The sequence below is a fragment of the Stenotrophomonas sp. GD04145 genome, from assembly GCF_029835135.1.
GTDB lineage: Bacteria > Pseudomonadota > Gammaproteobacteria > Xanthomonadales > Xanthomonadaceae > Stenotrophomonas > Stenotrophomonas maltophilia_P.
The window spans coordinates 1-56,298 of record NZ_JAODZG010000019.1 but is presented as its reverse complement, the minus strand read 5'-3'; the positions used below and the strand labels follow the sequence as shown (position 1 = coordinate 56,298).

At 67.2% G+C, this 56,298-nt stretch carries 48 protein-coding genes and 7 tRNA genes (1 of these 55 only partly in view); 28 read left to right on the top strand and 27 right to left on the bottom strand.

Annotation, left to right across the window (positions count from 1 at the left end; genetic code table 11):
- Both N7367_RS11525 and N7367_RS11520 read left to right on the top strand, forming a co-directional pair.
- Positions 1-379, top strand: partial view of an EcsC family protein gene (locus N7367_RS11525; protein ID WP_053517871.1) — the end only. 494 nt of this gene lie to the left of the window's left edge; only the last 379 of its 873 coding nucleotides appear in the window; its start codon lies off the left edge, out of view; the stop codon is at positions 377-379.
- 170 nt (positions 380-549) lie between these two features.
- A complete protein-coding gene (locus tag N7367_RS11520; protein ID WP_279942426.1) occupies positions 550-1,665 on the top strand; it encodes an alkene reductase in 1,116 nt (371 codons plus the stop codon).
- A 105-nt stretch (positions 1,666-1,770) separates the two neighbouring features.
- On the opposite strand, the gene N7367_RS11515 is transcribed toward N7367_RS11520, so the two are convergent.
- On the bottom strand, positions 1,771-2,664 hold the full coding sequence (locus N7367_RS11515) for a mechanosensitive ion channel domain-containing protein (protein WP_065175325.1): 894 nt from the start codon (positions 2,662-2,664) through the stop codon (positions 1,771-1,773).
- 156 nt (positions 2,665-2,820) lie between these two features.
- Positions 2,821-5,199, bottom strand: coding sequence for a phosphoenolpyruvate synthase (gene ppsA / locus N7367_RS11510; RefSeq protein ID WP_279942425.1), 2,379 nt, complete (start codon positions 5,197-5,199; stop codon positions 2,821-2,823).
- A gap of 145 nt (positions 5,200-5,344) precedes the next feature.
- On the opposite strand from ppsA, the gene N7367_RS11505 reads away from it, so the two are divergent.
- From N7367_RS11505 to N7367_RS11485, 5 genes are all read left to right on the top strand, one after another.
- A complete protein-coding gene (locus N7367_RS11505; RefSeq protein ID WP_053517875.1) occupies positions 5,345-6,166 on the top strand; it encodes a pyruvate, water dikinase regulatory protein in 822 nt (273 codons plus the stop codon).
- A gap of 177 nt (positions 6,167-6,343) precedes the next feature.
- Positions 6,344-6,856 (top strand): DUF1249 domain-containing protein, encoded by a 513-nt coding sequence (locus tag N7367_RS11500; protein WP_053517876.1) that lies wholly within the window; start codon positions 6,344-6,346, stop codon positions 6,854-6,856.
- Positions 6,857-6,896: 40 nt separating this feature from the next.
- On the top strand, positions 6,897-7,385 hold the full coding sequence (locus N7367_RS11495) for an 8-oxo-dGTP diphosphatase (protein ID WP_053517878.1): 489 nt from the start codon (positions 6,897-6,899) through the stop codon (positions 7,383-7,385).
- 93 nt (positions 7,386-7,478) lie between these two features.
- A complete protein-coding gene (locus N7367_RS11490; protein WP_279942424.1) occupies positions 7,479-8,111 on the top strand; it encodes a DUF2239 family protein in 633 nt (210 codons plus the stop codon).
- 120 nt (positions 8,112-8,231) lie between these two features.
- The gene (locus N7367_RS11485; RefSeq protein WP_279942423.1) at positions 8,232-9,593 is read left to right on the top strand and encodes an MATE family efflux transporter; all 1,362 of its coding nucleotides are present in this window, start codon (positions 8,232-8,234) and stop codon (positions 9,591-9,593) included.
- Positions 9,594-9,691: 98 nt separating this feature from the next.
- Here N7367_RS11485 and N7367_RS11480 read toward each other — a convergent pair whose 3' ends face one another.
- On the bottom strand, positions 9,692-10,342 hold the full coding sequence (locus N7367_RS11480) for a class I SAM-dependent methyltransferase (protein WP_279942422.1): 651 nt from the start codon (positions 10,340-10,342) through the stop codon (positions 9,692-9,694).
- 343 nt (positions 10,343-10,685) lie between these two features.
- On the opposite strand from N7367_RS11480, the gene N7367_RS11475 reads away from it, so the two are divergent.
- From N7367_RS11475 to N7367_RS11430, 10 genes are all read left to right on the top strand, one after another.
- Entirely contained in the window at positions 10,686-11,300 is a 615-nt protein-coding gene (locus N7367_RS11475; protein ID WP_053517884.1) for a CDP-alcohol phosphatidyltransferase family protein, read from the top strand.
- Between the two features lie 22 nt (positions 11,301-11,322).
- Positions 11,323-12,399: a class III poly(R)-hydroxyalkanoic acid synthase subunit PhaE gene (gene phaE, locus N7367_RS11470; protein WP_279942421.1), complete on the top strand. Its 1,077-nt coding sequence runs from the start codon at positions 11,323-11,325 to the stop codon at positions 12,397-12,399.
- Between the two features lie 3 nt (positions 12,400-12,402).
- Positions 12,403-13,476, top strand: a complete 1,074-nt coding sequence (phaC, locus tag N7367_RS11465; protein WP_279942420.1) for a class III poly(R)-hydroxyalkanoic acid synthase subunit PhaC — start codon at positions 12,403-12,405, stop codon at positions 13,474-13,476.
- A gap of 32 nt (positions 13,477-13,508) precedes the next feature.
- On the top strand, positions 13,509-13,880 hold the full coding sequence (locus tag N7367_RS11460; RefSeq protein WP_053517888.1) for a YfeK family protein: 372 nt from the start codon (positions 13,509-13,511) through the stop codon (positions 13,878-13,880).
- A 64-nt stretch (positions 13,881-13,944) separates the two neighbouring features.
- Complete coding sequence (locus tag N7367_RS11455) at positions 13,945-14,148, top strand: PspC domain-containing protein (RefSeq protein WP_053517889.1); 204 nt, start codon at positions 13,945-13,947, stop codon at positions 14,146-14,148.
- Positions 14,149-14,159: 11 nt separating this feature from the next.
- On the top strand, positions 14,160-14,597 hold the full coding sequence (locus N7367_RS11450) for a hypothetical protein (RefSeq protein ID WP_053517890.1): 438 nt from the start codon (positions 14,160-14,162) through the stop codon (positions 14,595-14,597).
- Positions 14,598-15,326: 729 nt separating this feature from the next.
- Positions 15,327-15,542: a hypothetical protein gene (locus N7367_RS11445; protein WP_005410085.1), complete on the top strand. Its 216-nt coding sequence runs from the start codon at positions 15,327-15,329 to the stop codon at positions 15,540-15,542.
- A 205-nt stretch (positions 15,543-15,747) separates the two neighbouring features.
- A complete protein-coding gene (locus tag N7367_RS11440) occupies positions 15,748-18,135 on the top strand; it encodes a Tex family protein (RefSeq protein WP_279942419.1) in 2,388 nt (795 codons plus the stop codon).
- A 208-nt stretch (positions 18,136-18,343) separates the two neighbouring features.
- Positions 18,344-20,539 carry a PAS domain S-box protein gene (locus tag N7367_RS11435; RefSeq protein ID WP_279942418.1) on the top strand — a complete coding sequence of 732 codons (2,196 nt, stop codon included), beginning with the start codon at positions 18,344-18,346 and terminating at the stop codon, positions 20,537-20,539.
- A 63-nt stretch (positions 20,540-20,602) separates the two neighbouring features.
- Complete coding sequence (locus N7367_RS11430) at positions 20,603-20,842, top strand: hypothetical protein (protein ID WP_279942417.1); 240 nt, start codon at positions 20,603-20,605, stop codon at positions 20,840-20,842.
- Positions 20,843-20,851: 9 nt separating this feature from the next.
- Here the strand turns inward: N7367_RS11430 and N7367_RS11425 are convergent, their stop codons facing one another.
- Entirely contained in the window at positions 20,852-21,940 is a 1,089-nt protein-coding gene (locus N7367_RS11425) for a DUF5694 domain-containing protein (protein ID WP_279942416.1), read from the bottom strand.
- Positions 21,941-22,367: 427 nt separating this feature from the next.
- Here N7367_RS11425 and N7367_RS11420 point away from each other — a divergent pair, with 427 nt between their 5' ends.
- Positions 22,368-24,203, top strand: a complete 1,836-nt coding sequence (locus N7367_RS11420; protein ID WP_279942415.1) for a methyl-accepting chemotaxis protein — start codon at positions 22,368-22,370, stop codon at positions 24,201-24,203.
- Here the strand turns inward: N7367_RS11420 and N7367_RS11415 are convergent.
- Together N7367_RS11415 and N7367_RS11410 are read right to left on the bottom strand one after the other, a co-directional pair.
- Positions 24,200-25,636, bottom strand: coding sequence for a GGDEF domain-containing protein (locus N7367_RS11415; RefSeq protein WP_197601000.1), 1,437 nt, complete (start codon positions 25,634-25,636; stop codon positions 24,200-24,202). The genes N7367_RS11420 and N7367_RS11415 overlap by 4 nt on opposite strands.
- Positions 25,637-25,841: 205 nt before the next feature.
- Positions 25,842-25,927, bottom strand: a tRNA-Leu gene (locus N7367_RS11410).
- A gap of 140 nt (positions 25,928-26,067) precedes the next feature.
- On the opposite strand from N7367_RS11410, the gene N7367_RS11405 reads away from it, so the two are divergent.
- Entirely contained in the window at positions 26,068-26,448 is a 381-nt protein-coding gene (locus tag N7367_RS11405; RefSeq protein ID WP_053520434.1) for a response regulator, read from the top strand.
- 40 nt (positions 26,449-26,488) lie between these two features.
- Here N7367_RS11405 and N7367_RS11400 read toward each other — a convergent pair whose 3' ends face one another.
- On the bottom strand, positions 26,489-27,445 hold the full coding sequence (locus N7367_RS11400; RefSeq protein ID WP_279942414.1) for an SOS response-associated peptidase family protein: 957 nt from the start codon (positions 27,443-27,445) through the stop codon (positions 26,489-26,491).
- Positions 27,446-27,522: 77 nt separating this feature from the next.
- Between N7367_RS11400 and N7367_RS11395 the strand changes: the two genes are divergently transcribed.
- Entirely contained in the window at positions 27,523-27,939 is a 417-nt protein-coding gene (locus tag N7367_RS11395; protein ID WP_065182734.1) for a GNAT family N-acetyltransferase, read from the top strand.
- A 38-nt stretch (positions 27,940-27,977) separates the two neighbouring features.
- On the opposite strand, the gene N7367_RS11390 is transcribed toward N7367_RS11395, so the two are convergent.
- From N7367_RS11390 to N7367_RS11360, 7 genes are all read right to left on the bottom strand, one after another.
- Positions 27,978-28,053 (bottom strand) — tRNA-Glu (locus N7367_RS11390).
- Positions 28,054-28,101: 48 nt separating this feature from the next.
- Positions 28,102-28,177: transfer RNA gene (locus tag N7367_RS11385), tRNA-Ala, on the bottom strand.
- Positions 28,178-28,219: 42 nt separating this feature from the next.
- A tRNA-Glu gene (locus N7367_RS11380) sits at positions 28,220-28,295 on the bottom strand.
- 49 nt (positions 28,296-28,344) lie between these two features.
- Positions 28,345-28,420, bottom strand: a tRNA-Ala gene (locus N7367_RS11375).
- Between the two features lie 180 nt (positions 28,421-28,600).
- Positions 28,601-28,676: transfer RNA gene (locus tag N7367_RS11370), tRNA-Glu, on the bottom strand.
- Between the two features lie 54 nt (positions 28,677-28,730).
- Positions 28,731-28,806 (bottom strand) — tRNA-Ala (locus tag N7367_RS11365).
- 110 nt (positions 28,807-28,916) lie between these two features.
- Positions 28,917-29,315: a heavy metal-responsive transcriptional regulator gene (locus tag N7367_RS11360; RefSeq protein ID WP_279942413.1), complete on the bottom strand. Its 399-nt coding sequence runs from the start codon at positions 29,313-29,315 to the stop codon at positions 28,917-28,919.
- Positions 29,316-29,496: 181 nt separating this feature from the next.
- On the opposite strand from N7367_RS11360, the gene N7367_RS11355 reads away from it, so the two are divergent.
- The 6 genes from N7367_RS11355 (at position 29,497) to N7367_RS11330 (ending at position 37,959) form a co-directional block, all read left to right on the top strand.
- Entirely contained in the window at positions 29,497-30,570 is a 1,074-nt protein-coding gene (locus N7367_RS11355) for a helix-turn-helix domain-containing protein (RefSeq protein WP_065182735.1), read from the top strand.
- Between the two features lie 83 nt (positions 30,571-30,653).
- A complete protein-coding gene (locus tag N7367_RS11350) occupies positions 30,654-31,457 on the top strand; it encodes a TlpA disulfide reductase family protein (protein ID WP_128990824.1) in 804 nt (267 codons plus the stop codon).
- A gap of 30 nt (positions 31,458-31,487) precedes the next feature.
- Positions 31,488-32,330, top strand: a complete 843-nt coding sequence (dsbG, locus tag N7367_RS11345; RefSeq protein WP_279942412.1) for a thiol:disulfide interchange protein DsbG — start codon at positions 31,488-31,490, stop codon at positions 32,328-32,330.
- A 459-nt stretch (positions 32,331-32,789) separates the two neighbouring features.
- Positions 32,790-34,220, top strand: a complete 1,431-nt coding sequence (locus tag N7367_RS11340) for a DcaP family trimeric outer membrane transporter (protein ID WP_279942411.1) — start codon at positions 32,790-32,792, stop codon at positions 34,218-34,220.
- 77 nt (positions 34,221-34,297) lie between these two features.
- The gene (adiC, locus tag N7367_RS11335) at positions 34,298-35,650 is read left to right on the top strand and encodes an arginine/agmatine antiporter (protein WP_053517667.1); all 1,353 of its coding nucleotides are present in this window, start codon (positions 34,298-34,300) and stop codon (positions 35,648-35,650) included.
- A gap of 20 nt (positions 35,651-35,670) precedes the next feature.
- Positions 35,671-37,959, top strand: coding sequence for an Orn/Lys/Arg decarboxylase N-terminal domain-containing protein (locus N7367_RS11330; protein ID WP_065175308.1), 2,289 nt, complete (start codon positions 35,671-35,673; stop codon positions 37,957-37,959).
- Between the two features lie 132 nt (positions 37,960-38,091).
- Here the strand turns inward: N7367_RS11330 and N7367_RS11325 are convergent, their stop codons facing one another.
- From N7367_RS11325 to N7367_RS11290, 8 genes are all read right to left on the bottom strand, one after another.
- Complete coding sequence (locus N7367_RS11325; protein WP_065182738.1) at positions 38,092-38,805, bottom strand: energy transducer TonB; 714 nt, start codon at positions 38,803-38,805, stop codon at positions 38,092-38,094.
- Positions 38,798-39,574 (bottom strand): ChaN family lipoprotein, encoded by a 777-nt coding sequence (locus N7367_RS11320; RefSeq protein WP_279942410.1) that lies wholly within the window; start codon positions 39,572-39,574, stop codon positions 38,798-38,800. Before N7367_RS11320 ends, N7367_RS11325 begins: the two co-directional genes overlap by 8 nt.
- A gap of 10 nt (positions 39,575-39,584) precedes the next feature.
- Positions 39,585-42,056 (bottom strand): TonB-dependent receptor, encoded by a 2,472-nt coding sequence (locus tag N7367_RS11315; protein ID WP_279942409.1) that lies wholly within the window; start codon positions 42,054-42,056, stop codon positions 39,585-39,587.
- Between the two features lie 64 nt (positions 42,057-42,120).
- Positions 42,121-43,047 (bottom strand): FecR domain-containing protein, encoded by a 927-nt coding sequence (locus N7367_RS11310; RefSeq protein WP_279942408.1) that lies wholly within the window; start codon positions 43,045-43,047, stop codon positions 42,121-42,123.
- Entirely contained in the window at positions 43,044-43,553 is a 510-nt protein-coding gene (locus tag N7367_RS11305; protein ID WP_053517659.1) for an RNA polymerase sigma factor, read from the bottom strand. The genes N7367_RS11310 and N7367_RS11305 overlap by 4 nt, the downstream gene beginning before the upstream one ends.
- Positions 43,554-43,687: 134 nt before the next feature.
- Positions 43,688-43,912, bottom strand: a complete 225-nt coding sequence (locus tag N7367_RS11300) for a hypothetical protein (RefSeq protein ID WP_262100786.1) — start codon at positions 43,910-43,912, stop codon at positions 43,688-43,690.
- Entirely contained in the window at positions 43,909-44,610 is a 702-nt protein-coding gene (locus N7367_RS11295) for a glutamine amidotransferase (RefSeq protein ID WP_279942407.1), read from the bottom strand. Before N7367_RS11295 ends, N7367_RS11300 begins: the two co-directional genes overlap by 4 nt.
- Positions 44,607-45,380 carry a YggS family pyridoxal phosphate-dependent enzyme gene (locus N7367_RS11290; RefSeq protein ID WP_279942406.1) on the bottom strand — a complete coding sequence of 258 codons (774 nt, stop codon included), beginning with the start codon at positions 45,378-45,380 and terminating at the stop codon, positions 44,607-44,609. Before N7367_RS11290 ends, N7367_RS11295 begins: the two co-directional genes overlap by 4 nt.
- A gap of 76 nt (positions 45,381-45,456) precedes the next feature.
- On the opposite strand from N7367_RS11290, the gene ptsJ reads away from it, so the two are divergent.
- Positions 45,457-46,740, top strand: coding sequence for a transcriptional regulator PtsJ (gene ptsJ, locus N7367_RS11285; RefSeq protein ID WP_279942405.1), 1,284 nt, complete (start codon positions 45,457-45,459; stop codon positions 46,738-46,740).
- Positions 46,741-46,754: 14 nt separating this feature from the next.
- Here the strand turns inward: ptsJ and N7367_RS11280 are convergent, their stop codons facing one another.
- The 5 genes from N7367_RS11280 to N7367_RS11260 form a co-directional block, all read right to left on the bottom strand.
- Positions 46,755-47,261 carry a hypothetical protein gene (locus N7367_RS11280; protein ID WP_180876978.1) on the bottom strand — a complete coding sequence of 169 codons (507 nt, stop codon included), beginning with the start codon at positions 47,259-47,261 and terminating at the stop codon, positions 46,755-46,757.
- A gap of 81 nt (positions 47,262-47,342) precedes the next feature.
- Complete coding sequence (locus tag N7367_RS11275; RefSeq protein WP_279942404.1) at positions 47,343-50,453, bottom strand: error-prone DNA polymerase; 3,111 nt, start codon at positions 50,451-50,453, stop codon at positions 47,343-47,345.
- A gap of 6 nt (positions 50,454-50,459) precedes the next feature.
- Positions 50,460-51,869, bottom strand: a complete 1,410-nt coding sequence (locus tag N7367_RS11270) for a DNA polymerase Y family protein (RefSeq protein WP_279942403.1) — start codon at positions 51,867-51,869, stop codon at positions 50,460-50,462.
- A gap of 9 nt (positions 51,870-51,878) precedes the next feature.
- On the bottom strand, positions 51,879-52,493 hold the full coding sequence (gene imuA, locus N7367_RS11265; protein ID WP_053517646.1) for a translesion DNA synthesis-associated protein ImuA: 615 nt from the start codon (positions 52,491-52,493) through the stop codon (positions 51,879-51,881).
- A gap of 210 nt (positions 52,494-52,703) precedes the next feature.
- Positions 52,704-53,138: a glyoxalase/bleomycin resistance/dioxygenase family protein gene (locus N7367_RS11260; protein ID WP_053517644.1), complete on the bottom strand. Its 435-nt coding sequence runs from the start codon at positions 53,136-53,138 to the stop codon at positions 52,704-52,706.
- A gap of 334 nt (positions 53,139-53,472) precedes the next feature.
- Between N7367_RS11260 and N7367_RS11255 the strand changes: the two genes are divergently transcribed.
- Complete coding sequence (locus N7367_RS11255; RefSeq protein WP_111185970.1) at positions 53,473-56,268, top strand: glycoside hydrolase family 3 C-terminal domain-containing protein; 2,796 nt, start codon at positions 53,473-53,475, stop codon at positions 56,266-56,268.
- The last annotated feature ends 30 nt before the right edge of the window (positions 56,269-56,298 follow it).

The window sequence follows — 56,298 nt, the reverse complement described above, 5'->3', positions numbered from 1 at the left end:
CTACTACCTGGCCCGCGGCTTCACCACCGATGTGATGCGCCACCTGTCGGCCGAGCTGGCCGGCCGCGTGGTGACCGGCCGCGACCTCACCCTGGGCGTGGCCCCGAAGGAGGCCGGCAAGCTGTTGGCCAAGCTGGTGGAGAAGGTCGCCGCGCGTTTCGGTGTGGTGGTGACCGAGAAGTTCGCCGCGCAGGCGGTCCCCATCGTGGGTGCTGCCGCCGGCGCCACGCTCAACACCATGTTCACCGACTACTACCAGGACATGGCACGCGGTCACTTCATCGTGCGCCGGCTGGAGCGCAAGTACGGTGAGGATGTAGTGCGCACCTGCTATGACCGCGTGGCGCATGGCGGCGCCCTGATCGAGCCGACGCTGTAACCGGTGTCGGGGTCAGATCCCTTTGCCGTGCAAAGGGATCTGACCCCGGGCGAGACCGCGGGCGAGCCTATCATTGCCCCGGCGGAACAACTGTTTTGCCAGTCCATGCCTGTTGCCCGGCGGGCGCCATCCCCATTCTTTGCGGCACTCCCCCGCAAGAGATGGCCGACATGCTGTTCACTCCCCACCGCCTGGGCGCACTGACCCTGCCCAACCGCATCGTGATGCCGCCGATGACCCGTTCGCGTGCGGCCCACGGCAATGTTGCCACCGCCGAAATGGCGGCGTACTACGCGCAACGTGCCGGCGCCGGCCTGATCATCAGCGAAGGCACCCAGATCAGCCCGCAGGGCCAGGGCTATGCCTGGACCCCGGGCATCCATAGTCCGCAACAGGTACAGGGGTGGCGCCAGGTCACCGATGCGGTGCACGCGGCCGGCGGGCGCATCTATGCGCAGCTGTGGCACGTGGGGCGTGTTTCGCATGTTGCCCTGCAGCCGAACGGTGAGGCGCCGGTGTCGTCGTCGGCACTGCTGGCCGAAGGCGTGAAGGTGTTCGTTGACCCGACCGGTGCCGGCCCGGAGGCCGGCGTCGGCGAGATGATCCAGCACTCGATGCCGCGCGCCCTGCGCGAGGACGAGATTCCAGGCATCGTGGAGGACTACGCGCAGGCGGCACGCAATGCATTGGCGGCGGGCTTTGACGGGGTCGAGCTGCATGGGGCCAATGGCTATCTCATCAACCAGTTCATCGATTCGCAGGCCAACCAGCGCACCGATGGCTATGGTGGCGCGCTGCAGAACCGGCTGCGCTTCCTGCGTGAGGTGACGCGGGCGGTGGTCGCGGTGGCGGGCGGCGACCGGGTGGGGGTGCGCCTGGCGCCGCTGACCACGCTGCAGGGGGCGGTGGACGATACGCCGCAGGCCACCTATCTGGCGGCCGCGCACCTGCTGGGCGGGCTGGGCGTGGGCTACCTGCACATCGCCGAAGCCGACTGGGACGACGCACCACCGATGCCGCTGGCATTCAAGCAGGCGCTGCGCATGGTCTATCCGGGCACACTGATCTACGCCGGCAAGTACACCGCCGCGCGCGCCGAGCAGGCACTGGCCGAAGGCTGGGCTGACCTGATTGGTTTCGGCCGGCCCTTCATCGCCAACCCGGACCTGCCGGAGCGGCTGCGCCAAGGTTCGGAACTGAACCTGCCGGACCGCGCGACGTTCTTCGGAGGCGGGGCGGTGGGCTTCACCGATTACCCGACGCTGGAAAAGAGCGTCGCTGCCTGATTCCGCATCCGCCGGGCATGGCCCGGCGCTACCCGTGCCGACCGGTCGAGCAGGTAACGCCGGGCCATGCCCGGCGAGCGCGCAGCGCGGGATGAGGCGCGGCGGTCAGGGCGTGTCGCGCACCAGCGCGTCGGCCTCGACCACGCCACCGTCCTTGCCGTGCAGGTACAGATGCATGTCCTGCTGCGGGTAAGGAATGTTGATACCAGCCTTGTCGTAGCCCAGCTTGATCTGCTCGAGCAGCGTCACCTTCGTGCCGAACCAGTCGGCCGACTTCACATAGCAGCGGATGCCCAGATTGATCGCGTGCGCGCCCAGCTCGTAGACCACCACGTCCGGCACCGGCGTCTGAAGTACGCGGGGGTCGGCTTTCATCAGCGCGAGGGCGGTATCGCGCGCCAGCTGGATGTCGTCGTCGTAGCCGATGCCGACCACCAGCTCGACGCGACGGGTCGGTTCGGCCGTGAGGTTGATGATCGGCGCCGCGGTGATCAGGGTGTTCGGAATGGTGGTGTGCTGGTTGTCAGCGCCGGTGATGACGGTCTGGAAAATGCGCACTTCGCGTACCGTGCCGGTCTGGCCGGCGACCGTCACCACATCGCCCACGCGGAACGGGCGCAGGGTCACCAGCATCACGCCTGAAGCGATGTTGGACAGCGAATCCTTCAGCGCCAGGCCAACGGCCAGGCCTGCAGTACCGAGCACGGCCAGCAGCGGGGTGATCTTTACGCCCAGCGTGCCGATGGCCAGCACCACCACGATCACCAGCGACGCCGCATACACCACGTTGCGCAGGAAGCTGCCCAGCATCGGGTCGGCGCCCATTCGCGCGGTCGCGCGCGGCATCGCGTTGGACAGGCGGCGTGCCACCCACAGGCCGACCAGCAGCACCACGATGGCGGCCAGTAGTGGCACGCCATAGGTCTCCAGCAGTCGCTCCCAGTTCAAGGTGTGGAACCAGGATGACGTGGCGGGCGTAGCGGGTGCGGCGGCGATCATGCGGGTGGTCCTCTGCTGCGAAAGGGGGGGGGCCAGGGCAGGGCAGGGCGTGCGAGCACGCCAGAAACAGCAAGCCCCGCAGAGGCGGGGCTTGCATGCAGCAGCAGTATGGGCAGGCGTCGATGAAAACGACGTCAGCCTGCAGCCTTCAACGCATCATGCGCTGGCCTTCAGCTTGGCCAGGCGCAGCCAGGTATCCACCACGGTGTCCGGGTTCAGCGACACCGATTCAATGCCTTCCTGCATCAGCCATTCGGCCAGGTCCGGGTGATCGGACGGGCCCTGGCCACAGATGCCGACGTACTTGCCCTTGGCCCGTGCCGACTTGATCGCCATCGACAGCAGTTTCTTGACGGCCGGGTTACGTTCGTCGAACAGGTGGGCGACGATCGACGAGTCGCGGTCCAGGCCCAGGCTGAGCTGGGTCAGGTCGTTGGAGCCGATCGAGAAGCCGTCGAAGATTTCCAGGAACTCATCGGCGAGCAGCGCGTTGGACGGCACTTCGCACATCATGATGATCTTCAGGCCGTTCTCGCCCTGCTTCAGGCCGTTCTGGGCGAGGACTTCCACCACCTTGCGGCCTTCTTCCAGGGTGCGCACGAACGGAATCATGACCCACAGGTTGTCCAGGCCCATTTCGTTGCGCACGCGCAGCACGGCCTTGCACTCCAGCGCGAAGGCGGCCGAGAAGCTCGGATCGACATAACGGCTGGCGCCGCGGAAGCCGATCATCGGGTTCTCTTCGTGCGGCTCGTAGTTGCTGCCGCCGATCAGGTTGGCGTACTCGTTGGACTTGAAGTCCGACAGGCGCACGATCACCGGGTTCGGCGCGACCGACGCGGTGAGGGTGGCGATGCCCTCGGCCAGTCGGTCCACGTAGAAGCTGACCGGGTCGCCATAGCCGGCGATCTTCTCGTCGATCTTCTTCTTCGTTGCCGCGTCCTGGCGGTCGTACTCCAGCAGCGCGTTCGGGTGGATGCCGATGTGGCTGGCGATGATCATTTCCAGGCGCGCCAGGCCGATGCCGGCGTTCGGCAGCTGGCCGAAGTCGAAGGCACGTTCCGGGTTGGCCACGTTCATCATGATCTTCAGCGGAGCCGGCGGCATGTTGCCCAGATCGGTGGTGGTGCGCTCAAAGCCGAGCTTGCCTTCGTAGATGAAGCCGGTATCGCCTTCAGCACAGCTGACGGTGACCAGCTGGCCGTCTTCGATGACCTTGGTGGCGTTGCCCGAGCCGACCACGGCCGGTACGCCCAGCTCGCGGGCGATGATCGCGGCGTGGCAGGTACGGCCACCGCGGTTGGTGACGATGGCCGAAGCGCGCTTCATCACCGGTTCCCAGTCCGGGTCGGTCATGTCGGCGATCAGCACGTCGCCCGGCTGCACGCGGTTCATGTCGTCCAGCGTCTTCACCACGCGGGCCACGCCCGAACCGATCTTGGCGCCCACGGCACGGCCTTCAGCCAGCACGTTGCCGCCCTTCTCGGTCAGCGCGAAGCGCTCGATCTGGGTGGCGTGGCTGCGCGACTTCACCGTCTCCGGGCGCGCCTGCACGATGAACAGCTTGCCGCTGACACCGTCCTTGGCCCACTCGATATCCATCGGGCGGCCGTAGTGCTTTTCGATCACCAGCGCCTGCTTGGCCAGTTCCTGCACGTCCTCGTCGCTGATCGAGAAGGTGTTGCGCAGTTCGGCCGGAGTGTCCTCGATCCTGACGCGCTCGCCGGGAACGTCCGAATACACCATGCGGATCGCCTTGCTGCCGAGCGAGCGGCGCAGGATCGCCGGCTTGCCGGCCTGCAGGGTGGGCTTGTAGACGTAGTACTCGTCCGGGTTGACCGCGCCCTGCACGACCATTTCGCCCAGGCCGAAGGACGAGGTGACGAACACCACGTCGCGGAAGCCCGATTCGGTATCCAGGGTGAAAAGCACGCCGGAGGAACCCACGCCCGAGCGCACCATCAGCTGCACGCCGGCGGACAGGAACACGTCCTCATGCTTGAAGCCGTGGTGTACGCGGTAGGCGATGGCGCGGTCGTTGTACAGCGAAGCGAACACTTCCTTGACCTTGTGCACGACATCGTCGGCACCGGTGACGTTGAGGAAGGTTTCCTGCTGGCCGGCGAACGAGGCGTCGGGCAGATCTTCGGCGGTGGCCGAAGAGCGCACCGCCACGGCCACGTCGCCGCCACCGTTCTCGGCGCTCAGCTTGGCGTACGCGGCCCGGATGTCCTGGTCCAGCTGCGGCTGCAGCGGGGCATCGATCACCCAGCTGCGGATTTCCTTGCCGGCCGCGGTCAGCGCGGTAACGTCCTCGACGTCCAGCGTGGCCAGCTTGTCGAAGATGCGCTTGGACAGATCGTTGTGCGCGATGAAGTCCTTGAAGGCTTCAGCGGTGGTGGCATAACCGCCTGGCACCGACACGCCCAGACCGGCCAGATTGCCAATCATCTCGCCCAGTGACGAATTCTTGCCGCCTACGCGGGCCAGGTCGGCCAGACGCAGTTCGTGCAACCACAGGATGTTCTCGTTCAAGCGCGATGCTCCGTTTGGCCATCGCCCGAGGCGGGCTGTAATGGCCGCGTCCGTAGGAAGAAGCCGATATGATGCCGGGCAGAGTACCGTCGGCACAAGCTTGTGCTGGCGGCCTTTTTAGGCTTCGTAGGGGGTAAAAGCGCGCATGTCGACCATCCGCCCGGTGTTCTATGTTTCCGATGGAACCGGTATCACCGCTGAAACCATTGGACATAGCCTGCTGACCCAGTTCTCCGGGTTCAGCTTCATTACCGATCGCATGTCGTTCGTCGATGACCCTGAAAAGGCCCGTGAAGCCTGTGCCCGGATCCAGGCGGCGGGGGAGCGCTACCAGGTCCGGCCGATCGTGGTGAACTCCTGCGTGGACCAGAGCCTGAGCCTGATCCTGGCCGACAGCGGGGCGCTGATGCTGGACGTATTCGCGCCGTTCATCGAGCCGCTGGAGCGGGAACTGTCCAGCCCGCGCCTGGCCCGGGTCGGCCAGGCCCACGGCATGGTCGATTTCGACACCTACCACCGCCGCATCAATGCGATGAACTTCGCCTTGACCCATGACGACGGCATCGCGGTGAACTACGACGATGCCGACGTGATCCTGGTGGCGGTGTCGCGGGCCGGCAAGACCCCGACCTGCATCTACCTGGCCCTGCACTACGGAGTGCGCGCAGCCAACTATCCGCTGACCGATGAAGACCTGGAAAGCGACCGCCTGCCGGCGCGGCTGCGCAACTACCGGCGCAAGCTGTTCGGCCTGACCATCGACCCGGACAGGCTGCAGCAGATCCGCCAGGAGCGCCGGCCGAACTCACGCTACGCCAATCTGGAAACCTGCCGGCGCGAAGTGGCGGCGGCCGAGACCATGTTCCGCATGGAGAGGATTCCGACCCTGAGCACCACGCACACCTCCATCGAGGAAATCTCCAGCAAGGTGCTGGGCACGCTGGGGCTGCAGCGCGAAATGTACTGATCCTCTCCCGGCGGCGCCGGCGATGCCGGGCCACGCTTGATGGCTGCGCTGCGTGCTCGCCGGGCATGCCCCGGCGCTACCCGTCGGCGCGTGGCTGGACAGGGACGATCGCGGCCGGTGGGTTGGCTGCGGCGTGAACCGCCCCCACGTTGAACCACCAACGTGTAGGATCGACCCATGGCCCGAGCCTTGCCCCGAACCGAACGCATTCCCCGCCTGAGCCGGCTGAGCTGGCTCATGGGCCTGTATGCGGAAAACTACCGGCACCTGGTGCGTCTGTTCGCACCGGCCGAGCTGGTTGCGGGCAGCTACATCTCTTCGGTGGGTGATGGCCTGGATGTGCGTCTGGACGTGATCGAGTGCCATCGCTACACCGTCGAACTGCGCCTGACCTACGACCTGGCCGACCCGGTGACCGGCGAGCCGGACCCGTCGGCCTATGTGCGCCTGTACCGCGACGCACGCCAGGCTGAAACCACCCATTGCTACGTCGGCCGCCGCTGGCAGGACACCATGGGGCTGTATCCGCCGCCGGCCGAACTGATCAGCCACCGCATGCGGATGAACACCTTCCTCGGCAAGTGGCTGGAATACCTGGCCGAGCGTGGCCATGGCGTGGCCACCCTGCGTCGCGATCCGGACGGCAGCGCGGCAGCCGATGGCGAGCGTCGCCTGTCGCTGGTGCGCTGATCGGCCATAATCCGGGGCTGACCTGCCGCCGGATGCCGCCATGCCGTATACCCCGATCGTCGCCACCCTGGGCTATGTGCTTTCGCCCGACGGGCGCCAGGTGCTGATGATCCATCGCAATACCCGCCCCGGCGACCACCATCTGGGCAAGTACAACGGCCTGGGGGGCAAGATCGAGCCGAGCGAGGACGTGGCAGCCGGCATGCGCCGCGAAATCGCAGAGGAAGCCGGCATCGCGTGTACCTCGATGCGTCTGCGCGGCACCATCAGCTGGCCGGGTTTCGGCAAGCACGGTGAGGACTGGTTCGGGTTCGTGTTCGTGATCGACGGCTTTGAAGGCAGCCCGCACGGCGGTAACCATGAGGGCACGTTGGAGTGGGTGGACCTGGACAAGCTCGACACGCTGCCGATGTGGGAGGGCGACCGCAATTTCCTGCCGCTGGTGTTCGATGCGGATCCGCGTCCATTCCACGGGGTGATGCCGTACAAGGACGGACGCATGCAGAGCTGGTCGTTCAGCCGGCTGTGAGCCGCGTCGAGGCAGTGCGGATTAATGCCCGGGTGATATTGACGCCATAAAATTGCCCGGGTAATATTTCCGCATCGCCCCGGTGCCCGTGCCATGTCCAATGCTCCCCTTCCGCCGTTCAGCTGCTTCGACGGTCATCGACTTGTCGCTTCCGGTACGCCGGACGTCGCCGCGCTGGCGCTCAGGCAGCTGCGTGCCGATGCGGCTGCCGGCCCGCTGCTGGTGTTCGACAACGCCACCGGCCTGACCCGGGATTTCGATACGCGTGGCAGCGTCGCGCAGCTGCTGGCGCGTATCGCCCAAGCCTTCCCGGCATCACTCCCGGACGCCGATGTGCAGACGGCGGCCACCGATGAACCGGTGGTGGCGCGCGGGCGCGGGCGACCGAAACTGGGTGTGGTCGCGCGCGAGGTCACGCTGCTCCCGCGTCATTGGACCTGGCTGGCCGGACAGCCGGGCGGCGCCTCGGTGGCGCTGCGGCGGCTGGTGGAAGCGGCCAGCCGGGCCAGTGCCGATCTGGACCGGCAGCGCCGCAACGCCGAACGCGCGTATCACTTCCTGCAGACCATCGGCGGCGATCTGCCCGGCTTCGAGGAAGCCACGCGTGCGCTGTTCGCGCACGACCGCGCGCGCCTGCAGGCTGTGCTGGAAAGCTGGCCTGTCGACGTACGCAGCCACGCTTTGCGTCTGGCCTTCGACGAACCTGCCGGCAGCACCGACGACTGACCTGCCGCCCCGCAGATGCAAGCGGCCGCGCTGACCGCGGGCCGTTACTCCTCCCACCTGCGTCTCCTGCTGGCCCCTTGGCCGGGCAGGGCAACGCAACGCTTTGCCCATGGAATGCCCATGAATCCCCTATCACTGTCCGCAGCGCCTGTGTCGCCCCCCCTGTGGCGCGCCTATCTCGGGTTGTTGCTGCCGATGCTGTTGACCAACGCTCTGCAGCTGGCCTCCGGGACGCTCGACAACATCTACCTCGGCCACCTGCTCGGTGCACATGCGGTGGCCGCAGCGGCAGCGGTGTTTCCGATGTTCTTCCTGTTGCTGGCCCTGGCAATGGGCCTGGCTACGGGCGCCACGGTGCTGATCGGGCAGGCGTGGGGGTGCGGTGATGTGGTGCGGGTGCGGCGGGTCGCCGGAACGGCGATCGCACTGATGCTGGCGGTGTCGTTGCTGGTGATGGTGGTCGGCAACCTGTTCGCACCGCAGCTGCTGCAGGCGCTCGGCACACCGGCGCCGATCCTGGGTGAGGCCATCGCCTACGCGCGCATCATGCTGAGCGGCGTGCCGGTGATCTTCCTGCTCTGGCTGGCAACGTCGGTCAGCCGCGCGGTGGGCGATGCGATGTCGCCGCTGCACGCGTTGCTGATCGCCACCTTGATCGGCCTGCTGTGTACACCCTTGCTGATCGTCGGTGCTGCAGGCCTGCCGAGGATGGGAGCAGCCAGCGCCGCATTCTCCGCGGTGCTGGCTTCCACGCTGGCGTTGGCCTGGCTGTCGTGGCGCTGGCGCCGACAGGGGCATCCGCTGGCACCCGATCGTGATCTGCTGCGTGCGGTGCGCGTGGATGCGGGCACGGCGCGATCAATGTTGCGGATCGGGGTGCCGTCGTCGCTGCAGATGCTCAGCCTGGCCGTTGCCGAAATCGTACTGCTGGGCTGGATCAACCGGCACGGTTACCTGGCGACCGCCGCCTATGGCGCGGTCAACCAGCTGATGAGCTGGGTGCAGCTGCCGGCGATGTCGCTGGGCATCACCGCCACTGTACTGGCTGCGCACGCGATGGGCGCAGGGCGCGTGGCGCGGCTGCCTGCGATCGCCCGCACCGGTGCGTGGCTGGGGGGCGGGCTGCTGGCTGCGGTGGTGGGGCTGGTGATGCTGTCGGCACCGTGGCTGGTCGGCCTGATCCTGGACGCACCGGACGTACGCGCGCTGGCGACAGAGCAGCTGCGCACGGTGGCCTGGGGCGTGCTGGCAATGGGCGGCGCCTCGGTGCTGGTGGGCGTGATGCGCGGCAGCGGCACGGTCGTGTGGCCGGCGCTGCTCGGAATGGCGGCCATCGTGCTGCTGGAACTGCCGCTGGCGGCCTGGCTGCATGCGCGGCATGGCCTGGCGGGACTGTGGTGGGCCTGGCCGCTGGGACTGGTGATGATGCTGGTGCTGCAGCTGTTCTGCTTCGCCGGTTGGCGGCGCCGGATTGCCCGCTGAGCGCCTGGGCGCCTGGCCGCTGCGCCCGCCGGGCATGGCCCGGCGCTACCGGGCCGGCATCCTTGAGGTAGCGCCGGGCCATCCCCGACGGAAAACGATCACTGCCGGTGCGCCAGCAGCAGATGGAAGTGCTTCTCGCGCTGCTGGCCATCGTTGCCTTCCGCGGTTTCACGGTGTGCCCGCCAGGCCGAAACACGGAAGCCCGAGATCCGCAGCGCGCGTTCCACCGCCTCCAGTTCGTGCAGGTGGAAGGTCGAGGCAAACGGCAGGCCGCGCATGAAGGTGGCATCGCCGAACGCCAGGCACAGGCGGCCGCCAGGGCGCAGCACCCGCGCCAGTTCGTCCAGCACCGGCGCCAGGTTCGGCCAGAAGTAGAGGGTGTTTACGCTCAGCGCCGCGTCCACGCAGGCATCGGTGACGGGCAGGGCGTGGGCGTCGCCATGGCGCAACGCCGCGCGGTCACCCAGGCCGGCCGAGGTCAGTCGCTGGTTGCCGGCCGCAACCATGGCGGTGGACAGTTCGATACCGAGGTAGCGGCTGTTGGCCGCCTGCAGCAGCAGCGGCGCGAACGCGCCATTGCCCGGGCCGATTTCCAGCACGCTCTCGCCTGCAGCGGTCGCGAGCAGGCGGATGGCGGCCTGGTTGAGCCCGCCATTGCTGCGGTTCATCGCGTCGGCCACGTCCAGGGCGTGGTCGCCATGGGGCATCCGCAGTTGAGCGGCCAGGGTGGCTGCGTCCAGCATCGGCATCGTCCGGTGAGGGGATCAGGACGTGGCGACGGCGGGTCCGCCGCTGACCATAGCGCCAGAGAGCCGGCTTGGGAAGGGCGGAAACCCCGCCAGAAGTGATGAGCAATTGTCCACCGTCGCAGTCGGTGAGAACGGGTTGTCCACAGGGGGTGTGGATTACGCGTGGGCAACTTTGTGGATAAGCCTCGACAGGCGCCACCCCCCTAGGCTGTCAAGATGGGTGGCGAAAAATTCACCGCTGGTGACGATGCGTGAGCGACCGGTGAAGGGGGAACGCGGGCCGTGCTGTCGCCAGCGGCTGCGCTCGCGGTAACCTGTGGCCCTTGATGCCCCGTGAGACTTCATGAAACGTCACTTCTCGATGCTGCGCGAGTTCCAGCTGGCGGACTGGTTCACCCTGGCCAACGCCTTCTGCGGCACCGGCGCGGTGTTCGCCGCCATGCGCTTCCTGCAGGATGGCGAGCGTGGCTACCTGCTGTTCGGCATGGCGTTGATCCCGCTGGCCTTCATCTTCGACGCGCTGGACGGCCGCATCGCGCGCTGGCGCAAATCCAGTTCGACGCTGGGCCGCGAGCTGGATTCGCTGTCCGACGTGATCTCCTTCGGCGTGGCCCCGGCCGCGCTGGCCTATGCCTGTGGCATGCAGGGCGGGTGGGACTGGCTGGTACTGAGCTACTTCGTCTGCTGTGGCGTCAGCCGTCTGGCCCGCTACAACGTGACCGCCGAGGCGCTGGCCGGCGACGAGGGCAAGGTGAAGTTTTTCGAGGGCACCCCGATCCCGACCAGCCTGGTGCTGGTGATCGTGCTGGCGATCGCGGCGGGTACCGACGCGATCGGCCCGGACATCTGGCTTGGCCAATGGCAGCTGGGTCCGTGGCAGTTGCATCCGATGGTGCTGCTGTTCGCCCTGTCCGGGTCGCTGATGATCAGCAAGACCCTGCGTATTCCCAAGCCATGACGGCATCCTGCGGAGGCCTGCGATGACCAGTTCGGCCCATGACGCCGGCAGCAGCGATTTCGAGACTCTGGCCCGGCAGTATTTCGGGGCTTGGGGCGATGCCCTGCGCCACGCCTCCGCCGCCGGTGCGCCGGGCAGCGGCGATGCGGGCAGCTGGCAGCGCCTGTTTGACGGCTGGAGCCAGATGCTGCCCGAGCAGGGGCCGGGAGCGCCGGAGGACGCGGTGCGCCGGTTCCGCGAGCAGGCGGGCAGCTGGTACGGCACGATGCAGGAGGTCGCCAGCCGCTTCGCCGGTCGCGATGCCAGCAGCGCAGAAGTGGCACAGGCCTGGCGTGAGGCAGTGCAGGGCCAGGGGGATGGCCTGCTGCAATGGATGCTGCAGGGCGCGCGCGGCAGCACCCAGGCCGGCGGTTCGTTGCCGGAGTTCGCCAACTGGCTGCAGCAATGGCAGCTGCAGGCGGGCCCGTGGCTGCAGAGCCCCGCCTTCGGTCCCGGCCGTGAACACCAGGCGCGCTGGCAGGCCCTGCTGCGCGCGCAGGAGGATTACCAGCAGCAGTCGCGCGCCTATGTCGAACAGATCCGGCAGGCGCTGGACGAGGCCTTCGACCTGTTCGAGCAGCGGCTGGCCCAGCATGAGCAGCCCGGCAGCCAGTTGACCAGCGCGCGGGCGATGTTCGACCTGTGGATCGAGGCGGCCGAAGAGGCTTACGCCAAGGTGGCCCTGTCCGAGCCGTTCCAGCAGGTCTATGCCGACCTCGGCAACGCACAGATGCGCCTGCGCGCTGGGCTGCAGCGCGAAGTGGAGCAGGTAAGCGAGCGGATCGGCCTGCCGACCCGTTCCGAAATGGATGCCGCGCACCGTCGCATTGCCGAGCTGGAGCGCAGCCTGCGTCGCCTGCAGGCGCAGGTGACGGTGCTGGCGGGTACGGCGACGGTGGATCCGGCCGCACAGCCGGCCCCGGCCAGGGTGAAGCCAGGCACTCGCAGGGCGGCCGCGAAGAAGGCGGCGCCAGCGCCGAAGGCTGCAGTCAAGAAGGCTGCTGCAAAGCGTGCGCCAGCCAGGAAGGCGACCTCCCGTACTTCCTCGCGGAAAACATGACCGATGAAGGGACCTCTGGGCTTCAATGCCGATGATCTGATGCAGGAGACCCTGGCCATGCAGCGCAAGCTGATGGAAGGGCTGAAGCTGCTGCCGCAGGTGGAAGATGTCGATTACGGGGTGACCGCCCGCGAGGAAGTCTGGCGTGATGGCAAGGTGGTGCTCTATCGCTTCGTCGGCGAACAGGCACCGATCCGGCGGACGCCGCTGCTGATCGTCTACGCACTGGTCAACCGCCCCTACATGGTTGACCTGCAGGCCGATCGCTCGCTGGTGCAGAAGCTGCTGGCACTGGGGCAGGACGTGTACGTGCTGGACTGGGGCTACCCGGATCGATCCGAACGGTTCCAGACGCTGGAGGACTACCTGCTGCGCTACATCGAGGGCGCGGTGGATGCCCTGCGCGCGCGCAGCGGCGGCCCGGTGGACCTGCTCGGCATCTGCCAGGGCGGTGTGTTCGCGCTGTGCTATGCGGCGCTGCGCCGGCAGAAGCTGGGCAAGCTGATCACCATGGTGACGCCCGTTGATTTCCACACCGCCGACAACATGCTCTCGCACTGGGCGCGGCAGGTGGATGTGGACCTGCTGGTGGACACGCTGGGCAACATCCCGGCCGACCTGATGAATGCCAGTTACCTGATGCTCAAGCCGTTCCGCCTGAACGTGCAGAAGTACGTGGGCCTGCTGGACATCCTCGATGATAAGGCCGCGCTGGAGGATTTCCTGCGCATGGAGAAATGGATCTTCGATTCGCCGGATCTGGCGGGCGAGGCATTCCGCGACTTCATCAAGCAGTTCTACCAGGACAACGCGCTGGTGAGCGGTACGGTGCGGATCGGCGAGGAAGCCGTGGATCTGTCGCAGGTGACCCTGCCCGTGCTGAACATCTATGCCGAACAAGACCATCTGGTGCCACCGGATGCGTCGCGCGCGATGCGGGGGCGCCTGGGCACGAAGGACTACACCGAGTCCAGTTTCCGCGGGGGGCATATTGGAATCTATGTGTCCGGACGGGCGCAGCGCGAAGTGCCGGCCACGATTGATGGCTGGTTGAAGGCCCGGGATGGGAAGGGCTAGTCTCAGGCGCTCTGGACGGGCTGGAGCCAAGGATGCTGTCGCACAAATCACTGCTGGTTGCAGCGCTGCTGCTGACCCCTGCATGGGCCCCTGCGGCCCCGGGCCCCGTAGCGCGCGGCGAAATCGCGCAGCTGATCTCCAGCCTGGACGGCTCCCAGTGCCGTTTCCAGCGCAACGGCCGCTGGTACGACGGCAGCAGTGCGCGCGCGCACCTGCAGCGCAAGTACGACTACCTGCTGAAGAAGGACCTGGTGGACAGCGCCGAGCAGTTCATCGAACGCGCCGCTACCCAGAGCAGCATGAGCGGCAAGGCCTACCGCATCCAGTGCCCCGGGCAACCGGAGCAGGCGTCGGCCGCATGGTTCAGCGCCCGGCTGCAGGCGCTGCGCCAACGCACGCCGTAGACAGGGGGGCGGTGTAGAGTCGAGTCCTGTTCGACTGCTTTATGCACTGCCAGGAGGATCCGCCATGAGTACCACGCCCCGCACGTTGTCGCGCTCGCTGAACGACCGGATGATCGCCGGGGTGATGGGCGGCATCGCGCATCGCTTCGGCTGGAATTCCACGCTGCTGCGGGTGGTCTTCGTACTGGTGTCGCTGGCATCGGCGGCATTCCCCGGCATCCTGGTCTATCTGATCCTGTGGCTGCTGATTCCCAACGAGGCCGATTGAACCGTCCTGCCATGGTCCGGCCGATCTGGCTGCGTGCCTTGCAGGTGCTGGGTGCAGCCTGGACCGTTCCCAATTCGCTGATCGGCCTGGTCGGAGGCCTGGCCGGGCTGCTGGGCGGTGCGACGGTGCGCTGGAGCGGCCGTGAGTGCGCGCTGGTGTTCGATCGCTGGCCGTGGGGGCCCGGCGGCGCGATCACGCTGGGCAACGTGATCCTGCATACCGGCCATGATCTGGCCATGCCGTGCCGGACCTATGCGCATCAGGCGGGGTGGGGGGCGGAGCCGCTGATCCGGCTGGATGACCATGAGCGCGCGCACGTCTACCAGTACCTGGTGCTGGGGCCGCTGTACCTGCCGGTGTACCTGCTGTGCGGCGGGGTGAGTGCGCGCAACCCGTTCGAGCGGGCGGCGGATCATTACGCCCGGTTCGGGCACGGCTGGTGGCCGTAGTCTGCAGCCAACGGCACAGCCCCTCGTGGGTAGCGATGCTTTGTCGCTAGATGCAGAACCGGCGGGCTGGTCGGTCGGGTCGGGTTCGCGGTCCTGGCCGCGGCATCCATGCCGCGGACACCCCCGCGACCCCAACCCGACCGCCCTCTGACAGAGGGCTGTGGCCTGCACCAGCCACGGAAAAGAAGAAAGAACAGCAGAAGCGGGTCGCCCGCTGCGCGTGCTCGTGTAGAGCCGAGCCTGCGCTCGGCTTCGTGGACTGACCTGAAAGCAGCCGAGCGTGGGCTCGGCTCTACGAAATGCGATCGGCTCTTCTTTTTTCTTTTCCGCAGGTGGTAGACGCAGCAGCAAACTGTCAGCGGCCGGGTGGGTGGGGCTGGCGGGGTATCCGCGCCATGGATGGCGCGGCTAAGCCCCCAGGGACGGGTTCACGGCGTCCCCGCCAGTTCCACCCACCCGGCCAGCCCGCAGTGAACCGGCTTTCCGAAAGCCACCCAACCGCCCGCGAGGGGCGGCGCCGTTGGCGGGAATTCCCTTGGAAATTCGTTAGCTGGAAGTTAAGGATGCGTAAGCATTCTGCTGCGATCCCGCCGTCATCTGCATGCAACCGATCGTCATTAGCCTGCGTGACGTTCCAGTCAGGTACGACGCGGTAAGCTCCTCTCCGATGGGCTCGCAGCATCGCTCATCGAGTGCAGTAAGCAGTAGCAATTTGGAGGAATACATCACATGGCAATCGTTCTCTATGTCGGTGGTAGCAAGGATGGCGAGAAGGGCGTGGTGCCCTATGGCTTCAGCAAATCGCGCGCCGACACCGCGCTGGGGCCGGAGTTCTACACCGAGCGGTTCATGGAACTGCAGGGTGTCGGCAAGGTCAGGCTGATGGCACTGGAAGGCATGCGTGACGAGATCGTCATGCAGCGCGCCGCCCGCCACTACCGCTGACCCTCGCAACACGCGGCAGGGCGCGCCCACCATCGCGCGCCCGCGCCGGCATCCCAGCCCCGGGCCAGTCCGAGCCCCCCTTGCCAGGATGCCGGCGTCCAGACCGGCCACGCCGCTGAACCCCGTCTGCTGTCAATGCCTTGTCCGGCTCCGTCGCGGATTGCCAGAATGGGGTCTTCCCGTAACGCGGCACAGACCTGAAGCAATGCACGACGCCAAGAACGCCCAGAGCGCGCTCGCCCAGCAGATCGCCCAGACCATCGCCGAGGAAATCGGTGCCCAGCCCAGCCAGGTGCGCGCCGCGGTCGGCCTGCTTGACGAAGGTGCCAGCGTTCCGTTCATCGCCCGCTACCGCAAGGAAGTGACCGGTGGCCTGGACGACACCCAGCTGCGCAATCTCGAAGTGCGCCTCACCTACCTGCGCGAACTGGAAGACCGCCGTGCGGCGGTGCTGGCCAGCATCGACGAGCAGGGCAAGCTCAGCGACGAACTGCGCAACGACATCCTCGCCGCCGATACCAAGAGCCGGCTGGAAGACCTGTACCTGCCGTACAAGCCCAAGCGCCGTACCCGTGCGCAGATTGCCCGCGAGGCCGGCCTGGAGCCGCTGGCCGATGGACTGCTTGCCGATCCGACGCAGGACCCTCAGGCCTTCGCGGCCAGCTTTGTCGATGCTGACAAGGGCGTGGCCGATAGCAAGGCGGCGCTGGAGGGCGCGCGGGCGATCCTGATGGAGCGCTGGGGGGAAGATGCCGCGCTGGTGGGCGAACTGCGCACCTGGCTGGGCGAACACGGCGTGATCCGCGCCCGCGTGGCCGAGGGCAAGGAGACCGAGGGCGCCAAGTACCGCGACTATTTCGAGCACGCCGAAGCCTTGGCGAAAATTCCCTCGCATCGCCTGCTGGCGCTGTTCCGCGCGCGTCGCGAGGAGATCCTGTACCTGGAGCTGGACCCGGGCAGCGATGCCGAGGCAGGCCATCAGTACGCAGAGGGGCGCGTGGCCCGCAAGGCCGGCATCGCCGACCAGGGCCGTGCCGCCGACCGCTGGCTGCTCGATGCCTGCCGCCTGACCTGGCGTGCCAAGCTGCACATGCACCTGCTGCTGGATCTGTTCAACCAGGCCCGCGAAAAGGCCGAAGCGGACGCGATCACCGTGTTCGGTGACAACCTGAAGGATCTGCTGCTGGCTGCGCCGGCGGGCCCGAAGACCGTGCTTGGGCTGGATCCAGGCATCCGCACCGGCTGCAAGATCGCAGTGGTCGATGCCACCGGCAAGCTGGTCGCCACCGAGACGATCTATCCGCACGAGCCCCGGCGCCAGTGGGAGCAGTCGCTGCAGACGATCAGGCAGCTGTGTACCCGGCACAACGTGGAACTGATCGCGATCGGCAACGGCACCGCCAGCCGCGAGACCGACAAGCTGGCCGGCGAAGCGATCAAGGCGGTCGGCAACCCGAAGCTGCAGAAGGTGGTGGTCAGTGAGGCCGGTGCTTCGGTGTACTCGGCTTCCGAGCTCGCAGCCAGGGAGTTCCCGGACCTGGACGTGTCGCTGCGCGGCGCGGTGTCGATCGCGCGCCGCCTGCAGGATCCGTTGGCCGAGCTGGTCAAGATCGAACCGAAGGCCATCGGCGTGGGCCAGTATCAGCATGACGTCGATCAGTACCGCCTGGCGCGCGCGCTGGACGCACGCGTGGAGGACTGCGTGAACGCGGTCGGGGTGTACGTGAACACCGCCTCGGCCGCGCTGTTGTCGCGTGTGTCCGGCCTGTCGGCGACGGTGGCCGAGAACATCGTGCGCCATCGCGATGACAATGGTCCGTTCAAGCGCCGCAAGGACCTGCTGAAAGTCGCCCGGCTGGGTGAGAAGACCTTCGAGCAGTGTGCCGGCTTCCTGCGCATTGCCGACGGCGACGAGCCGCTGGACGCGTCCGCCGTGCATCCGGAAGCCTATCCGGTGGTCGAGCGCATCGTCGCCAGTACCCAGCGCCCGATCAAGGCGTTGATCGGCGATGGCAGCTTCCTGCGTGGGCTGAAGGCCGAGCAGTTCACCGATGCGACCTTCGGCGTGCCGACGGTGCGCGACATCCTCAGGGAGCTGGAAAAGCCCGGCCGTGACCCGCGCCCGGAGTTCAAGGCCGCACGTTTCGCCGAGGGCGTGGAAGACATCAAGGACCTGCGCGAGGGCATGGTGCTGGAAGGCGTGGTCAGCAACGTCGCCGCGTTTGGTGCCTTTGTCGATATCGGCGTGCACCAGGACGGCCTGATCCACATTTCGGCGCTCTCCGACACCTTCGTGAAGGACCCGCGCGACGTGGTCAAGGCTGGCGATATCGTCAAGGTGAAGGTGCTTGAGGTGGATGTGCCGCGCAAGCGCATCGCGCTGACCCGGCGCCTGGACGATACCCCCGGCCAGGCCACCAGCCGCCCCGGCAGCCGTGACGAGCGTGGTCAGGGACAAGGGCCGCGGCGTGACGCAGGCGGGCCGGGCCGGAGCCCGGGCCGGGGCCAGGGCAACGGCGGTCGGCCCGCCCCATCGGCAGCCCCGGCCAACAACGCACTGGCTGAAGCCTTCGCCCGCGCCAAGCGCAGTTGAGGAGCGTGTCCCCCGTCACGGTTGAACCGGGACGGGGGACTTGTCGATTTTCCCCGTGATTGCGCACACTTGCGCATCTGGGGAGGCGTGTGGCCGACCCGCTGTCGCTGGGGAGGACCATGACGCCAGCACGCCCCGTCCGATTCCGTGACAGCTGCAGCGGATTGCTGCGGCCCGTGCACGCCTGCGCGGGACGGAGAAGGGCTTGATGGCGGGTCAGGGCAACAACAGCAACGATCTGCTCGAACGCCGTCTGCATGCGCTGGCCGAAGAGCGTCGGCGGCTTGCGATGATCATCGAAGGCACCGCTGCCGGCACCTGGGAGTGGAACGTGCAGACCGGCGAAATGCGGGTCAACGCGCGCTGGGCCGAAATCGTCGGCTACCGGCTGGAAGAGCTGGAGCCGATCTGCCAGAGGACCTTCGCGGCACTGGTGCATCCGGACGACATCGCGCTGTCGGACACCGCGCTGCAGGAGCATTTCGACGGGCGCAGCGACAACTACGCCTGCCTGGTGCGCATGCGCCACAAGAACGGCCAGTGGATCTGGGTCCATGACCGCGGTCGCGTGTTCGAATGGGACGGTCAGGGGCGGCCGCTGTGGATGGCTGGTGCCCACGCCGACGTCACCGAGCTGCAGCAGGCACGACAGGACGCGGCCGAGAGCCGCCAGCGCCTGCAGTCGGTGGTGGACGCCTCCGACGACGTCGCGGTGATCGCGACCGATACCGATGGCACCATCACCCTGTTCAACACGGGGGCGCAGCGCCTGCTGGGTTACAGCGCCGCCGAGGTGGTCGGCCTGCGGCGGCTGGATGCCTTCCATGAGCCGGATGAGCTGAAGGCCTGGCTGCAACCGCTGGCCGACCCGCAGGGTCACCTGCCGGACGTGTTCGAGGCCCTCAGTGCGCATGCCGAAGGGCAGACCTATTCGCGGCGATGGACGCTGCTGCGCAAGGATGGCCGCCAACGCCAGGTGCGGCTTTCGATCAGCCGCATGGACGGCGCCGATGGCACGCGCATCGGCTATGTCGGCATGGCCATCGATATCACCGAGATCCTGCAGGCACGTGCGGAAGCACGCATGGCGGCGGAGAAGTTCGCAGGCGCCTTCACCTCGGCTGCGCTTGGCATGGCGCTGGTTTCGCTGGAAGGCCGCTGGCTGGATGTCAATGACGCGCTGTGTCGCATCCTGGGCTATGCGCGCGAGGAGCTGCTGCAGGTCGATTTCCAGCGGCTGACCCACCCGGACGATCTGCAGGCCGACCTGGCCCTGGTGCAGGACCTGCTGGCGGGCCGGTGCAGCCATTACCACCTGGAGAAGCGCTTTCTCGATCGCAACGGCAGGGTGATCTGGACGCGGCTGTCGGTATCGCTGGTGCGCAACGAACGCGGCGAGCCGGTGCATTTCGTCTCGCAGATCCAGGACATCAGCGCACAACGCAGCAGTGAACAGCGCCTGTTTGAAAGCGAGCAGCGCAGCCGCATCACCCTCGACGCCGTCGCCGACCTGGTGCTGAGCGTCAGCCTGGAGGGCCGCATCGAATATGCCAATGCCGCTGCCGTGCGCATGCTGGCCGGCGACGGCGCACAGGCGCTGGCCGGCTACAGGGTGCAGGACGTGCTGCAACTGACCACCGAGTACGCCCCCGGCTCGATGCTGGACGTGGCCGTACTGCTGGACCCGGAAAGCAACGCGGTCGACCTGCATGCCGACCTGCTGCTGCGGCTGGGCACGGCGACGGTGCCGGTGGACCTGACCCGCGCCTGGCTGCGCGACGATGAGGGCCATGTGCGCGGTGCGGTGTGGGTGCTGCGCGACGATACCCAGCAGCGTGCACGGCAGCGCGAAGCGCGCCAGCTGGCGGAGATCGATCCGCTGACCGAACTGAGCAACCGGCGGGGGTTCGAAGTCCATCTGCAGCAGGCCATCACCCGGGTCGAGCGGACAGGCCAGGCGGCATCGCTGATGTACATCGACCTGGACCGCTTCAAGCCGGTCAACGACACCTGGGGCCACCTGGCCGGCGATGCGGTGCTGTGGGCGGTGGCCAGCGTGCTGCGCCACGGCGTGCGCGATTCGGACGTGGTGGCCCGGCTGGGCGGGGACGAGTTCGCGGTGATCCTGTCCGGCTGCACGCCGCGCCGCGCGGCGCGGATCGGCGGCGAACTGCTGCAGACCCTGGCCAGCCTCTCCATTCCCTGGGACCAGCACCGCCTGCGGGTGGGCGCCAGCATCGGTATCGCACCGCTGCTGGGCGGCATGGGGGTGGACCAGGCCGTGGCGGCGGCCGATGCGCAGTGCTACAGGGCCAAGGCAATGGGACGCAACAACGTGCAGGTGCAGGGGGAAGCCGGCGAATGGCCGGCCGAGGGCGTGGACAGCGACGCCGGTGGCGGCTGATCTCAGTCTGTGAGAGGGCGGCCGCGAATACTTCGCGCACACCCATCCCCGTTGGAGAACGACATGCCTTTCTGGACCCCGGATGCCCTGCGTGCCTTCGCGCCGGCAATGGTCGGCTGGTGGCTGGCGGTAGCCGCCTGCCTGCGTTTGGAGCAACTGCACGGCGATGCCCGGGCGCAGGCGCTGCTGCCCACACTGCAGGGCGGCGTGGTGGTGCTGCTGATACTGACCCTGGGTGCCATCGTGGCCGCCTGCGTGCTGCTGTGGCGGTCGCGGCGCGGCGATGCGCCGGCCCCCTGCTAGCCCTGGCGCTCAGTCCAGCACGCTGTTGGCATCAACCAGCCGCACGTCGTGCATCTGGTTGAGGTAGGCCTCGTAGTAGCCCTTGTGCGAGGCGCCGACGAGGGTCAGCATGCGGGTGCCCGGGTGCTGGCCCAGCACCTCGCGCATGTTGGCGACCATGCGCAGGTTGCGGGTTTCCCAGTAGCCGACATAGCGGCGGCCGAAGCCTTCTGGCGATGGTTCGACCAGGGCTGCGCCGAAATCGCTGTCGTAGACCCGGGCGACGGTGTCGGGCGCGTTGTAGTTCCGATAGAGCGCCAGCAGGCCGTCCATGCTGCCGAGTTCGGCGTACAGGGCCGTATCGGCGGCCCGTCGTGCCTGGGTGGCGGGATTGTCCCAGGCCTTCATGACGGCTTCGCCAGCCGCCTTCTCCAGTGCCGCTGGCGTGGGCGAATCAGCGGTGTGGTCATCGACTGCCCACAGGCGTTCCAGGCCCAGGCGTGCGGCAAGCTCAGCCGCGATCAGGCTGACTTCGTTGCGTCGCATGGCGCGTTTGTCGAGGAACTGCACCAGTTGCGGTGACAGGCTGTCTGCGGCGCGACGCTCCTGCGCCGGCAGGCGCAGCCACTGCACCAGCGCAGAGCCGTTCTCACCTGCGGCCAGGAACAGTGCGGCCAGCCGGCGACGCTGTGCGTGCGTCGGTGTAGCGGGCCATGCCGCCAGTACGCGATCGACTTCGGCATTGGCCGCTGGAACATCCAGACCGGTGGCGGCCTGGGCAGGTGCAGGATCGACGCAGTAACTTTCCACGCTCTCGGCATAGCGGGCGGGATTGCGGCGCATGAAATCGCATTGCAGTCCGGACAGGTTCTCCACCGCGATCGCCGTCGGCCGCCATGCCTGCAGGCGCTGCAGCAACGGCTCCAGCATTGCCGGCTGAAAGGTCGGGGGAAGGTCGGACAGGTGCGGTGAGCCCAGCACCAGCACTTCGTTGACGCGGCCGGCGGGCGGGCCCTTGAGCTGTGCGGGATTGAAACTCGGCCGATGGCCTGCATCGGCGGCCAGCGCGCCGCTGCTGCACAGGCCGAGGGCGAAAAGAGCAGCCAGGCGTGAAAACATGCGATCTCCGTGTCGATGGACGGTCCGTGATGGGCGCATCCTTGCCCGTCCACCCCCTTGCCGACAGCCCCGTTGGTCATGGCAACCTTTTCGTTGCAGGCTGCATCGCGGGCGCCGTCAGGCGCTATAGAGGGGGGAGGGGGCTGGACAGGGCCTGCTGCGGAGGGGCCTAAAGCCCGGAACGGAGGTGCCGATAACCTCATTGGATCCCGCTCCCGTCACCCGCTGCAGGACCCCAGGCTGCCCCGTCGGGCGGCCCGCGCAGTGTGTTCCGCCGCTCCCGGATACCGATCGCACCCGCCCCCAGATGTTCTTGCCCGTTGCTCGAGAGGTGCCTGCCGGCACCTGTAGTCCAAGCAATTGATGTTGCCGTCGGGCATCCCGCTTGACGGATCGCAGCCGCTTACCGGACACCGAGGATCAGACAATGCTCATTCCAGGCCTCACGGCGGGCGCGCAGGCGCCGGCCGAGCTGCACACCCGTTGGTCACCGTGGCGTTCCCTGCTGGGGGCGCTGGCGGGACAGCCTCGCCCCGGCAGGGTCGACACCGACCGCGGCCACGCCGAACTGGCCGCCCAGGTGGCCGCACTGCATCGCGTGCAGGCGGTGATCGAATTCGATCTGGATGGCACCATCCTGCAGGCCAACGACAACTTCCTGCACGCGGTGGGTTATCGTCTGGACGAAATCCAGGGCAGGCATCATTCGCTGTTCGTCGATCCCGATCAGGCGTCCAGCGCCGAGTATCGGGACTTCTGGGCCCGGCTGGGACGTGGCGAGTTCGACGCCGGACAGTACCGACGGCTGGGCAAGGGCGGGCGCGAAATCTGGATCCAGGCCTCCTACAACCCGGTGCTGGACCCGCAGGGCCGGCCCTTCAAGGTCGTCAAGTTCGCGACCGACATCACCGCGCAGAAGCTGCAGGCCGCCGACTCGGCGGGGCAGCTTGCCGCCATCGACAAGTCGCAGGCGGTGATCGAGTTCAGCCTGGACGGGCACATTCTCTCGGCGAACGCCAACTTCCTCGCCGCCACCGGCTACAGCCTGGAAGAAGTGCGCGGCCAACACCATGCGCTGTTCGTGGAGCCCGAGCTTCGCGGCAGCGCCGAGTACCGCCGGTTCTGGGAGAAGCTCGGGCGTGGCGAGTACGACGCCGGGCAATACCGGCGGCTCGGCAAGGGCGGCCGCGAGATCTGGATCCAGGCCTCCTACAACCCCATCCTGGATGGCAACGGCAGGCCGTTCAAAGTCGTCAAATACGCTACCGACATCACCGCGCAGGTGCATGAGAACCACGCCATGCAGCGTGCGGTGGCGCAGACCCGGGAGGTCGTGGCGGCGGCCAAGCAGGGCGACCTGACCCGAACCGTCGCCATTGCCGACAAGAGTGGCCCCATCGCCGAGCTGTGCGATGGCGTCAACGCGCTGGTCGAAGCCATGGCGGGCATCATCGGCCAGATCAAGTTCGCTGCCGATACCATCGCGGTCGGCGCGACCGAAATCGCGCAGGGCAACAGCGACCTGTCGCAGCGCACCGAACAGCAGGCGGCCTCGCTGGAAGAAACCGCCGTGTCCATGAAGGGCCTGGCCGATACGGTGCAGCGCACGGCGGCCAATGCGCGCCAGGCAAGCCAGCTGGCCGGCGGCGCAGCGGAGGTGGCTGCGCGTGGCGGCAGCGTGGTGCACGAGGTGGTGGCGACGATGGCCTTGATCAACGCCTCCTCGCGTCGCATCGTCGACATCATCGGGGTGATTGACGGCATCGCATTCCAGACCAACATCCTGGCGCTGAACGCTGCCGTGGAGGCGGCCCGTGCCGGCGAGCACGGCCGTGGGTTCGCGGTCGTCGCCACCGAGATCCGCGAACTTTCGCAGCGCTCGGCCAGCGCCGCCAAGGAGATCAAGCAGCTGATCGACGCATCGGTGGCCAATGTCGGTGCGGGCACGGCGCAGGTGGAAAGTGCTGGCCGCACGATGGACGAGATCGTGCTCAACGTGCGCAGGGTCAGTGACCTGGTCACCGAGATCAGCAGCGCGTCGCAGCAGCAGAGCGATGACATCCAGCAGATGAACCACGCGGTGGACCTGATCGACCAGGGAACCCAGCAGAACGCGGCGCTGGTCGAGGAAGCGTCTGCCGCGGCGCGCAGCATGGAAGAACAGTCGGCCCACCTGCTGCAGACCGTCGCCGGATTTCGTGTGCAGGGGGCGGCGGGCGGCGCTGCCCTGCAGCATGGCGTGCCGACCCTGCGCGTGGTCTAGGCGCGCAGGGCAGGGGCCGCTGTACGTTCCGGCAAAGCCTCGCCGCGGACGCAGTTGCGGCCCGCGCGCTTGGCCCGGTACAGGGCCTGGTCCGCACGTTCGACCACGCTGTCCGGTTCCTGCCGAGCATCGGCAGCCAACCATGCCACGCCGATGCTGACGGTTACGCTGGACGGGCCGGACGGCAGCGCGGCGTCTTCGACCGCCACGCGGATGCGCTCGCCCATGGCCATCGCATGGGCCACGTCGGAGGAAGGCAGCGCAGCGATGAACTCCTCGCCGCCGTAGCGGGCGAGCAGGTCGTCGCCGCGCTGCAGGCAGCCATCGATGATCGCGGCCACCGCCTGCAGGCGGCGATCGCCCTCCGGGTGCCCGTAGGTATCGTTGAGGCGCTTGAAGTGGTCGATGTCGATCATCAGCACCGCCAGGCCCAGGCCCTGGCGCCGCGCGCGCCGTTGGGCACCGGGCAGCGATTCATCGAAACTGCGGCGGTTGCCCAGCCCGGTCAGCGGATCACGCCGGGCCAGCGCTGCCAGCTCGTCGCGCTGGCGTTGGATGTCCACCTGGCTCAGCACGCTGCGCAGTGCATAGCCCAGCATGGCGCCGATGAAGCCCACCGTTGCCATCGTCTGGTTCGTGCGCGCCATCAGCAATGCGACCAGCATCAGCAGAAGCGGCAGCATCAACGGCACGCTGGCCTCGACGAAACGCCGCAGGTTGCGCGGGACAGGCGGCGCGGTCCTGCGCCGCGGACTGCCGGCGATCACCGCCAGCAGCAGGAACAGGCCGCTGATGAGCAGATCTGCCCATCCGCCGTCCGGAGTCTGCGGCCGATACCGGCTGACGTACTGCTCGATCAGGAAGTAGCCGAGCAGGAACAGGGTGAGGGTGCGGAAGAAGTCGCGGCGATCTGCGTTGTCCTCGGCCAGGTAGCGGATCAGCGCGAAGCTGAACAGCAGGCTGTTCTGCGTGGTGCTGATGGGGTTCAGGCCATGCGTCCACAGCGCGGTATCCAGCTGCGCAGTCGATTGCGCGTGCGTGTAGTACAGCAGCCAGAGCAGACCGATGATCGACAGGTCGACGCTGCGGACATGGCGGTTCCGGCTGTCGGCGCTGGCGGCCACGTAGGTCAGCGGGATGCGATAGAACACGTAGAGGATCAACGATGTCAGTGCGACCTGCGCCGGCCAGGCATCGGTGATGCCTGGAAACAGCAGTGGCAGCAGTGCGACCGGAAACAGGCTGACGGCGAAAGCGAAGGTCCTCCATTTGCAGGCGGCGTGGCTGTCACGCGCACGGCGCACGCATGCCATGGCCGCCAGCAGCGGCGCGGCGCTCGACATCAGGAACGAACCCACCGGATCTCCAGGGCCTGCCAGGCCGACGACGAATGCATGCGTGACCAGAAAAAACAGTGCTGCCGGCAACGTCATGCATTCCCCCGCCCCCAGGTACGGCCAGTCACGATAGGCAGATGCGCGTGCGCCTTGCAAGAATTCCGCAGCGTTGGCCTGCTGGCAACGTTGTCAGCTGCGGCGCGCACGGCGGCGGCGCTGGGCGGTCGCCGCGCGGGAGGGGCGACGCAGGTGACGGGCCGGAAATGCAGAAGGCCAGGTCGTGGACCTGGCCTTTGATGCATGGTGCCGGTGAAAGGACTCGAACCTTCATGGGGTTGCCCCCGGCTGATTTTGAGTCAGCTGCGTATACCATTCCGCCACACCGGCAGGCAGCGGGTGATTTTACCCGAGGTCGAGCGCACTTTCATAGAGGCTGCCCGGCGCGGGACGATTGCGGCCGAATCTGCCGGCATTGCCCCCGTGATCGCTATACTGCGCCGGCGTGATATGCACAGGAGCGGGAATCGATGGCGGCGTTGCAGGACCTGCGGGTACTGGTGGTCGAGAACGACGAGATGAGCGCGGCCCTGCTGCAGATGCAACTGGTGCAGGCCGGTGCACAGGTGGTGGGGCTGGCTGCGAGCGTCGGCGAAGCGCTGAGGCTGCTGGAAGAAACCACGCCGGACGTGGCGCTGCTGGACTATCGCCTGGCCCACCAGGAAACCAGTGAGCCGGTCGCGGCGGCGCTGGCCGCCCGCGGCGTGCCCTTCGTGCTCGCGACCGGCATGTCGGCGGAGCAGCTGCCACAGGCCATGCAGTCGGGTGTGCTGCTGGTCAAGCCCTACCTGTCCGCGGAGCTGTCGCAGGCGCTGGCCCGCGCGGTCGGGCACTCCAGCGCCCGCGCCTGATCCAGGCGCGGTGCCCGGACGATCCGGCCGCAGTGCGTGCTCAGGCGGACTCCTCGAAGACGTAACGGATCTCCTCGCGATCGTCGAGGATGCGGTATTGGCTGGCCAGATCGCCAGGTTCCGGATTGAGCCATGCATCGAGGTGCTCGGGCCGGATCGGCACGATGCCGCGATCATGGCCGGCGGCGGAGATATCGGCCGGCGGCGTATCGGTGATGGTCGCAAATGAGAGGAGGCGTCCTTCGGGGCCGTCCCACTCGGACCAGAGGCAGGCTACCAGCAGGTCGCGGGGCGGGTCGGGGCGGAACTCAAGGACCACATCTCCCGTCCTGTCATCAGGGGCCGGCGCACGTCCGCCAACCGCGTGCCGGGACACGTGCTCGTAGAAGGCCTGGATGACGACCACGCCATGACGCTGCCCGAAAGCGCCGCGCCAGTAGCCTTCCAGGCTGTCACGGCGGGCGTTGTAACTGCCCGGATAGAGCACGTCGTTGCGCGCGGGCGCATCCGGCAGACGGCACCGGTAGCGCATCGGCTTGATCACCCGTTGCCCGTTCTCGCTCACCATCACCGGCGCGTAGGTGCCGGGGAAAATGCGGTTGTCGCGGGGCAGCAGCTGCACGCGATGCAGGTCGTCGAGCCGGGTCTGCGCGCGATCGATGCGGTTGCCGGCGATGCGCAGCTCGTTGCGCGCCTTCAGTGTGGGACGGGTAGCCAGGGTCGCGCTTGCGATGTCGCGGCGTTCGCGCTGCTGGGCCAGCTCGGCTTCCAGCGTGGCCTGCTCCTGTGCATGCCACCGCTGGATCCGGGCCACGATGTCGCGGCCGAGCTCCGTGCGCGCGCCAGCGAAGCCGTCATCCATGGCCTTGGGCGTCCTGGGTTGCTTCTTGCCGGGGTCGTACGCGTACAGCGCGGCGAACTCCTCAAGCGACAGCACGGCACCGAACTCGCGCACCAGCTTGGCGTAGTCGGCCCGGATCAAAGCGGAGTAGCACATGCGATATCTGTCGGGGTGGGTCGCGGCGGCTGCGACGCGGATGCGGCAGGATAGCCTGACACTCAGGGAGATTCCGCATGAACGATCCTGCCCATTGCCATTTCCGTGAAGGCGTGCCCACGGTCGAGGCCTATTGCCAGCTCCGGGCGCTGGCCGGGCTCAGCGCCAAGACCGCCGAAGCGGCTGCACGTGCGCTGCCCAATACCCTGTTCGGTGTCTGCGCCTATCAGGGCAGTGAGCTGGTGGCGATGGGCCGGATCGTCGGCGATGGCGGCTGCCACCTGCAGGTCTGCGATATCGCCGTGCTGCCGCCGTTGCAGGGGCAGGGACTGGGCAAGGAGGTGATGCGGCGTCTGGACGAATGGATGCAGGCCAACCTTCCGCCTTCGGCCTATGTGAGCCTGCTCGCCGATGGCGAGGCACATCGGTTGTATGCGCAGTACGGATTCGCGCCGACGGCGCCAGCCTCGATCGGAATGTATCGACGCTTCTGAAAAGAAAAACCCCGGCCGAAGCCGGGGTTTTCAGAAATTGGCGTCCCCACGGGGATTCGAACCCCGGTCGCCACCGTGAAAGGGTGATGTCCTAGGCCTCTAGACGATGGGGACGCACGAAAACTTCAAGTTGTAGAACCTTCGACGGCCTGATGTCGAAAGTGGTGGAGCCAAGCGGGATCGAACCGCTGACCTCCTGCATGCCATGCAGGCGCTCTCCCAGCTGAGCTATGGCCCCATGAAACCAGGATGCCTGCCGGGAGCAGGGTCCTTTTGAAACTGGCGTCCCCACGGGGATTCGAACCCCGGTCGCCACCGTGAAAGGGTGATGTCCTAGGCCTCTAGACGATGGGGACGCACGAAAAACCTCAAGTTGTAGAACTTTCGACGGCCTAATGTCGAAAGTGGTGGAGCCAAGCGGGATCGAACCGCTGACCTCCTGCATGCCATGCAGGCGCTCTCCCAGCTGAGCTATGGCCCCGTGTTACCGAGCCGCCTATCATACCTGCGTGTTCACGTTTGTGGAAGCCTTTTGAGCTTTTTTCGTTCCGGCGCCCCGCATACGATCCGGGAGACCACCGTGACGCCACAACCTGAATGCCGGTTGGCGGTGAACAAAAAAGACCCGGTTATCGGCCGGGTCCTCGTTGTTCGTGATGAGTGGCGTCCCCACGGGGATTCGAACCCCGGTCGCCACCGTGAAAGGGTGATGTCCTAGGCCTCTAGACGATGGGGACGCAATTCTCATCAATGTTCTTTAGCGACCTTTCGACGGCCTAATGCCGAAAGATTGGTGGAGCCAAGCGGGATCGAACCGCTGACCTCCTGCATGCCATGCAGGCGCTCTCCCAGCTGAGCTATGGCCCCACGTCGCTGAGGAGCGAAATAATAGCGATGCCCCCTGGGGTTGGCAAGCATTTGTTGCACTTTTCTTCACGTCCGCGGCCGGGTGCGCCATCGTTCCGCCGGGTGCCTGGTCACTCGCCGTCTTCGGTCAGCGCCGCCAGGATCGGGCAGTGCACCAGCGCACCGTGGCCAGGGCAGGCCTCGACCAGTTGCGACAGTGCCGCATGCATGCGCTGCAGTTCGTTCATGCGCTGCTCGATGTCGCGCAGGCGCGTCCGTGCGGTGTCACGCACGCTGCCCATCTCGTGCTGGTGCTGGTCGCTCAGTGCGAGCAGTTCAGCGATCTCCTCCAGGCTGAAACCCAGCGCCTTCGCACGGCGGATGAAACGCAGGCGACGCAGGTCCTGCTCGCCGGAGATGCGGTAGCCACCGGCCGAACGTGCCGCGGTGGGCAACAGCTGCTGGCGCTCGTAGTAGCGGACCGTATCGATCGGGACGCCGGCCCGGCGCGCCAGCTGACCAATGTTCATGGCGGAATTTCTCGGGTTTCCGGCCGCCATTCTGAACCCTTGAGTCTGGTCCAGGGTCAATGCGATGTGTGAGATACGCATCCAGTGCACTTTGCAACTTTCTTCATAGCCTCGCCGATGGAGCACTTTCTACCCTGCACCTGAACCGGTCATTCGCTGGCCAGAACCGAGGAGGTGCACCGTGGAGGGAATCAGGAGCGAGGGGTTCGTTGAAGTGGGGGTGGTCGAGTACCCCGGTGGCGACCCGTCGGCAGCATCGGTACTGGCTGAAATGGCACATGTGGCCAACCGCGTGGCGCAGCAGCAGCGGCGCCCGTTCAAGCGGGTGCTGGTGACCCGCTGGATCGTGCCGGCCAGCCGCAGCGGGGTACATCGCATCGCGGGCGCGGACATGCTGGACGCGGCCATTCCCGCGGTGATCGCGGTTCCGGGCCAGGTCAGTTCGACGGCCTCTCTTCGTACCGATGAAATCCTGCTCGACTGGCTCCGTGCGCACTACGACGGCGGCAGTCTGCTGGCGGCCGCGGCGGATGGGGTGAGCGTATTGGCCCGGGCCGGCCTGCTGGCGGGCCGGACCGTGTCGGGTCCGGATCTCAGCCGCCATCCCGGACTGGTGGCGCAGGCTGTCAGCTGGGTACCCAGCGAACGCGCACTGGTGGACGATGGTGATCTGCTGACCGTCGCAGGTGTGCAGGCATGGCGCTTTCTCGGCCTGCGACTGCTGCACCGGCTGTTCGGTCAAGGCGTGGCCAGCGCGGTGGCCACGCAGCTCGCGATCACCGTTCCGGAACCGATCCAGCAGGATCTGGAGCGCTTCAGCGCCAACTTCGCCCATGGGGACCGCGACGTGCTGAAGGCCCAGCGCTGGCTGCACACCACGGCGGCGCGCGGCGCCACGCTTGCTTCGATCTGCGAAGTGGCCGGGCTGGAGCCGCGCACTCTGCAGCGCCGCTTCCTCAGAGCGACCGGGCTGCGTCCGATCGAATACTGCCAGCGACTGCGGGTGGCCAAGGCGCAGACATTGCTGCAGCAGGGGGCGGGTATCGATGAGGTGGCCTGGGGGGTCGGCTATGCCGATCAGAGTGCGTTCCGGCGTCTGTTCCTGCGCATCGTCGGCATGACGCCGGCGAACTATCGACGTCACGTCAGCAACAAGCGCCGCGAACGCCCGCTGCTGCCCTCCGTGGCAGGGAGCCTGCGCGGATTGGCGCCGGCGCCGACGCCGGGCATTCAGATGGGGCGCAGCGCGGCTTGACGATTGACGGTCGGTCGTCGCGCTTGCATCGCAGGCGCGACGCTTCGACCATGCGGTCAGTCGATCGTTGAGTGGGTGGAATGATGTCCAGCGTTGGGCCGGTGCCGATGCCGGTCGTTCTGATTCTGATCTGTGTACTGATTGCGATGACGATCGCCCGGCTCTGGCCCGGTCGCCGTGCGCAGGGACCGCAGCCTTCGGCGGCCGGCATGGTGCTGGATATGCTGCTGGTGGGGCTGCTGTGTGGCCGCATCAGCTTCGTCGCCGTCAATGCGGCGCTGTATCGCGACTCGCCATGGAGCGTTCTGCAGATCACCGATGGCGGATACCACCTGGTCGTCGTGCTGATGGCTGCGTTGGCGTGGGGATTGTGGCGGCTGCGTGGACATCCCGCGCTGCGCCGGCCGGTACTGGCAGCAGCGCTGGCAGGTACGCTGCTGTGGGGCGCAGCCACTCACGGCGTGTCCGGGTGGCAGGCGCGGCATATGCCGCTGCCCAGGCTGGAGGTGATGGACCTGCAGGGCCGTGTCATCGATCTGCAGCAGTTCCGCGGGAAACCCGTGGTCGTGAATCTATGGGCAACGTGGTGTGGTCCGTGCCGACGTGAAATGCCCGTGCTGGCAGCCGCGCAGGACGCACATGACGATGTGCGGTTCGTGTTCCTCAATCAGGGAGAAAGTCTGGACGAGGTCCAGGGTTTCATTGCCGGCGAACGCCTGCAGCTGCGCAACGTGCTGCTGGATGACGATGCTGCCGCATCTGCGGCGCTCGGGGTGCAGGCGTATCCTTCCACCCTGTTCTTCGATGCTGACGGACGCCTGCAGGAGCTGCATCTGGGTGAACTGACCATGGCAGGGCTTGAACACAAACTGCGCCGGCTGCGGTAGCCTGCGCTGGCATCCCACTATGGAGTTCCCATGTCGTTGATTTCCCTGCGCACCGTTCCTGCGGTGCTGTTGCTGCCGGCCCTGCTGGCCTTGGCCGCCTGCAGCCAGGCGCAGACGCCACCGGGCAAGGCAGGAGCTGCGCCGGCAGCCGGTGCGCCGGCCTCCGCTGCCAAGGGGGATCGCCCGGCGGTCCTGAAGGGCATCGAGAAGCATGGTTTCGAGGTCGTCGCCGAGTTCGACGCACCGGGTGGGCTGCGCGGCTTTGCCGGCGTGGTCGGTGGCCAGCAGCCTGCCGCCGCTTACGTGACCGCGGACGGCAAGCATGTGGTGGTAGGCAGTCTGTTCGATGCCGAGGGTAACGATGTCGCCGCTGATGCAGTGGAAAAGCTGGTGGCCGCGCCGATGTCGGCCAAGATGTGGAGCAAGCTGGAAGCCAGTGCGTGGGTGCGGGATGGCAAGGCCGACGCACCGCGCGTGGTCTACACGTTCAGTGATGCCAACTGCCCGTACTGCCACAAGTTCTGGGAGGCGGCACGCCCATGGGTGGATGCCGGCAAGGTGCAGCTGCGTCATGTGATGGTCGGTGTGATCCGCGAGGACAGCCCGGCCAAGGCGGCCGCGATTCTGGCCGCACGCGACCCCAGCGCGGCGCTGCTGGAGAATGAGCGCCAGTTCGACCGCGGTGGCATCAAACCGCTGCCGAACATCAGCCGCGAGATCGCGGGGAAGCTGGATGCCAACCAGGTCCTGATGATCGAGATGGGCTTCCAGGGTACGCCGGGCATCCTGTTCCAGGATGCGCAGGGCCAGGTGCAGCGTCGCTCCGGTCTTCCACAGGGTGCCGATCTGCAGACGGTGCTGGGTCCACGCTGAAAAGCGATCCTGCATGCAGGGTGTCATCGACAGGCCCGTACGGAAACGTGCGGGCCTGCTGCGTTTGCATGGCCACGACGACGTGAACGGCTGCGCAGTGCTTGTTCGCCGTCACGTCTGAATCGTGACTGAGATCAAGCATCGTGCCTTGATTCCAATCAAGGCCAAAAACGACGTGCGCACTAGCCTGTGACGCATGAAATACAGCGATATCGCTTCTGCAATGCTGCGCACGCAGGGCTCTACCCAGAACAGGCCTGCATGGCAATTCACGACACTCTCACTCTGCGCTTGCTACCCAGACCGCTCCGGTCGCTGCCTCATCGGCGGTGCGAACCTGCCGGCGGCCATCTGTCGTAAACGCAGTATCCGTATTTCCAGCAACGGCGGAGCGAAGCCAGGACGGCGCACGCGTGCGGTCCGGCATCGCGTGGCGAGTGTTCGTGCACGGGGGATGCAATGCGCATGGCAGTACTGAGTCTTGCCTGCCTGGCCGCGCTGGCCGCTGCGCCGCTGCAGGCGCAGGCGGTTGCCGACGACGACGCGCAGGCGCTGCGCCGTGAGATTGCGGCGATGCGACAGGCCCTGGAAGGCATGCAGCAACGCCTGGACCAGCTCGAGCGGCATGATGCGGGCGTCGTGCCTGCTGCTACGCCTACGCCCGTGTCCCCAGCTCCGGCGACGACGGCCGCCACATTGCAGCCCACCCGCGTGCCCGGCGTGGCGCAACCGGTGCTGCCGGCGCGCGAATCAGTGGCGGACCCGTCGACGGCCGCCTCGCGTCCAGACAACGCTGCCAGCCCCACCGACGCGGATCTGAAAGGCTTCTTCGCCATCCCCGGAACCGACACGGTCATCCGCATCGGCGGCTATGCCAAGCTCGATGCCATCGCCGACTCGCGCCGGGCGGGGGACGAGGACCAGTTCATCCCTTCATCGATGCCGGTAGGGGACAGCCATCGTGATGTTTCCAACTTCAACATCCACGCCAAGCAGACGCGGTTCAGCTTCGAGGCGCGCCGGCCGACCACGCACGGCAACCTGCGCTTCTATCTGGAGAATGATTTCTTCGGCAGCAGCGATGGATACCAGTTCCGCCTGCGCCACGCCTATGGGCAGCTTGGCAATACCTATGCCGGTTATGGCTACTCCAGCTTCATGGATGCCGACAGCCTGCCCGATACGCTGGATTTCGCGGGCCCGGGAGGTGCTGGCTACCTGCTGGTGGCCGGTATCCACCACAGCTTCGCGCTGGGCAGGGGCGGCACGCTGACGATCGCCGCCGAAGACCCGGAGACGGAACTGGCCGGGGCCAGCGAGACGCTGGCGGCGGTGAACCGGCTGCCGGATGTCACGGTAACCGCGCGCATGGAGCGCGATTGGGGCCACCTGCAGCTGGGTGCGGTGGCCCGCAGTCTGGCCTATGACGGCCAGGACCAGCGCGACCGGCGCATCGCCGGTGGCCTGCAGTTCAGCGGTTCTGCTTCCGTGGGCACGCGCGACCTGCTGCTGTTCGGTGTGCTGGGCGGCCGCGGCCTGAGCCGCTACACCGCTGATCTGACCGGCTCCGGCCTGGATGCCGTGGTGGACGCGGACGGTCGTCTGGATGCACTGGATCTGCACGGCGGCTTCGTCGGTTACACCCATTACTGGTCCGATCTGTGGCGCTCGAATCTGATTTTCGGACAGCTCACGCTGGAGCGGAACGCCGCTCTTGCCAGTGACGCGTTCCGGCAAAGCCGTTACGGCGTCTTCAACCTGATCTGGAGCCCCGCGCCCTCGTGGACGATGGGCATGGAGCTGCTTTACGGCCGCCTGCAGCAGCAGGACGGTGCACGCGGCGACACAGTAAGAGTGCAGGGCAGCCTGCAGTACAACTTCATCAAGTAGGCGCCAGCGGCAGCACGCCAGCGCAGCCAACCCCCATGCCCGGCGCAACCGGGCTGATGCCGGTACAGGAGATTGTCATGGCAGAAGCAAAGAAGATCGGTGTGGTGGGAGCCACCTTCCTCGTCGCGGGCAACATGATGGGCTCAGGCGTATTCCTGTTGCCCTCCAGCCTGGCCAAGATCGGTACCGCCTCGATCTGGGGCTGGCTGATCACCACGGCGGGTGCGCTGCTGTTGGCGTTCGTGTTCGCCAAACTGGGCAAGCTGGCCCCGAAGGCCGGCGGCCCCTATGCCTATGCGCGCGACTGGTTCGGCCCCTACATGGGCTTCCAGACCAATACCATCTACTGGTTCGCCAACTGGATCGGCAATGTCGCCATCCCGATCGCGGCGGTGGGTTACTTCAGCTACTTCTTCCCGATCCTGTCCGAGCCGCTGGTGCGCTGCATCGCGGTCCTGGTGCTGGTGTGGGCGCTGAGTTTCGCCAATGTGATCGGTCCGGCCTTCGTCAGCCGCGTGCAGACCGTCACCACCAGCTTCGCGCTGGTGCCGATCCTGGGCATCGCCATCTTCGGCTGGTTCTTCTTCGATGCCGACATCTTCAAAGGGGCCTACAACGTCTCCGGTGAATCCAACTTCGGTGCGATCTCCAGTGCAGCCGCACTGACGCTGTGGGCGTTCATCGGCGTGGAGTCAGCGTCGGTGACCGCCGGCGTGGTCGAGAACCCGGAGAAGAATGTCGCGCGCGCTACGCTGGCCGGTGTGTTCCTTGCGGCCATCGCCTACATCGCCAGTTCGTCGGTGATCATGGGCATGGTCCCCAACGGTGAACTGCAGACTTCGGACGCGCCGTTCGCCTTGGCGGCGGCCAAGGCCGTGGGGGGTTGGGGCGGTGCGCTGGTCAGCCTGTGCGCGTTCATCGGTGCGGCCGGCTCGCTCGGTGGCTGGATCCTGCTGACCGCACAGAGCGCGAAGGCCGCATCGGATGATGGCCTGTTCCCGAGCATCTTCAGCAAAACCAACAAGGATGACGTGCCGGTCAAGGGCGTGCTGATCGTGGCGGTGCTGATGACGCTGGCCGTGCTGGTCACTTCCACCTCGGAAACGGCATCCGCGCAGTTCGATGTGATCACCTCGGCCGCGGTGGTGCTGACCCTGCTGCCCTACATCTATTCCTGCGTGGCCTGCTACTTCGTGGTCGAACGCTCGCACACCCTGGTGCATACCGGCGCGTTCTGGACCTTGACCAGCCTCACCGTCGTGTACTGCCTGTGGGCGATCTATGGCTCGTCGGGAACGATCGTGCAGTACGCCTTCCTGTTCGTCCTGTTCATCACCGTGTTCTATCCCTTCTTCAGCGAGGAGCGCCGCCAGCAGCGGCAGCGTGCCCGCGAGGCGGCGGCGATTTCTGCCGGCGCGCAGCATTCCTGATTCGGACAAGGAGAAACAACGTGTATTTCAAGTCATTGGACTATCCGGTCATAGTCATCGACGGTGATTACGACTCACCACGCATCGGCGGCATCCTGATCCGCGCTCTGGTGGAAGAGCTGCGCAGCAACGACCAGCGCGTGCTGTGCGGGTTGAACCTGGATGATGCCCGCGCAGGAGCACGCACCTATGTTGCGGCGTCGGCCGTGCTGATATCGATCGATGGAAGCGAGGAAGTCGATGGCGAGTTCCAGCGCCTGACCGCGTTCCTGCGCGAGCAGAGTGCGCGCCGCGCGAACCTGCCGGTCTTCCTGTATGGCGAGCGCCGTACCATCGAGAAGGTACCGAGCAAGCTGCTCAAGTACATCCACGGCTTCATCTTCCTGTTCGAGGACACCAAGAACTTCATCTCCCGGCAGGTGATGCGGGCCGCTGAAGACTACATGCAGCACCTGCTGCCGCCGTTCTTCAAGGCACTGATCCATCATGCCGCCGAGTCGAACTACTCCTGGCATACGCCCGGCCACGCCGGTGGCGTGGCCTTCACCAAATCGCCGGTTGGCCGTGCATTCCACCAGTTCTATGGCGAGAACACGCTGCGCAGCGATCTGTCGATCTCGGTGCCGGAGCTGGGATCGCTGCTGGACCACACCGGGCCGATCAAGGACGCCGAGAACGAAGCGGCCCGCAACTTCGGCGCCGACCATACGTTCTTCGTGACCAATGGCACCTCCACGGCCAACAAGATCGTATGGCACGGCACGGTGGCGCGGGGCGATGTGGTGTTCGTCGACCGCAACTGCCACAAGTCGCTCCTGCATGCGCTGATCATGACGGGCGCGGTACCCGTGTACTTCACGCCCAGCCGCAACGCGCACGGCATCATCGGCCCGATCAGCCTGGACCAGTTCACTCCGGAATCGCTGCAGCAGCGCATCGCCGCGAACCCGCTGGCGAGCAAGGCATACACGGCGGGCTCCAAGCCGCGTATCGCAGTGGTCACCAACTCCACCTACGATGGCCTGTGCTACAACGCCGAGAAGATCGCCGACGAGATCGGCAGTGCGGTGGACTTTCTGCACTTCGATGAAGCCTGGTATGCCTACGCCGCATTCCATCCTTTCTACGAGAACCACTACGGCATGGCCAAGGGCAAGCCGCGCGAGCAGGATGCGATCATCTTCACCACGCACTCCACCCATAAGCTGCTTGCCGCGTTCTCGCAGGCCTCGATGATCCATGTGCGCAACTCGGCACAGCGCAATCTGGATGCCGAGCGTTTCAACGAATCGTTCATGATGCACACCTCCACCAGCCCGCACTACGGCGTGATCGCTGCCTGTGATGTCGCGTCGAAGATGATGGAAGGCGAGGCCGGTCGCTCGCTGGTGCAGGAGATGCACGACGAGGCGATCGCATTCCGGCGCGCCATGCTGCATGTGCGCGACGATCTCGGCCGTGATGATTGGTGGTTCAGCGTGTGGCAGCCGACCAAGGTCGAGCGCAGCCTTGACAAGGGCGACACGCCGGCGCCGATGGTGGCCAAGCGGGAGGAGTGGTACCTGCAGCCGGATGGGCACTGGCATGGTTTCGAGAATCTGGTGGACGACTATGTGCTGATCGATCCCATCAAGGTGACCCTGCTGACCCCCGGCCTGTCGATGGATGGCGGAATGGGCCGGCTGGGCATTCCAGCGGCGGTGCTGAGCAAGTTCCTGTGGGGTCGTGGCATCACTGTGGAGAAGACCAACCTCTACTCGGTGCTGTTCCTGTTCTCGATGGGGATCACCAAGGGCAAGTGGAGCACGCTGGTCACCGAGCTGATGGCGTTCAAGGAGCTGTATGACCGCAACGCCCCCCTGAGCCAGGCGCTGCCGACGCTGGCGGCGGACTATCCCGTTGCCTACGCCGGCTGGGGACTGCGCGACCTCTGCGATGCGCTGCACGCCTTCAACCAGGAGTTCGCAGTGGCCCGGGTGATGCGCGAGATGTACGTGGACCTGCCGACGCCGGTGATGACCCCGGCCGATGCCTACAACCATCTGGTGAAGGGGGAAATCGAACGGGTGGACATCGAACAGCTCAGTGGCCGCATCGCGGCGACCATGCTGGTGCCGTACCCGCCCGGCATTCCCACCATCATGCCGGGCGAGCGCTTCGGTGCCAGCGATGAGCCCATCATCGAGTCGCTGCGCATCGCACGCGAGCAGAATGCGCGCTTCCCGGGCTTCGAGTCGGACGTGCACGGACTGATCATCGAGCACGACGGCGAGACCGTTTCGTACAAGGTGGAAGTGCTGAAGGCCTGAGCCGTTCCCTGGTCCTCCGCACGCAACGCGGTGCGGAGGACTGCCAAGGAGGGGGCCCGGTGCACCGTCGCGTTGATCCGGTTGCCGCATCTGGCAGTGGTTGGCCGAGATCGAAGCGGAGGCGCGGACCGTCTAGCGCAGGTAGTACTCCACGGGTACCACCAGTTCCTGCGGCGCCTTCATTTCGTCGGGAATGCGTGGCAGCGGCTGTGCGCGGCGGAAGGTCTGCAGCGCCGCGTCATCGAGCAGGGACTGGCCGCTGGACTGCTCCAGGCGCAGCGCCAGAAGGCGTCCGTCGCGGTCGATGCTGGCGCGGACCCAGCTGGTGCCCTGCTGGCGCCGCGATCTAGCGCTGGAGGGGTAGTAGCGGTATCGCTCCAGTCGTGCCATCAGCCGCGCTTCCCACTGGTCGCTCGCAGCGCCGGCCTGGACGTCCGCGGGTGGGGCGTCTGGAGCAGGCGGCGCGGCCGAGATCGATGCCGGTGCAGGACGGGCATCGGCCGTGGGCGCAGGTGGGGCGACCCGCGTGGGTTGCCGGCCGGCGCCGGCGATCTCGCTGGCGGCCAGTTCGCCTTCACGCGCGTGGGTCGGCGCGGGTGGCGGCGGCGATTTCCGTGGCTGCGCGGCGCGCGCCTGTTGCGCCTGGCTGGGCTGTTCGGCCTGGCGTTCCTCCACAGGCTGTGGCGGTGCAGCCGGCGCAAGCAGGCGCAGGCTGATGCGCACATCCTGCTCTGGCGGCGGCAGCGTAGGCGGGGCTGCCACCCAGTGCACGAGCAGCAGCAGCGGCAGCAGGTGGATACCAACGGTGATCGCCATTGCCTGCCAGTGTTGCCTGCGTTCACTCATCTGCGATCACCCACAGCAGGTCGGCGTCGCTGGCGTCGATGGCTTCTTCTGCCGATGCCAGAGCGACCACCAGCGCAGGCGTGGATGCGGGCAGATAGCCCGGTACGCCGGTGCCGCGCAGCACATGCCAGCGGCCGGCAACCAGCAGCGCGGGTGTCTGTGCGGCCGCCAGTACCTGCGCCATACGCGAATCGCGGGCCTGCTGAACGGCCAGCATGCCTTCCAGCAGCGGTGCGGCGTCGGCGTGCTGGGCCAGCACTACGTTCGACAGGCGGTGGCGTGCGCCAGGCACGGGGAAGCGCGCCGGTGCCGACGAAGCGAGCAGCGCGTCGACCTCCGCACGCGAGAGGTTGCCACCGTGCAGGGCGATGCCTGCAGCGGCGGCATCCTGCACCAGTCCGCCATAGGCCGACCACGGCCAACGGGGGTCCCAGCCCAGCAGTTCCTGCAGGTGTTGCCCGTCGGCACGGTTGCCCTTGTCCAGCCAGCGCTGCACGCGCTGCAGGCGGGGCTGGCGTTCACTGCCGATCATCTCCAGGACCAGCGCACCCTGTGGTCGCTGCTGGTGCAGGGCCTGCAACAGCCAGCGTTCGGCGGCATGGTCGGCGGCGACGTCATGGCGTTCCCCCAGCAACAGGTGCCGGGCGGCGGCGACGCGCTGCACGAACGCCGCTTCCTGCAACGGCCGGCCGCTGGCCAGGTCGATCACCGTGCCGGGCATCGACTGGGTCTGCCCGGTCGCCAGCACGGCAAGCAGGCACAGCGGCAACCAGCGTCGGCTAGAACGCCACGTTGACGCCCATCGAGACGGTGCGGCCGCGGCCGTTGCCGCGGTCCAGGATCGGGCTGAAGATGCTGTCGATCGAGGCATTGTTGTCATAGGCTTTGTTTTGCAGGTTTTCGATGTTCAGCCATACGGTGGTGCTGGCCTGTGGCTTGAAGCTGGCGTAGAAGTCCAGCAGCACACCCGTGCCGCGGGTCTTGCGGGTCTGGAAGAAGTCGTAGCCTTCCTCAGTGGGGCCGGAGTATTCGGCGCGCACGCCGGCCTGCACGCGCTGCTGCCACCAGCGACCGCCGACGTCCAGCGTCCAGTAGCGGTCGGGAAGCGCGGTGATGTCTTCCAGGTTGACGAACTCGATGGTGGGTGCGCTGGTGTGTGATCGTGTCCAGCTCAGCGTCGCGTGATAGTGCTCGCTGGCGTAGTGGGCCTCCAGCTCGATGCCACGCATGCGCACCACGCCCGGGTCGTTCATCCAGCGGGTGGTGACGCTGAAGTCGTCCACATCCAGCGCATCGGTCCAGGCCGAAAGCTGCGGGTCGCTGTCGATCGGTACCACGACGGGCTCGATTTCCGGTGGATGCACGATCAGCAGGTACTGCGGCTTGATGTAGTCGCGAATGCGGTTGTCGAAGCGGGTTACCCGCAACTGGGCCAGGTCGCCGTCGCGCAGCAGCGAGTCGGTGCTGAGATTGGCGCCGAACTGCAGGTTGCGCGAGCGTTCGCGGCGCAGGAATGGATTGGCGCCTACGCCATCGGCATCGCTCATGCCTTCCAGCGGAATCTTCTCGAAGAACATCTCCTGCACGCGTGGCGGCCGCGACGTCCGCGAGGCCTCGGCGTACAGCTGCAGCCAGTCGGTCGCCTGCAACGAAACCGAGAGGCTGGGACTGAGTGCATGTTGGCGGCGGTGGATGTCGATGCCCCCGCCGTTGATCCGGGTGCACTGTCCCGGCACATCCGAACAGGTCGGGATGTGCCCGCGGATGCCGTAGCGATCCTGGCGCAGTCCGGTGGTCAGTGCGTAGATGCCGTACTGCAGTTCGAGCGTACTGAACACGCTGTCCAGCTGGCTGCGCCCCTGCGGGTTGGCGCCGCGCAGGGTGGGCGTATCAGCAACGAAAATGTCCGACTGGTGCTTGAGGCCGGTGTTCCAGCGTGCCTGCAGCGAGCCGATCTCGAAGCGGCTGGTGTTGTCGATGTTCCAGCTGCTCAGGCTGCTGTGGGTACGCCGGCCGATGTAGCTGGACACTTCCACCGGCGGATAGAACAGCCGCGTCTTGTTGGCGGCGAAGCTGGCGCGCAGGTCGATCCAGGGTGTGTAGGGCGTGTAGTGATAGCTGGCGCGCTGGTTGCGTGCCGAAATCTGCCACGGGTAGTTGTGATAGAAGTCGTTCTCGTAGCGCATGTGGCTCAGGTCCAGCCGGTGCAGCTCACTGGGTTGCAGGCGGGCCTTGAGCAGCCAGCTTCTGGGGTGCTGGCTGCCCGGGTCGGCGCTGTTCTTCTGCCCGTTGGCGGTCGCGTACTCGCTGCTGCGGCTGCTGCTGGCCGCCGCAAGCAGGCCGAACTGGCGGTCACCGCCTTCCTCGCTGTGGCGCCAGGCGCCGGCGAAGGTGCGGCCACTGCCATAGCCGTTGTCGCCGTGCCGGTAGCCGGCGCGCAGGCCCCAGTCGCGGCTCTCACCCAGCAGGTCATCGATATCCAGCGTGCGGAAGTTGGCGGTACCGGCCAGGGTGCCAGCGCCATCGCCGCCAGCGACGGCACCGCGCTGCACATCCACCCCGGCCAGCAGGAATGGATCGACATAGGCGAACGGGCCCCCGGAGCCGTGCCCGGCGTTGTTGCGGAAGGTCTGGGTGACACCGTCGATCATCGTGTTGACGCGGCCGGCGCCGGTCATGCCACGGATGTTGACCTGGAGGCCGGGCTGGCTGCGCGAGTGGAAGCTGTGCGTGCCGGGCATCGAGCGCAGCAGGCTGTTGCCCTCCTGGCGTTCGGCCATCGCCACGCGTTCACTGCCAACGGCTGGCGCGAAGCCATCGCGGGTGGCGGGGACGTACTGGCTGGCGCCGGTGCCGGGCGCATGGCCCTGTGCAGGAGTGCCCTGCACGCGCAACGGACCGGTGCGGCGGCTGCCATCGCTGGACTCGGCAGGCGCCGGCTCGAGGGTGGCACGCCGTGCATCGATGAAGCGGGGCCGCAGGCCGGTGCCGGCCAACAATTGTGACAGCGCCTGCCTGTCGTCGAAGTTGCCGCGCAGGGCGGGCGCCATCTGGCGCTGGGGCAGCGCGCCACCGATCACCAGATCGATGCCGGTGAGCCGGCTGTAGGCATCCAGTGCGCCGGCCAGCGGCTGTGCAGGCAGGTCGTAGTGGCGGGTTGCGGTCTGTGCCTGGGCATGGCCGGACAGGAATGGAACCGGGCTGGCGCAGGCCAGCGACAAGGCCAGGACAAGGGGGCGGTGGGACAGCATCGAGGTCTCCAGGGAGTGACGCAGAGCGTCGTCAGCCTGGGAAGACGCACGGGCAGGGACGATGTCAGGGTGCATGGCCGGTGCCGTGCGTTGATGACAGCCACAGCTGCAGTCCGGGACCGATGCGCAGCACGCGGACCTGCATTTGCCGGGCGAGCTGGTCGCGGGTGCCGGTGGCGCCGGTGGCATTGCCCAGCACGGTGACCCGCTGCTGGCGCAGGCGCGCGCCCATGATCCAGGTGTGCCCACCGTCCCAGCGGTCCAGGCCCCGGGCGACATCCTCCAATGGTGCCGATACCCAGTGCAGGCGCCGCTCGCGCCAGGCGAGCATGCCTGCCGGTGCGGCCGACGGGGGGCCGGGTGTCTGGCCATCGAAGCGCAGTTGTTCGCCCTGGCTTGCCTCTCCGCTGCCGCTGCCGCTGTCCACCCGCACCTGGTGTTCGGTGACGGTCACCACGCTGCTGCCGTTCTGCACGGCGACATCGAATGCGGTGCCCAGCGCGGTGACCCTGCCATGCGGCGTGCGCACCTGGAACGGCCGGTCGGCATCGGCGGCAACCTGGAACCAGGCCTGTCCCTTGTTGAGCTGCAGCTGCCGGCGCTGCCCATCGATGCGGACGCGCACCTCGCTGCCCGGAGACAGCACGACGCGCGAACCGTCCTGCAAGGGTGTCTCGCGGATCTCGCCGACGGTGGTGCGCAGCACCAGTTCTGGCGGCGGTGCGTCCTGGCGGAGCGACAGGCCCAGCACGCACAGCAGCAGGGCGCCGATGCCCGCCTCGCGCAGGGCGCGCCGGCGGTGACGCTGCTGCTGGCGTTGCAGGCTGGGCAGGCCGGCACCGGCCTGCCACAGCTGCTGCAGGTGCAGGTACTGTGCTGCATGGCGCGGGTCTGCCTGATACCAGTGGGCGAACGCGCGCTCGTCGCGCGTACCGTCATGGCCGTCGAGCCACCAGCGTGCGGCTTCGCGTGCGATCGTGTCCTGGCTCATGGGCCGGGCACCTGTTGCAGCGCGACCAGCGCGCGCAGCAGGTGTCCATGCACGGTCTGCCGGCTGATGCCGAGCTGGCGACCGATTTCGGCCAAGGCCATCTGTTCGACCCGGGCCAGCAGGAACACCTGCCGCGAGCGCGGCGGCAGGGCGGCGATGATCGCGTCAAGGTGACGCAGTTGTTCGAGATCGAGCAGGCGTTGTTCCGGCAGGGGCGCCGGATCGGCGAGGGTGGTCAGAGAGGCTTCGTCCAGCGGGTCTTCCCGGCGGCGCTGGCGTTGCCGGTAATGGTCGGCGATCAGGTTGTGGGCGACGCGGTACAGGTAGGCGCGGCCATTGCTGAGCAGGCCACTGGCGGCGACCTTGACGACACGCAGCCAGGTCTCCTGGACGACGTCATCGGCATCGCTGCGTTGCGGGAGTTTGCGGCGGACGTGGGCGTGCAGCGGCCGGTAATGGGCGGCGCACAGATGCGCGACATCCGTCGGTTCGACAGGCGTGGACACGGGGCGGGCTACAACTGGGAAAGGGAACAGCCCGCGGCGGCAAGGGCAGCGCCTGCACCTTACAGTAAAAGAGAATCATTTGCATCCATGGTGCCGGTGCATCGAAGGCAACCGGGCCGGCAGCGCGCTCTGCGTCAGAGGTCGCGGTACTGGATCTGTGCAGCGAGCACGCGCAGGCCTTCGGCGCTGCTGGACAGGATGCGTTCTTCGCCAATGCCCTTCTGGCGTTGCAGCTGGAATCCCGCTGCGTTGGGCAGGTGCGCGGCGATGGCCTCCAGGCGTTGCAGCGCATCGGCCCCTTGGCAGTCGAAATGACCCCAGTAGGCGCCGTGACGGTGGACCAGCAGGCGGTAGTTCATCGTGCGTTCTCCGGTAGTTCCTGCAGCCAGTGGTTGAACATCGCAGTCGCGGCTGCGGCCAGCGGGGCGCCATAGCGGCGTGCCTGCGCGCGCAGATCGTTCGGGTCGATGCCCGCCTGGGCCAGCTCGAGCGTGTGGCCGATCAGCCAGCGTTCGAACTGCCGCGCGTCCAGTTCCGGGTGGCACTGCAGGGCCAGTGCATGCTTCCCGATGGAAAAGGCCTGGTGGCGGCAGGCGGGTGTGCTGGCAAGACGGTGCGCACCGTCCGGGAGTTCGAAGGCTTCGCCATGCCAATGCAGCACAGGAATGCCCTGCAATGCCAGCAGGGGAGAACGCTGGCCCTCGTCGGTCAGCAGCAGTGGCGCGAATCCGATTTCCTTGCCTCCGCTGGGCGCCACCTCCGCCCCCAGCGCACGTGCCATCAGCTGCGCACCCAGGCAGATGCCGAGGGTCGGCCGCTGCAGGTGCAGGCGCCGTTGCAACAGCGCGATGCTGTCAGCCAGGAAGGGGTAGAGCAGGCCATCGTTGACGCTGACCGGGCCTCCCAGTACGACCAGCAGATCAGTCGCTTCGGCCGCGTCAAGCGCATCGATGCCGGCCTGCAGCACGTGCAGCTGCCAGCCCTGGGCCAACAGCAGCGGCTGCAGCGTGCCGAGGTCTTCGAAGGCGATGTGTTGCAGGACGACTGCGTGCTTCATGCGGCCCCTCCACGGGTGGGCCAGTAGGCGCTGTCCGGTGTCGCGCGTGCTCCGAAGATGGCCTGGCCGACGCGGACCACGGTGGCGCCCTCCTCGATGGCGACCTCGAAGTCGCCGGACATGCCCATCGACAGCTGCGACAGGTCGATGCCGGTCGGCGCGCTGCGCTGCAGCTGGTCGCGCAGCGTGCGCAGGCGGACGAAGCAGGCGCGTACGCGTTCCACCTCCGGAGTGAAGATGGCCAGGGTCATCAATCCGCGTACGCGCAGGCGGTCGAACATGGGCAACTGCTGCACGAAAGCGTCGACGGCGCCGGGCTCCAGGCCGTACTTGCTGGGTTCGGCGGAGGTGTTGACCTGCACGAACACGTCCAGAGTGCGGTCCTCCAGCAGCAGGCGCTGCTGCAGCGCTTCGGCCACGCGCAGGCTGTCCAGCGCCTGGAATTCACTGGCGAAGCGCGCCACATGGCGGGCCTTGTTGGTCTGCAGGTGGCCGATCACCGACCAGTGCACGCCAAGGTCGGCCATCGATTCGGCCTTGCGCTGTGCCTCCTGCACCTTGTTCTCACCCAGCTCATGGCAGCCGGCAGCCACGGCCATGCGGATGCGCGCCTCATCCACGGTCTTGCTGACCGGCAGCAGGCGCACGCTCTTCGGGTCGCGGCCCGCGCGGGCACAGGCGAGCGCGATGCGCTGGCGCACCGTGAGCAGGTTGGTGGCGATCTGTTCGACGGACCGGGCGACGGGCCAGTCGGCGGCGGCAAGGGGCATGCGTGCACCTCCAATGCAGGGTGGCCAGGGTGGGATACACTGGCACAGGACAAGATTTATTTTGGCATAGGACAAAATGAAAATCACCGGGCACAGTGCCGAATCGATCTTCGAAAGCATCCGCGAGGGCATCGGCGACGGGCGGCTGACCGCCGGCAGCGTGCTGCCGCCGGTACGCGAGCTGGCCGAGCGGCTGGGCGTCAACCGCAACACGGTGGCGGCCGCGTACAAGCGGCTGGACGCGGCGGGCCTGGCCAGTACGGGGGGGCGGCGCGGTACCACGGTGCGTGGCGTGCCGGCCCCCGTCGCGCGCGAAGGCAGTCCGCCGGGGCTGGCGCTGCACGATCTGGCAGGTGGCAATCCGGACCCACGGCTGTTGCCGAGCCTGCGCCTGGCACCGGCGCCACCTCGGCTGTATGGCGTGGGTACGGTCGACCCGCGCCTGCAGCGGTTGGCACGTGCGTCGCTGGATGCCGATTGTCCGCAGGGCTACGCCCTGGAGCTGAGCCACGGTGCCGTCGATGGCATCGAACGCCTGCTGGCTGCCTGGCTGCTGCCCGGCGACCGCATCGCTGTAGAGGATCCCTGCTTCCTTGGCAGCCTCAACGTGCTCAATGCCGCTGGCCACACGCCGCTGCCCGTGGCGGTGGACACGCATGGGATGCAGGTGGCGTCGCTGCGGCGGGCGCTGGAGGCTGGCGCACGCGCGGTATTGCTGACGCCGCGCGCACACAATCCTACCGGCGCCAGCTTGGATGCGAAACGGGCGCGGGCACTGCGCCAGCTGCTGGCCGGCTACCCGCAGGTGGCGGTGCTGATCGACGATCATTACGCATTGCTCTCGCAGCAGGCCTACCACTCGGTGCTGCCCGTCGATGGCCGGCGCTGGGCACTGCTGCGCTCGCTGTCCAAGCCGTTGGGCCCGGATCTGCGCCTGGCATGGCTGGCCTGTGATGAAGAAACCGCGATACGGCTGCGCCTGCGGCTGGCAGCGGGAACCGGCTGGGTCAGCCACCTGCTGCAGGATGCGGCGGTCTCGGTGCTGGAATCAGCCCCGCAGCGGGCGAAGATCGCATCGGCCGGCGTGCGTTACCAGCAGCGGTTGCAGTCGCTGCAGATGCTGCTGCAGGCGCGGGGCGTGCAGCAGGCCGTGCCGATGGAGGGGTTGAACCTGTGGTTGCCGCTGCCGGATGACAGCCGCCCGCAGGTACTGGCGCTGGCCGCCCGCGGCTGGCATGTGCGTGCAGGCGAAGTGTTCGCAGTTTCCGCCCCCGGCCATGGCCTGCGCATCACCTGTGCGGCGCTGGGAACACCGCAGCAGCGACAGCTGGCCGATGACCTGGCGGCCGTGCTGGGATGATGAACCCGCGTCCTTCAGGGCGCGGCACTGACGCCGGGGCGCACGTAGTAGGACTGCCCGCTGTCATCCACGAACATCAACTCCGGCTTGCCCTGCCAGGAGGTGAGCATCGCGCCGGTGTTGTTCTGGTGTTTGACCATCAGGCTGGCGCCGCGGTCGGGGTTGGCGACCACCTTGAACACTTCGGTGGTGCCGGCTGCATCGTCAAGCGTCAGCAGGGCTTCGCCACCGTGGTCGGTCGTGCCGTAGCCGCCGCGTTCGGAGCCGTCCGGACCCAGCAGAACCAGGCCGGACAGGGCGCTGGCACGTGTTCCCTGCACCTGGCCGCGACTGCGCGGGTCGGGCACCGGGGCGCCCAGGATCACCCGCGCCTGACCGGCGTCATCGTGGATGACCAGGCCCCGGGCTTCGATCACCCGCTGCGGCGATTGGCTGCGATGCAGGCTCCAGGCAGTCCAGCCGGAAACGAGCAGGGCGAGGGTGGAGACCAGCAGCGTGGTCAGCGTGAGTGCACGGGGCATCGGATCGTCCTTCCTTGGATGTGCCGACGATAACGGAAGCGGGCCGCCCATGACCAGTTCGCTGTGTGATGCGGTGTGTCCTCAGTGGAAGTCGCGGCTTCGGCTGCGCAGGCCCTGCAGCAGTTCATCCAGGCAGTGCATGCGTTGCACGATCACATGCTGCACGCCATCGACACGCTCCAGGCGGCCGTCGATCTGCATCAACTGGGTATCGACCAGTACACGGTGCTGCCGGTCGGCCAGGTGCCGCCAGACCACGGCATTGACCATGCCGGTTTCATCTTCCAGGGTAAGGAAGGTGACGCCGCTGGCGGTCTGGGGACGCTGGCGCATGCGTACCAGCCCGGCGATGCGTACGCGGCGGCCATGGCCGTGGCTGGCCAGTTGTGCGGCGTCGAGGCAGCCGCGGCTGCGCAGCTGCGTGCGCAGGAATGACATGGGATGGCGACCCAGGGTAGTGCCGATGCTGCGGTAGTCGGCCTGCATGTCTTCCCACGCACTGGGCAACGGCAATGGCACGCGTGCTTCAGCGGTGGTGCGGGCCTGATCGAACAGCGGCAGGCGGTTTTCCACGCCGGAGACATCCCAGCGCGCACGATGACGATGCCCGCTGAGGCCGCGCAGCGCGCCGGCATCGGCCAGCAGGCCCTGATGGCGCCGGTCCAGGACGGTGCGCTGGCACAGATCGCCGACATCGTCGAATGGCCGTCGCGCGCGTTCGCGCATGATGGCCTGTGCCACCTGTTCGTTGCAGCCATCGACCAGGCGCAGGCCCAGCCGGATCGCCGCGGGACCCCTGCTGAAATCCAGCGTGCAGTCCCAGTCGCTGTGGCGCACGTCCACCGGCAGCACGATGATGCCGTGCCGGCGCGCATCCTGCAGCAGCTGGTCGGGGCTGTAGAACCCCAGTGGCTGGCTGTTGATCAGGCTGGCGGTGAACGCGGCCGGATGATGGCACTTCAGCCAGCAGCTGTTATAGGTCAGCAGGGCGAAGCTGGCGGCGTGGCTTTCCGGGAAGCCGTAATCGCCGAAGCCCTTGATCTGCTCGAACAGGTGCTCGCCGTATTCGCGACTGAAGCCGTTCTCCAGCATGCCGGCCAACAGCTTCTCGCGATGCGGTTCCAGCCCGCCGCGGCGCTTCCAGGCCGCCATCGAACGGCGCAGGGCATCGGCCTCGCCCGGGGTATAACCGGCCGCATCCACCGCCAGCTGCATCACCTGTTCCTGGAACAATGGCACGCCCAGCGTACGTGCGAACACGCGTTCCAGCTGCGGTGGGTAGAGCGGATTGTGTGGATCGTTCAGTGTATCAGGGCCGTGTTCGCGCAGGATCCGCCGCCGCTCCAGATAGGGATGCACCATGTCGCCCTGGATCGGACCGGGCCGCACGATCGCGACTTCGATCACCAGGTCATAGAACGTGCGCGGCTGCATGCGCGGCAGCATCGCCATCTGCGCGCGCGATTCGATCTGGAACACGCCGATGGTGTCGGCGGCGCAGATCATGTCGAAGGTCTTCGCATCCTTGGGCGGGATCGCATCCATGCGTCCTTCGTGCAGGCCATGCTGCTTCAGCATTGCCAGGCATTTGCGGATGGCGGTGAGCATGCCCAGCGCCAGGCAGTCGACCTTCATCAGGCCTGTGGCATCCAGATCGTCCTTGTCCCACTGGATGACGGTGCGGTCGGCCATCGCTGCGTTCTCCACCGGCACCAGCGTCGACAGCGGGTGTTCGGAAATCACGAAACCGCCCGGATGCTGCGACAGGTGGCGCGGGAAGTCGATCAGCTCGGCGGTCAATGACAGCAGTCGCCGCATCAGCGGCGTCTCCGGGTCGAAGCCGCGCTCGCGCAGGGTTTCCGGTAGCGGAATGTTGCCACCCCAATGGTCCATCGCCGCGCCCAGTTCATTGACCTGGTCCATCGGCAGTCCCAGCGCGCGGGCGACATCACGGATCGCACTGCGGCCGCGATAGCTGATCGCCACCGCCGTCAACGCGGCGCGTTCGCGGCCATAGCGCTTGAACACGTACTGCAGGACTTCCTCGCGCCGTTCATGCTCGAAATCGATATCGATATCCGGTGGTTCATTCCGCTCGGCGGAGATGAAGCGCTCGAACAGCAGATTGCTGCGCGCGGGGTCGATCTCGGTCACGCCCAGTACGAAGCACACCGTTGAATTGGCGGCCGAGCCGCGGCCCTGGCAGAGGATGTCCTGGCTGCGGGCGAAGCGCACGATGTCGTGCACGGTGAGGAAGTAGGAGGCATAGTTCTTCTTCTTGATCAATGCCAGCTCGTGCTCGATCTGCCTGCGCTGTGGTTCCTGGATGCCCTCCGGCCAGCGCCAGGGAATCTTTTCTTCCACCAGCTCGCGCAACCAGCTGTCCGGGTCATGACCTTCCGGCACCAGTTCACGCGGGTAGGTGTACTTCAACTGGTCCAGGGTGAAGTGGCAGCGCTCGGCGATGCGCACGGTCTCGGCCAGCAGTTCAGGGGGGTACAACCGGGCCAGCGCGGTGCGCGGGCGCAGATGGCGTTCGCCATTGGGGAACAGGCGCCAGCCGGCTTCGGCCACGCTGCAGCGGTGACGGATCGCGGTCAGCGTGTCCTGCAGCGCGCGGCGGCGGCGCACATGCATGTGCACATCGCCGCTGGCGACCAGCGGCAGGCCGTGGCGTTCGCCGAACGCCTGCAGCTGCTGCAGGCGGCGCGCGTCGTCGTGCTCATGATGCAGTTCCACCGCCAGCCACAGGCGGTCCTTGAAGGCTGCGCGCAGCAGTGGCAGATCGGTGGCGGCGGGCTGCCGGTCCAGCCACAGGCACAACAGGCCGTCGGGCAGGCCGGACAGGTCATCGCGCAGGCAGCGGTACTCGCCCTTGCCGGCCCGCCGCCGGCAGGTGGTGATCAACTGGCACAACCCGGCGTAGGCAGCCTGGTCGGTGCACAGCAGCGCCAGCTTCGGTCCCTCTTCGACCTGGAACTCGGCACCGACGATGAGCGCCACGCCCTGTGTCTTCGCTGCCTGCCAGGCGCGCACGATGCCAGCCAGCGAACACTCGTCAGTGATCGCCAGCGCGCGGTAGCCCTGGCCGCGGGCACGTGCGAACAGTTCCTCGGCGGTGGAGGCACCGCGCTGGAAGCTGAAGGCCGACAGGCAGTGCAGTTCGGCATAGCCGGGCAGCTCATCGTGCATGGTGGTTCAGCCGAACCAGCCGTGCAGCATCCACGGTGCATGTGGATCATTGCGCTCACGGAAGGCCCAGCCGCGCTGGCCGTGTGCGGTTTCCACCACGTAGTAGTCACGGCGCGCATCGGCCTGGTCCCACCAGCCTGATTCGATCCGCTCCGGCCCGGTGACGATGCGCAGCCGCGGGTCACGCAGCACCTGTGGTGTGTCCAGCAACCAGCCGGGGCGCAGCGGCCAGTACGCCGGTGGCCTGGCGGGTGCCTGGGTGCCACTGGCGCGTTCGGGGCGATGGTCGGCCTGCACGGCAAGGGGCTGCACGGCGTCATCGCCGAGCCGTGCACGCAGGCGCTCGCGCAGCTGGGTCCACGGCATCGCCTGTGCCGGGCGGGTGTCGAACAGATCGCGTGCGGCGGGCACGAAGGGTGGCAGCTGTTCGGCCTGCAGGCGCAGGGCCCGGCTGCCCGCCGGCAGCGGGAAAGCCTCCAGGCGGTTACGGGCGATCTCGAACAGCAGCGCGGCATCGCGCTCGGGTGCGAGCAGGCCGATGGTCAGCACGCTGGCAGGCAGCAGGTCGTGTTCGAAATGCAGGTCGAAACGCTGCACGCCGCCATCGCGCGAGCACAGGAAGGCCGCCAGATCCAGCAGCAGGCGTCGCAGCGGAAACAGCAGGGCCTGGCTGGATTCGATCTCGTACTCGAATTCGATGCGTGCGTCGAAACGGTCTGGTGGCTGGTAGTAGCGCAGGGGTGCGGTGGGCAGGCCACGCAGCGCGTCCAGCTGCTGAAGCACGTCCGGCGCGAAGCGACGCGCCAGGCTTTCGCGCGGCAGGTCGAACACTGCCCCCAGCGTACGCAGCCCGGAGCGGCCAAGCACGGTCACCGCATCGGCCGGCAACCCGCTGCGCGGCAAGGGCAGCTGCGCCAACAGGGCTGGCAACTGTCCTGCATCGATACCGAGGCCATCATGCACGTTGGCCAGCACCCGTGCGGCATGGGGATTGGGCGCCGCGACCAGGCGGTGACGGAATCCAAGTTCATGCAGGCCATCACGCAGGCGCCGCTCGATCGCCAGCCAATCGCCGAACAGGGCACGGCTGGCACCGATCTCCAGGACCAGGGCATGGGGAAAGTCGAGGCTGACCTGCGAACTGAAGCCGTACAGCCAGCTGGCCAGCAACTGGCGGGTGTGCAGCTCGGTGGCCGGATCGTAGTCATGCAGCTGCAGGTCCTGCACCAGTACCTGTGCGGCCGACAACAGCATGCCCGGACGCAGGCCGGCTGCACGCGCAGCAGGGCTGACGGCGCGCAGCACGCGACGCTGCGCCGGCCCCTGCAGCAGCACCAGTGGCCGCTGCGGATCCGCTTGCAGGCGCAGCACGCAATCCAGCGCCAGCTGCGGCAACAACAGGCAGGCCCAGTCCATGCGGCCGCCTCAGTGGGCGATGGCCAGTGGCAGCGGCTGTGCCGGCGGCAATCCGCCACGGCACTTCAGGACCCGGACCTGGCCGTGGTCGAGCTGCAGGCGCAGGCTGGCCGGGGACGGGTTGCGGGCTGCACGCGCCTCGCGGAACACGAAGCCCAGGCACTGGCCACTGTCGGCGGCTACCTGCAGGCGGCGCAGGGCGCGGTCGTCGGCCTGCTGTGGCCAGCACAGCACTGCCGCGCAGGCCGCCGAGCGCAGGCATTGTTCGGTGGCCCACAGCGCCTGCTTCGGCCCGGCCTGGATGATCTGCAGCTGCGCCAGATCCAGCCCGGCCGCGGCCCAGGCCGGCGCATGCGGCCGGTAAGGCGGCGCGACCAGCACGATCGGCCGCTCGCGGCGGCTCAGCTTTGCCAATGCCGGCCAGACCAGCGCCAGTTCGCCTACACCCGGCGCGCCCTGCAGCACCTCGCACAGCCCGCTGGCCGGCCATCCCCCCCCGGGCAGGCGTGCATCCAGGGCGGGGTGGCCACTGGCCAGATGGTCGCTGGCCGGGCCGTGCCGCGCCGGACCGCGCCATAGCTGGCGACCGTCCAGGAGACGGTCGAGGGCAATGACCGCACCCATCAGCCCACCGTCCGGAAACGCGTGGGGGTTGGCTGAGAGCGACAATAGTTGTCGGAAACGGCTGGCATGGAGCGAGTATCGACAGGCCGGTATCAAGGGCTGAGACCGGACATGCTACTCGCCTCGTGAGTAGAATTACTAATGAATTCGGGAGCCGCGTTTCAGGTTGCTGAAGAGCGGGCGCGGTTCATCGATCAACGTGCCCCGCACTCACCGCCCCTGCGGATCCGGGCGATGGTGCACGTACTCGACCACGGTGCCATCGGGATGTACCGCATTGAACGCCGCACCGGTCGGGACGATCTGCAGCGGGAAGATGATCTCGGCTCCGGCAGCGATCAGTTTGTCGTGATAGGGCCGGACATCGTCGACCAGCAGGGTGCCCGTGGTCGAGGTGAAGGGTGCCAGTGCGGTCTCGCTGCCTTCGATCAGCAGGAAGGCACCGACCATGGCCAGGCGCAGTCCTGCATCGGGAAACGGAAACCCGGCATCGGCGACCACACCCTGCAGCTGCTCGTAGAACGCCACACTGCGCTCCAGTTCGCCGGGAGCGACGAATACGCGGATCAGCACGCGCGGGCTGCGTTGGCTGGAGGTGTCACAGCGGTCGCGCCAGAGATGGTCGAAGTCGCGATGTACGTTCATGGGCGTGATCCGTGGCCAGGGGCTTCCATTATCGGCAGCGCCGCGCACCCCACTGATGACCGCCGGTGATGGACTGATAACCGGCGTGCAGGGGCTGGCCTGTGCCTTAGGTCCTGTTGACAGGCATGAACGCCCTCGCACAATCTTCACAGGTTGGGCCACGTGCGTGGCCCGGGCAGGCAGGTTGTCACGCCGGGAGGAGGGTCCCGCGCGCAGACCGGTCCGCCCTCCGGCCTGAGGTGTTGCCCGGCAACGCCTGTACGGCATGAACGCTGCACCCTTCGGCGGCATTTTCCCTGGACCGATTGCCTTGGCAACGGAATTACGCCCGTCGATGAAAACGTTTACAAAGCCGCTTGCCCTGTCCCTCGCCGTGTCCGCCGCCGTCATCGCGCCGGCGTGGGCCGATCCCGCCGCGTTCACCGTGTTGACCCTGGAGCAGGCGCCGCCGGCCGAAGCGATGCCGGCCCTGGCCACCCAGCTTGGATCCCTGCAGGTGGATGCCGTGAGTGTGCGGCAGGTGCAGCGCAGCATCGACCAGGTCGATCCGCTGCAGCTGCTGGCTGATGGCCTGGGCTACGAATACCGCTTCATCGCCGCCGGGAAGGACGATGGCCGGACCCAGCGCGGTCAGGCCGTGCTGACCCGGCTGCCGATCGCGGCGGAATCCGGCCCGGACCAGCCGGGGCTGAACTACCTGCGCCTGGATGACGGTCGCCACACCGTTGCGGTCTACACCGATGCCGGTGCGGGTGCCCTGCAGTTGCCGGCCCTGGTGTCGCGTTCGCGGCTGGGTGCGCCGGCGGTGCTGCTCGGCGCTGTTGCTGGCGATTCCGCCAAGGCTGCCGGTTTCGATCCGGCGCGGGTGGCCCCGGAAGCCGATGCCAGCTACTTCAGCGATGGCTTCCAGGCCGCCAGCAGTGCGCCGTTCAAGGTTGAGGGCAGCGCCCTGCGCGCGACCCTGCTGACCCTGGCCTATGCCGCCGACAAGGGGGGCGATGCGCCGTGGATGGACACCACCCTCAACGCCGACGCCCGCGCTGCGCTGCTGCTGAAGGCGATGACCGAGGATGAGAAATTCCAGATGCTGCACAGCTACTTCGGGCTGGGCAAGGACGGCGGCCCGCTGCCGGACGGCGCGGTCGGTTCGGCCGGTTTCGTGCCGGGCGTGCCACGCCTGGGCATTCCCTCGCAGCAGTCGGCCGACGCAGGCGTCGGTGTGACCAACCCCGGCGGCATCCGGCCCGGCGACTTCGCCACCGCCATGCCCTCCGGCCCGTCCACCGCATCGAGCTGGAACCGCGAAGTGGCTTTCGCAGGCGGCGCGACGATGGGCCGCGAGGCTTGGCAGCAGCGTTTCAACATCCTGCTTTCCGGCAGCGTCAACCTGCAGCGCGATCCGCGCAACGGCCGCAACTTCGAGTACGCCGGCGAAGATCCGCTGCTGGCAGGCTCGATGGTCGGCGCGTTGATCCAGGGCGTGCAGAGCCAGCACGTGATCTCCTCAATGAAGCACTTCGCGCTGAACGACATGGAGACCCGCCGCAACTTCCATGACGTACGCATCGGCGAACAGGCCATGCACGAGTCCGACCTGCTGGCCTTCGAGATCGCGCTGGAGACCGGCCGCCCGGGCGTGGCGATGTGCTCGTACAACAAGATCAACGGTACCTACGGCTGCGAGAACGGCTACCTGATGAACCAGGTGCTGAAGCAGGAATGGAAGTTCCCCGGTTTCGTGATGTCCGACTGGGGTGGCGTGCACAGTGGCTCGAAGGCGGCGCTGGCCGGCCTGGACCAGCAGTCGGCCGGTGAAGTGTTCGACGCGGCGGTGTTCTTCGACGAGCCGCTGCGCCTGGCCGTGCACGGCGGCGTGGTGCCGCAGGCGCGCCTGAACGACATGGTGGCGCGCATCCTGCGCACGATGTTCCTGCACGGCAACTTCGACAACCCGCCGCAGCACCAGAAGGTTGATGCCGAGGCCGGTTTTGCCGTGGCACAGCGCACGGTGGAAGAGGGCAGCGTGCTGCTGCGCAATGAAGGCAACCTGTTGCCGCTGGCCGACAGCGTGAAGCGCATCGTCATCATCGGCGGCCATGCCGACAAGGGCGTGATCGGTGGTGGCGGTTCGTCGATGGTGGGCGTGACCGCCAAGGGCACCAACGCGGTGCCGGGCGTGATGCCGACCACCTGGCCGGGCCCGGTGATGTTCCATCCGTCCTCGCCACTGGAGGCGCTGCGTGCAGCGCGCCCGGACGCCACCATCGCGTATGTGGACGGCAACAATGCCGCGGCTGCAGCCAAGGCCGCCGCACAGGCGGATGTCGCCATCGTGTTCGCCACGCAGTGGGCCGCCGAATCGGTGGATCTGCCGGACATGCAGCTGCCGGACAACCAGGATGCGCTGATTTCGGCGGTGGCCAAGGCCAACCCGAAGACCGTGCTGGTGCTGGAAACCAACGGCCCGGTGCGCACGCCGTGGCTGGCGCAGGTGCCGGCGATGCTGCAGGCCTGGTATCCCGGCATCCGCGGTGGCGAGGGTATCGCCGCACTGCTGACCGGCCAGGCCAATCCATCCGGCCGCCTGCCGGTGACCTGGGTGACGGACGAGTCGCAGCTGCCGCGCCCGCATATCGATGGCCTGGGCTTCAAGCCGGCCAAACCGTTCGGTGATGTGTTCGATTTCGATATCGAAGGCGCCAACGTCGGCTACAAGTGGATGGCCGCCAAGGGCCTGACTCCGACCTTCGCCTTCGGCCATGGCCTGTCCTACACCTCCTTTGCCTACGACAACCTGAAGGTGAGCGTGGAAGGTTCGCGCCTGGTCGCCAGCGTGGACATCCGCAACACCGGCAAGCGCGCCGGTGCCGACGTGGCCCAGCTGTACCTGAAGCTGCCGGCGGGCAGCAGCACGCCGATCCGGCTGATCGGCTACGACAAGGTGCAGTTGCAGCCGGGTGAGCAGCGCCGCATCCGTATCGAAGCCGAGCCGAAGACCCTGGCCCACTACGATGCGCAGGCCCGCCAGTGGAAGATTGAAGGTGGCACCTACCAGGTGCAGCTGTCGCGCAATGCCGCCGAACCGCTGCAGAGCGCGGACGTGCAGCTGGTGGAGCAGGTGCTGCGCTGACACCGCGTGGTACTCACGCTTGCAGACACG

What these genes read in the sequence shown, in the direction of transcription:
- N7367_RS11520 (WP_279942426.1), top strand. Translation starts at nt 550, where the DNA reads ATGCTGTTCACTCCCCACCGCCTGGGCGCACTGACCCTGCCCAACCGC.
- N7367_RS11515 (WP_065175325.1), bottom strand. Translation starts at nt 2,664, where the DNA reads ATGATCGCCGCCGCACCCGCTACGCCCGCCACGTCATCCTGGTTCCAC.
- N7367_RS11505 (WP_053517875.1), top strand. Translation starts at nt 5,345, where the DNA reads ATGTCGACCATCCGCCCGGTGTTCTATGTTTCCGATGGAACCGGTATC.
- N7367_RS11500 (WP_053517876.1), top strand. Translation starts at nt 6,344, where the DNA reads ATGGCCCGAGCCTTGCCCCGAACCGAACGCATTCCCCGCCTGAGCCGG.
- N7367_RS11495 (WP_053517878.1), top strand. Translation starts at nt 6,897, where the DNA reads ATGCCGTATACCCCGATCGTCGCCACCCTGGGCTATGTGCTTTCGCCC.
- N7367_RS11490 (WP_279942424.1), top strand. Translation starts at nt 7,479, where the DNA reads ATGTCCAATGCTCCCCTTCCGCCGTTCAGCTGCTTCGACGGTCATCGA.
- N7367_RS11485 (WP_279942423.1), top strand. Translation starts at nt 8,232, where the DNA reads ATGAATCCCCTATCACTGTCCGCAGCGCCTGTGTCGCCCCCCCTGTGG.
- N7367_RS11480 (WP_279942422.1), bottom strand. Translation starts at nt 10,342, where the DNA reads ATGCCGATGCTGGACGCAGCCACCCTGGCCGCTCAACTGCGGATGCCC.
- N7367_RS11475 (WP_053517884.1), top strand. Translation starts at nt 10,686, where the DNA reads ATGAAACGTCACTTCTCGATGCTGCGCGAGTTCCAGCTGGCGGACTGG.
- phaE (WP_279942421.1), top strand. Translation starts at nt 11,323, where the DNA reads ATGACCAGTTCGGCCCATGACGCCGGCAGCAGCGATTTCGAGACTCTG.
- phaC (WP_279942420.1), top strand. Translation starts at nt 12,403, where the DNA reads ATGAAGGGACCTCTGGGCTTCAATGCCGATGATCTGATGCAGGAGACC.
- N7367_RS11460 (WP_053517888.1), top strand. Translation starts at nt 13,509, where the DNA reads ATGCTGTCGCACAAATCACTGCTGGTTGCAGCGCTGCTGCTGACCCCT.
- N7367_RS11455 (WP_053517889.1), top strand. Translation starts at nt 13,945, where the DNA reads ATGAGTACCACGCCCCGCACGTTGTCGCGCTCGCTGAACGACCGGATG.
- N7367_RS11450 (WP_053517890.1), top strand. Translation starts at nt 14,160, where the DNA reads ATGGTCCGGCCGATCTGGCTGCGTGCCTTGCAGGTGCTGGGTGCAGCC.
- N7367_RS11445 (WP_005410085.1), top strand. Translation starts at nt 15,327, where the DNA reads ATGGCAATCGTTCTCTATGTCGGTGGTAGCAAGGATGGCGAGAAGGGC.
- N7367_RS11440 (WP_279942419.1), top strand. Translation starts at nt 15,748, where the DNA reads ATGCACGACGCCAAGAACGCCCAGAGCGCGCTCGCCCAGCAGATCGCC.
- N7367_RS11435 (WP_279942418.1), top strand. Translation starts at nt 18,344, where the DNA reads ATGGCGGGTCAGGGCAACAACAGCAACGATCTGCTCGAACGCCGTCTG.
- N7367_RS11430 (WP_279942417.1), top strand. Translation starts at nt 20,603, where the DNA reads ATGCCTTTCTGGACCCCGGATGCCCTGCGTGCCTTCGCGCCGGCAATG.
- N7367_RS11425 (WP_279942416.1), bottom strand. Translation starts at nt 21,940, where the DNA reads ATGTTTTCACGCCTGGCTGCTCTTTTCGCCCTCGGCCTGTGCAGCAGC.
- N7367_RS11420 (WP_279942415.1), top strand. Translation starts at nt 22,368, where the DNA reads ATGCTCATTCCAGGCCTCACGGCGGGCGCGCAGGCGCCGGCCGAGCTG.
- N7367_RS11415 (WP_197601000.1), bottom strand. Translation starts at nt 25,636, where the DNA reads ATGACGTTGCCGGCAGCACTGTTTTTTCTGGTCACGCATGCATTCGTC.
- N7367_RS11405 (WP_053520434.1), top strand. Translation starts at nt 26,068, where the DNA reads ATGGCGGCGTTGCAGGACCTGCGGGTACTGGTGGTCGAGAACGACGAG.
- N7367_RS11400 (WP_279942414.1), bottom strand. Translation starts at nt 27,445, where the DNA reads ATGTGCTACTCCGCTTTGATCCGGGCCGACTACGCCAAGCTGGTGCGC.
- N7367_RS11395 (WP_065182734.1), top strand. Translation starts at nt 27,523, where the DNA reads ATGAACGATCCTGCCCATTGCCATTTCCGTGAAGGCGTGCCCACGGTC.
- N7367_RS11360 (WP_279942413.1), bottom strand. Translation starts at nt 29,315, where the DNA reads ATGAACATTGGTCAGCTGGCGCGCCGGGCCGGCGTCCCGATCGATACG.
- N7367_RS11350 (WP_128990824.1), top strand. Translation starts at nt 30,654, where the DNA reads ATGTCCAGCGTTGGGCCGGTGCCGATGCCGGTCGTTCTGATTCTGATC.
- dsbG (WP_279942412.1), top strand. Translation starts at nt 31,488, where the DNA reads ATGTCGTTGATTTCCCTGCGCACCGTTCCTGCGGTGCTGTTGCTGCCG.
- N7367_RS11340 (WP_279942411.1), top strand. Translation starts at nt 32,790, where the DNA reads ATGCGCATGGCAGTACTGAGTCTTGCCTGCCTGGCCGCGCTGGCCGCT.
- adiC (WP_053517667.1), top strand. Translation starts at nt 34,298, where the DNA reads ATGGCAGAAGCAAAGAAGATCGGTGTGGTGGGAGCCACCTTCCTCGTC.
- N7367_RS11325 (WP_065182738.1), bottom strand. Translation starts at nt 38,805, where the DNA reads ATGAGTGAACGCAGGCAACACTGGCAGGCAATGGCGATCACCGTTGGT.
- N7367_RS11315 (WP_279942409.1), bottom strand. Translation starts at nt 42,056, where the DNA reads ATGCTGTCCCACCGCCCCCTTGTCCTGGCCTTGTCGCTGGCCTGCGCC.
- N7367_RS11310 (WP_279942408.1), bottom strand. Translation starts at nt 43,047, where the DNA reads ATGAGCCAGGACACGATCGCACGCGAAGCCGCACGCTGGTGGCTCGAC.
- N7367_RS11300 (WP_262100786.1), bottom strand. Translation starts at nt 43,912, where the DNA reads ATGAACTACCGCCTGCTGGTCCACCGTCACGGCGCCTACTGGGGTCAT.
- N7367_RS11295 (WP_279942407.1), bottom strand. Translation starts at nt 44,610, where the DNA reads ATGAAGCACGCAGTCGTCCTGCAACACATCGCCTTCGAAGACCTCGGC.
- N7367_RS11290 (WP_279942406.1), bottom strand. Translation starts at nt 45,380, where the DNA reads ATGCCCCTTGCCGCCGCCGACTGGCCCGTCGCCCGGTCCGTCGAACAG.
- ptsJ (WP_279942405.1), top strand. Translation starts at nt 45,457, where the DNA reads ATGAAAATCACCGGGCACAGTGCCGAATCGATCTTCGAAAGCATCCGC.
- N7367_RS11280 (WP_180876978.1), bottom strand. Translation starts at nt 47,261, where the DNA reads ATGCCCCGTGCACTCACGCTGACCACGCTGCTGGTCTCCACCCTCGCC.
- N7367_RS11275 (WP_279942404.1), bottom strand. Translation starts at nt 50,453, where the DNA reads ATGCACGATGAGCTGCCCGGCTATGCCGAACTGCACTGCCTGTCGGCC.
- N7367_RS11270 (WP_279942403.1), bottom strand. Translation starts at nt 51,869, where the DNA reads ATGGACTGGGCCTGCCTGTTGTTGCCGCAGCTGGCGCTGGATTGCGTG.
- imuA (WP_053517646.1), bottom strand. Translation starts at nt 52,493, where the DNA reads ATGGGTGCGGTCATTGCCCTCGACCGTCTCCTGGACGGTCGCCAGCTA.
- N7367_RS11260 (WP_053517644.1), bottom strand. Translation starts at nt 53,138, where the DNA reads ATGAACGTACATCGCGACTTCGACCATCTCTGGCGCGACCGCTGTGAC.
- N7367_RS11255 (WP_111185970.1), top strand. Translation starts at nt 53,473, where the DNA reads ATGAAAACGTTTACAAAGCCGCTTGCCCTGTCCCTCGCCGTGTCCGCC.